Raw genomic sequence first — 56,302 nt, 5'->3', positions numbered from 1 at the left:
AGGCCCGTCGTGATCTCACGGTGAATATTCCCGCCGGCATTGCCGATGGCATGCGCGTGCGCATGTCCGGCCAGGGCGAAGTCGGCCACGGCGGTGGCCCCGCGGGCGATCTCTACGTTGAGGTGCACCTTTCACCCCATGCCGTATTCCAGCGCGATGGCAATGACCTGCACGTGCAGATCGATACCCCCATGGCAGACGCGGCACTGGGCACCACGGTTCAGGTGCTCGGCTTAGACGAGCAGCCCATCGACGTGGAAATTCCTGAAGGGACCCAACCGGGTGAGCGCGTCGTGATCGCCGGCAAAGGCATGCCCAAGATCAACCAGGACAGCCGCGGCGATCTCGTCGCCACCATCGAGGTGCATACGCCTGCCCAAATGGACCAAAAGACCCGCAACCTGCTTGAACAATTGCGCGAGCACAGTGGGGACCGGGCAGAGGTGCGCAGCCGCAATCACCAGGATGGTTCCTTCTTCGGCCGCTTCCGTAACCGCTTCCGCCGCTAATGTCCCTTCAGGTTTTTATCGCCGAATCCCTCGAGGGCGACACCCTCAGCTTGGATGGCCCCGAGGGCAAACACGCCGTGACGGTCAAGCGCACCACCGTGGGCGAGCACATCAAGCTTGTCGACGCCAACGGCGCCTTTGCCATCTGTGAAGTCATCGAACTTCCCGCCAAAGATCGCCTCATCGCGCGCGTGCTTGAGCGCGGTAGCGAAGCGCTGCCGCAGCCGGTGGTGACGGTCTTTCAAGCCATCCCAAAATCAGAGCGCTCTGAACTCACCGTCGATTTGCTCACCCAGGCCGGCGCCGATGTGGTGGTGCCCTGGCAGGCCTCGCGCTGCGTGGCCAAATGGCAGGGAGCCAAACGCGACAAGGCTGTGGCGAAGTGGGAGCAGGCCGTTCGCGCCGCCGCCAAACAATCGCGCAGGGCGCGGCTTCCCGTGGTGGAACAGTCGCATAGCACCCAGGAGGTGGCCGCAAGGCTTGAGGCATTCGATGCGGTCTATGTGCTGCACGAATCGGCCACGGTTGGCATCAAAGACTGTGAGCTCGGTGCCGCGAAATCGGTGGCGCTGATTATCGGCCCCGAAGGTGGCATCAGCCCCGAAGAACTCGAGGCCTTTGCTGCTTGCGGAGCGCTCGCATTGAAGCTGGGGCCGGAGGTGTTGCGCACCGCTACTGCCGGCATGGTGGCCCTTGCTGCAATCGGCATGAAGACTTCGCGCTGGTAAGGTGTGGCGCGAAAGCGATTCTGCTTCTGTTCCCAAACTTCTGTGAAGGTAGATCAATTTGGCAAAGCATGCCTCCACCACCCGCACTGTCGGGGTGGACGCCCAGCACCTGCAAACGATCATGGGGATTCATGATGAAAACCTCAAGGTCTTAGAAAACCAACTCGATGTCAGCATTTTTGCCCGCGGCGATGCTATTTCTATCGCCGGTGCTGAACACGAGGTGGCTCGTGCGATGCGGGTATTAAAAGAACTGCAGTCGGTGGCACGTCGTGGCCATGTCATTACTCCAGATACCGTCAAGCACACCGTGACGATGGTCTCTGTGGAGGCGCCGGATTCGGTGGCCGCCATGGTCGGTAGCGATATTCTTGCCCGCCGCGGCAAGGTGATTCGGCCAAAAACCTATGGCCAGAAGCACTATGTGGACGCCATTGATGAAAACACCATCGTCTTCGGCCTCGGCCCGGCTGGTTCCGGTAAGACCTATTTGGCCATGGCCAAGGCGGTGCAGGCGCTGCATGCGAAGGAAGTAAGCCGCATCATCTTGACTCGTCCTGCCGTAGAAGCTGGAGAAAAGCTGGGCTTTTTGCCGGGCACGCTGAATGAGAAGATCGATCCCTACCTGCGCCCACTGCACGATGCGCTGCGCGATATGGTCGACCCAGAGATCATTCCCAAGCTGATGGAATCCGGGATTGTCGAGGTCGCCCCGCTTGCCTATATGCGCGGACGCACCCTCAACGATGCCTTCGTCATTTTGGACGAGGCCCAAAACACCACCCCTGCGCAGATGAAGATGTTTTTAACGCGCTTGGGCTTTGGTTCCAAGATGGTGGTCACAGGCGATGTCACCCAGGTGGACCTGCCGGGTGGTCAGCGTTCTGGTCTGCGGGTAGTCAAAGACATTTTGCACGGCGTTGAGGGCATCCACTTTGCCGAGTTGGGCGCCGAGGATGTGGTGCGCCATCAACTTGTTGGTCGCATTGTGGAGGCCTATGAGGAATTTGAGGAGCAGCAGTGAGCATCGAAATCATCAATGAATCAGCCTTCGATGGCGTCAACGAAGAGATGCTTATCGACGTCGCCAGCTTCGTCTTAGCTGCGATGGATATCCACAGCGACGCAGAGGCCACCATCTCCTTGGTGGATACCCCAACGATGAGCGATCTGCATATGCGGTGGATGGATCTTGAAGGCCCCACCGATGTGATGAGCTTTCCCATGGACGAACTCAGCCCCGGCCAACCGCGCCCTGATGCTCAGCCCTTTGGCCCGGAGATGCTTGGCGATATCATCATCTGCCCCGAGTTCGCAGCAAAACAAGCCATCAAGGCAGGCCACGATTTAGGCCATGAGCTCGCGCTGCTGACCACCCATGGCTGCTTACACCTCTTAGGCTATGACCACATTGAGCCCGAGGAGGAGCAGAAGATGTTTGCCCTCCAAAATGCGTTGCTCAAAGACTGGTATGCCCAGCTTGAGGTTGAATACCAGCCAAAGCCTTCGAATGCCGGGGCATTTCCCACGCCTCAGCAGCGGGCAGCGCTGGATAAGGAAGTGCCCGGCGGCGGTATCCCTGCTATTGGTGAACCTTCATGAGCATGGCACTTGCCGGCCTGATCACGGTGGCAGCCCTGCTGCTTTCCGGTTTGATCGGCACAGTTGAGGCGGCAGTAAGCTCCATTTCCCGCGCCAGGGTGGAGCACATGGTCAAAGAGGAAGAGCAGCGCAATGCCCGCAGCCTCTTGCGCGTGCTCGACCACCGCGCCGAGTACATCAATCTCTTGGTGCTGTTAAAAACGCTGCTGGATGCTACCGCGGCGGTGTTCGCTAGCCTGGTCAGCCTAGAGCTGGTTCACCACGTTGGTTGGGCGCTCACAGCCGCCATCATTGGCACATCGCTGGTGACCTTCGCCGTCGTCGGTGTGTTCTCTCGCACCGTGGGTAAGAAGAATCCCTATAGCGTGTCCTTGTCCAGTGCGCTATTGCTGAATATTGTGGCCAAAATCTTGGGCCCAATTTCGAGCTTGCTCATTCGAGTTGGCAACCTTTTCGCCCCCGGCCTTGGTTTTAGAGACGGCCCCTATTCCACCGAGGTGGAACTGCGTGAGATGGTCGATATCGCCCAAGAACGCGGAGTGGTCGAGGTTGAAGAACGCCGCATGATCCAGTCGGTGTTCGACCTTGCTTCCACCACCGCCCGTTCGGTGATGGTGCCACGCCCAGAGATGGTGTGGATCGAATCCGGCAAAACTGCAGGCCAAGCCACGAGCTTGTGCGTGCGTTCCGGTTTTTCGCGCATCCCCGTCATTGGTGAAACCGTCGACGACATCATCGGCGTGGTGTACCTCAAAGATTTGGTGCAGCAGACCTACTACAGCACCGATGGTGGCAGAAGCGTGGCCGTCGATGATGTGATGCGCGAAGCCACCTTCGTGCCCGACTCGAAGAACCTCGACGCACTGCTGCACGAGATGCAGCGCGACCGCAACCACATTGCCATGCTTGTCGACGAATACGGCGGCATCGCAGGCCTGATCTCCATCGAAGACATCCTCGAAGAGATCGTCGGCGAGATCGCCGATGAATACGACGCCCGCGAAGTGGCCCCCATCGAGGCCCTGGACCAGCCCGCCACCTACCGCGTGGTGGCGCGTTTGAGCCTGGACGATCTTGGCGAGCGTGTAGAAGAAGACTTAGGCATCACCCTCGATTTTTCTGAAGAGGTAGAAAACCAAGTCGATACCGTTGGCGGTTTGCTGGCGTTCGAGATGGGCCGAGTCCCCCTTCCTGGTTCCACCGTTCAAGTCGGCCGCCTGGAGCTCAGGGCTGAAGGTGGCCGGGATCGCCGTGGCCGGGTTCGCGTGGGCTCCGTGGTGGTTCGTGTGCATGAGCACCAAGAGGAACCAGCACACTAATGGCAGACATGGCCGAAGCTGCTCAGGGCGCTGCTGCGCGGCGGGGCGGTGCCCTAAGTTGTTTGTGTGCAACGCGGTCACGCATGATGGAGTTATGAGTATCCTTTCTATCCAGTCGCATGTGAGCTTCGGCCACGTTGGTAACTCGGCGGCAGTCTTTCCTTTGCAGCGCATCGGCCTTGAAGTGTGGCCTGTGTACACCGTCAATTTCTCCAATCACACAGGCTATGGCGACTGGGGCGGCGACCTCATCCCCGCCGATCAGGTTCGCAGCGTCATCGAGGGCATTGGGCGCCGTGGTGGCTTTGAGCACATCGACGCGATTGTTTCCGGCTACCAGGGTGGCAAGGAAATCGCTCAGGTGATTATCGATGCCGTGGCAGAGATTAAGAAGGTCAATCCGAAAGCCGTGTACGCCTGCGATCCCGTGATGGGTTCTAAGACCACCGGCTGCTTTGTCGACGACGCCATCCCGCCGCTGCTGCGCGACAAGGTCGTGCCGGTTGCGGATATCATCACCCCGAACCAATTCGAGTTGGGCTATCTCACCGGCGTTGAGGCAAGTGATACCGAAAGCACCCTTGAGGCCATCGACGCCGCGCGCGCCATGGGCCCAGAGGTTGTATTGGTCACCTCTGTGCGCAGGCCAGAAGCCCCCGAGAACACCATCGAGATGATTGCTGCCGATGGCGAATCCGCCTATATCGTGCAAACCCCGTGGGTGGGCACCAAGCTCACCGGCACCGGCGACGTCACCACCGCGCTTTTTAGTGGCCACCTGGTGCAAACAGGCAGCATCAAGGAAGCTTTGGAGCGCACCACCGCCAGCGTTTTTGATTTGATTAACTACACCTTTACACAGCAGGAACGAGAGCTTGCGCTTATCGCTGGCCAAGAAGCCTTCGTTGCTCCTGCCCAAACCTTCAGCGCCGAGCGAATCCGCTAAGCGCCCAACAACACCAAGGAGTCGCGTGAGCTTCCAAGACACACCAGAGGGCTTTAAGTCTGGCTTTATCAGCTTCGTGGGAAGGCCCAATACCGGCAAATCCACACTCACGAATGCGCTGGTTGGCCAGAAGATCGCCATTACCGCCGACCAGCCAGAGACCACTCGCCATCCAATCCGCGGCATCGTGCACCGCCCCGATGCGCAGGTGATTGTGGTTGACACCCCTGGTCTGCACCGCCCTCGCACCCTGCTTGGTGAGCGTCTCAACGACGTGGTCAAAGACACCTACCAGGACATGGACCTGATTGGTTTGTGCATCCCCGCCAACGAGAAGATCGGACCCGGCGATCGCTGGATTCTCGATGCCGTGCGCAAACTCGCCCCCAACACCCCGGTGCTCGGAATCGTGACCAAGGCAGATGCCGCCTCTCGCGACCAGGTGGGCGCGCAGCTTTTGGCCCTGCACGAGATGCTCGGCGGTGAGTCCGAGGTGGTGCCAGTTTCTGCCGTCACCGGTGAGCAACGCGATGTGCTCCTGGACGTGATCGTGGATCTTTTGCCTGAAGGGCCGAAGTTCTATCCCGATGATCACGTCACGGACGATGACACCAACACCCGCATTGCAGAACTCATCCGCGAGGCCGCCCTTCAAGGTTTGCGCGATGAACTGCCGCACTCGGTGGCCGTGGAGGTAGACGAGATCATCCCCAATGAAGAGCGCGAAGGCGTGCTCGATGTGCACGCGCTGATTTATGTGGAGCGTGAGGGACAAAAGCGCATCATTGCAGGCCACGATGGCAAGCGGATGGGGCGCATTGTGCACGCCGCTCGTCCGCAGATCATTGAGCTGCTCGGCCAAAACGTGTACCTGGATCTGCGCATGAAGGTGCTGAAGAACTGGCAGCAGGATCCTAAGTTGCTGGGGCGTTTGGGATTTGCCTAAGCCCTCACGCAGGCTGCGCGCCCTGGTGGTGCGCAGCTATGACTTTGGCGAGGCTGATCGGATTGTCGTGTTGCTCAGCCGCGAGGAAGGGCTCATTCGTGCCGTGGCCAAGGGCGTTCGCCGCGCCAAAAGCCGCTTCGGTTCGAGGCTCCAGCCCTTCGTGGAATTAGACGTGCAACTATATCCAGGCCGCAATCTCAGCCTGATTACCCAGGCCGATACCGTTTCTTATTTCGCTTCAGGGCTTATCGACGACCCACGCCGTTTCACCGCGGCCTGCACCGTTTTGGAAGCAGCCGAGTCCTTGTCCCAAGCCCACGAAGATCCTGCGTTATACGATCTCAGCGTCAAAGCGATCGTACAGATCGCAAAATCGGATGATCCGATTTTGGCCCTAGATGCCTATTTATTGCAGGCTATGGAAGTAGCCGGCTGGGCACCAAGTTTGTTCGACTGTGCCCAATGTTCGGCGCGCGGGCCACACCATGCTTTTCATCCGGCTGCCGGTGGGGCAGTGTGCGTGCACTGCAGGCCACCGGGATCGGCAGAGGTGGATCCGGAGACGCTGCATCTGCTGTGGCTTTTAGCCCATGAGCATCCGCTGGAGCAGGTGCTGACCCAGCAGCGGGGCGCCCAGGCTCATCAAATGATCAAAAGTTATTTGCAATATCACTTAGAACGTAGGCTGAAGAGCCTGCAGGTGTTGGATGAAGTGTGAAGATGGCACAATACTCCACGTGAGTGAAGCGATGAATGTGCCAGATATCCCTGCTGAGTTTCTACCCAAGCACATTGCCTTGGTGATGGACGGCAACGGCCGGTGGGCTCAGCAGCGCGGGTTGAAGCGCACCGAGGGGCATAAGCGCGGCGAGGCGGTGCTGCTTTCCATGGTGGATGCCTGTCTGGCCATGGGCGTGCCCTATCTTTCTGCCTACGCCTTTTCTACAGAAAACTGGCGCCGCTCCAGCGAGGAAGTGCGCTTCCTTATGGGCTTTAATCGCGATGTGTTGCGCCGCCAGCGTGAATACCTCCACGAACACAATGTGCGCATCCGCTGGGTGGGGCGCAGGCCGCGCCTGTGGCGCAGCGTGATCCGCGAACTTGAGGCCGCCGAGGAATTAACCAAGGACAACACCGCCATGACCTTGGCCATGTGCGTCAATTACGGTGGCCGCGCTGAAATCGTCGACGCCGCACGCGCCATCGCCGCCCAAGCAGCAGCGGGCAAGCTACGCCCGGAGGCGATTACTGAATCAAGCTTCTCCCAGTTCCTCGACGAGCCCGATATGCCCGATGTGGATCTTTTCTTGCGCCCCTCGGGCGAACAGCGCACCTCGAATTTCTTGTTGTGGCAATCGGCCTATGCCGAGATGGTGTATCAGGACAAACTCTTTCCCGATTACACCCCGGATGATTTATTTGCCGCCGTCGAAGAGTACGCACGCAGGGATCGGCGTTTCGGAGGCACCAAATGAGCCATGCCCCAACGCCAGCCCAGATTCGGCGCTGGCGACAATACCTTGCCAATGAACGCGCAGAGGCCGCGGTGTATCGAGAGCTGGCCAAGCGCAAGCAGGGCGAAGAACGAGAGATTCTGCTTGCGGTAGCTGAGGCTGAATCCCGCCACGAGGAGCACTGGCGTCAATTGCTTGGCGCAGAAGTCGGACTGCCGAAGCAACCGGATTTCTCCACCCGGATGCTGGCCTTTTTGGCTAAGAATTTCGGATCGGTGTTCACACTTGCGTTGATGCAAACAGCAGAACAGCGCAGCCCCTATGCCCAAGATGCTGATGCCACAGAGCAGATGAAAGCCGATGAGGCGATCCATGCCGAGGTCGTTCGCGGTTTGGCAGCCCGCGGGCGTGAACAAATGAGTGGCAGCTTCCGCGCGGCCGTGTTTGGTGCCAATGATGGCTTGGTGTCCAACTTGGCCTTGGTGTTGGGCGTGATGGCTTCTGGGGTGAGCCCCGGGGTGGTGTTGATTACCGGTGTCTCTGGATTGTTGGCCGGTGCTTTATCCATGGGTGCGGGCGAATACATCTCGGTAAAAAGCCAAGATGAACTCCTGGAGGCTTCCACGCCGCATCCTGAGGCCGATCAGGCGATCCCGAAGCTCGATGTGAACGCCAATGAGCTTGCGCTGGTCTACAGGGCCCGAGGCATGAGTGAAGAGGAAGCTGAGCAAAAAGCTCAGCAGGTCTTTACCCGCATGCAGCACCCGAGTGCCAAGTCTTTCGTTTCAGGCATTGAGGGCACCGATCGCACCACCGTGGGCGGGGCGTGGCAGGCGGCTATTTCGAGCTTCTGCTTCTTTGCCTCCGGCGCGCTGATCCCGATCATCCCCTTCTTTTTCAATATCTCCACGCTGGTGGCCTCGTTGATTGCCTTGGTGGCAGTGGGGCTGACCTTGATGGTCACTGGTGCGATCACCGGCGTGCTCAGCGGAAAGCCACCCCTGAAGCGCGCCTTGCGCCAGCTCGCGATCGGGCTGGGGGCAGCGGGCGTGACCTTCGGGCTCGGTCACATCTTCGGGGTGGCTGTTGCCTAAGGGGAGGGCTTAGGACTCTTTTTCCGAGCAGGGCTTGCACAGGCCATAAATTTCGGCGTCGTGGCCGGTGATTTGGTAGCCGTGCTTTTCTGCGATGTCCTTGGCCCACTGCTCGACGGGGCCGCCTTCGATTTCCTCGGTCTTGCCGCAACGCATGCACACCAAGTGGTGGTGGTGCGCATCGGAGCTGCAGTGGCGGTATAGGGTTTCGCCATTGCTCATCTGGAGAACGTCGACAGCTTCGATTTCTGCGAGGGATTGCAGGGTGCGGTAGACGGTGGTGAGTCCCACTTTGAGGTCACGGTCGGTGATCTCGCGATGGATGACCTTGGCGGAGGCGAAGGTATCCAGTTCCTGCAGCACCTGCACTACGGCGCTGCGCTGGCGGGTGTTTCGAACACCAAGTTTGGGTACGTTCGGGTCAACTACGGGGGACATTAACGTTCTCGCTCTCGTTACTTCGGTCTCTTTCTTCCAGGCTTATCGGAAATGCAATGGAAAATGGTACGCATCACCGAAAAAGAAACACCCCCGTTATAAAACGGGGGTGAACAAGAGATGGATAGTCACTTAGTGCACTCGTTGGAGTAAGCGACGATCTAAACGGTCAATCAGGGCTTCGGCCATGTCAGCGATATCGGTAATGCTGGTATCTACCAGGTGGTATGTCATCTGACGCCCCTTGCGCTCAGCACTTACCAGCCCTGCTTCCTTCAGCACTCGCAGGTGCTGGCTCACAAGGGGTTGGCTGGCACCGAGCAACCCAACAATTTCATGGACGAAATGATCACGTTGGTGTAACAGGTGCAGAATGCGGAGACGGATAGGGGAATCGAGGGCACCAAAAATTTGGGCCGTACGGCTGAAATCGCGTGCTTGGTCGAGGAGCTCGGCGCTTTGAATGCCGGGGTTTTGTTGAAGTTCTACCGGGTCGAGCGCATGCGAGGTGAACGACGCGAGTTGGGGTTGGTTATCCATTCGGAGTTGAGCCACCTTCGACAAAATCGATCAAAAAAAGGAACTATAAACTTTATGGTATCAGTGGATATTAATCCATCTAACCACGCCAAGAGCTCTGGCGGTAGGGATGGTTTTGTTTCTTGCTATGAACTGCATTGACCTGCAACAACGGTGGGCGTCGAAAAGCTAGGGGGTGGCAGGTTAGACTGTAGCGAAGCAATTTTTCGCAGCAACACGTTATATAAGGAGTCGTGCTCGCCCGTGGCATCAAACGCGAACGCAAACACCAACCTGGTGGAAACCGTAGTGAACCTCTGCAAGCGCCGTGGTCTGGTGTACCCCTCCGGTGAAATCTATGGCGGCACCCGCTCGGCATGGGACTACGGCCCACTTGGCACCGAGCTCAAAGAAAACATCAAGAAGCAGTGGTGGCGCACCTTCGTGCAATCCCGCGCCGATGTTGTAGGCCTTGATTCCTCCATCATCTTGCCGCGCCAGGTCTGGCACGCATCCGGTCACGTGGCAACCTTCACCGACCCGCTGGTGGAATCACTGCACACCCACAAGCGCTACCGCGCCGATCACCTCATCGAAGCCTATGAGGCAAAGCACGGACACAAGCCTGAAAACGGCCTCGCTGATATCCCGGACCCTGAAACCGGCCAGCCCGGCAATTGGACCGAGCCGCAGATGTTCTCCGGGTTGATGAAGACCTACCTTGGCCCCGTGGACAACGAACAAGGCCTGCACTACCTGCGCCCCGAGACGGCACAGGGCATCTTTGTGAACTTCAAAAACGTGATGACCACCGCCCGCATGAAGCCTCCGTTCGGCATCGCGCAGGTGGGTAAGTCCTTCCGTAACGAGATCACGCCTGGCAACTTCATTTTCCGCACGCGCGAATTCGAGCAGATGGAAATCGAGTACTTCGTGGCTCCCGAAGAAGCCGACGCCAAATTCGATGAATGGGTAGACGCCTGCTGGGATTGGTTCATCGACCTGGGCATCAACCCGGATAATATGCGCAAGTTCGACGTGCCCGAAGACGAGCGCGCACACTACTCCAACGGCACCATCGACATGGAGTACCGCTTCGGATTCCAAGGCTCCGAGTGGGGCGAGCTCATGGGCGTGGCTAACCGCACCGACTACGACTTGGGCTGCCACATCAAGGAATCCGGCGAGGACCTTTCCTACTTTGATCAGCAAAGCGGCGAACGCTACGTGCCGTGGGTGATCGAGCCCTCCTTCGGCCTGACCCGCGCCCTCATGGCCTTCCTGGTGGATGCCTACCACGAGGATGAAGCACCCAACTCCAAGGGTGGAGTAGATAAGCGCGTGGTGCTCAAGCTGGATCCGCGCCTGGCCCCGGTCAAGATCGCCGTGCTGCCGCTGTCGAAGAAGGACACGCTCACCCCAACCGCTGAGGCCGTGGCCGATACGCTGCGCAAGCACTGGAATATCGACTACGACACCTCCGGTGCCATTGGTCGTCGCTACCGCCGTCAGGACGAAATCGGCACGCCCTACTGCGTGACCGTGGACTTCGACACCCTCGAAGATCAGGCCGTGACCGTGCGCGATCGCGACACCATGGAACAGACCCGCGTCAAGATTGACGAGCTCGAGGGCTACTTCGCCCAGCGTCTGATTGGTTGCTAAGCCATGGCATGGAATTACACAGGTTGGGGTCAGCGCGACGCCAAAGAGCACACCGTGGCACTGATTGCCGAAGGTGATACCGCCATTGCTACCTTCCCCGCGCAGCTTGAGGGTATTACCCAGGTGGAGGTCCAAGGCACGCCGTGGAAGCTGAGCCAAGGCCAGCGCAGCATCACCGCCGAGGTAGGGCAGCGCACCTTCAAAGCGGGCGTTGCAAAGAAGTTCTCCTCCGCCAAGGAGATTGAACTCGACCTCGCAGGCCGTTCAGCGCGCGCAATTTGCGAGAAGCGCTCGGACTGGGTGTACGAAGATGCCTCGGGTGAAAAGCTGGGACAGTTCTCCGGCGGTAACAACGGCGTGCGTCATTCCTACACGGAGTTCGAAGCGGGCAAAACCAGCGAGGAAGAGCAGGTATTTCTTTCCCTGGTGTCTCGCACCGTCCTGGAATCGAAATTGAGCTCAATGAGCATCGCCCTGATCGGCTCCTTGGTGCTTATCTCCCTCTTTTTGGTGCTGGTGTTTTTATAAATGCTGTTTCGATGGGTAGACGATCAACTGCTTGACCCCGATGGGCGAGTCATCGCATCGGTGACCGCAGAGGTGCTCAAAATCGGCAAAGATCGTCTCCTCATCGAATCCTCACAAGGCACCATTGTGGGATTCCGCGCCCGCGGCACCAGCACCTCCGGCGCGGTCTACACCATGGGCAAACGTGGCCTGACCGTCCAAACCTTAGAGGCCAATTGCGATGGCCGCACCTACACCCTGCAGCGCACAAGCCCGTGGCGTCGCACAAGAAAACTGCTCGACGCCGAAGGCACGCTGCTCGCCCGCATCCAGGCCAGGGTCTCCGGGGAACTCGACATTGAGCTTTTCGACGCAGCCCTGCACCCAGTCGATGCGGCCTTTATTACCTATGCCTGCGCATTGGTGGATACACCAACGCGCCTGATGATCTAGAAAAGCACTAGCGAGCGCCCAGCGCCTGCTCGACATCCTCATCGCCATCGTGGAACGCCACGATCGTATTCGGCAAGGTTGGCGCCAATGCCTCAAAGGCTGCAACCTCAGCAACAAGCTGGCGAGAGGTATCCGCCTTTGGTGCCCGGGCAGTAGCTTCAACCTCAGACACGGCAATGCCTTGAGCAGGTGCATCATGCAGCGCGGTCGGTGCAAGAATGACAAAATCAAGATCGCTTGCCAGAAGCACTTCATCGGCGGCCTTCTTGGCCAAGCCATAGTGGTGCAGGGGATGGTCTTGAGGAATTTCCCTGGTGGTGGCACCCCAGAAACTCACCATAACGTAGCGAGTTTGCACGCGCTGGGACGCTCGAATTGAAGCGATGGCCGCATCGCGATCAACTGCGTAGGTGTTTTCCACTCCGCCTTTACCACCGGCACCTGCCGACCAGATGACGGTGTCATATTCTGCAAGCAGCTCATCCCACTGCTGTGGGTTCAAAGTGCGGATATCGGCAATATGCGCTGAAGCGCCGGTAGCTTCAATCGCTGGGCGTTGCTCAGGATCGCGGATCAGCGAGGTGACGTTGTGGCCTTTGCTGCTTAAAAGCGGAGCAATGCGCAAGGCCACCTGGCCGTGGCCGCCGATGATCAAAATGTTCTGGGGATCAGTCATGGTGCCATGCTAGGAGCAATTGGAGCATCCTGCATGGGCACCGTCTGGGTGGCTTTTAGAAGTTTCCGCCTCCGGAAAAGCCTCCGCCGCCACCGAAGCTGCCGCCTCCGGAGAAGCCACCGCCGCCGAAGCCTCCGCCGCCGCCAAAGCCACCACCGAAACCACCGTGGCCGCCGCCAAGCAATTGGCCTAGCACCATGCCGGTGATGAAGTCGCCTCCGCCGCCACCGCGGTTATTGCGGTTTTGGTAGCGACGCATGTCTTCACTGGCCAATTGCTGCGCCTCATCGGCCTGGATTCGAGCCTGGCGCGCTAAGTCCACCGCGGCGCGGGCATTATCGCGCAAGGCCTGCTGAGCTTGAGCCCTGGAACGTTCCGCCTCCGCCAGGCGAGCTCGGGCCTCTGGGCCTACGACGCGGCCGCGAGCCTGGATAAACCCTGCGGCGCCCTGAATGGCTGCATCCGCGGCAGCGAATTGCTGCTGGGCGAGCTGCAGCAGACGAGATTGATCGGTGTTGGATAGGCGCAGTGCATCGAGCTGCTCATCAAGCACAGCGTCGGCTTCGCTGAGCAGCGTCCAGGTGCCCAAGGGATCGGAAGGGTGGGCTTGATGGTGTGCCAACGCAGCCTCTGCCTGATCGATGGCCTGCTGGAAGTCATCCCACTTCACTGGTGTGCCCTGCTCTTGGGCTTGGTGGCGAAGCTTAGCTGCCTCTTGAAGTTCTTCTTCTACTTCTTGCACCAATGCGGGAAGCTGCTGCCTGGCCACCTGTAGATTCGCGTCGGCGTGCTCGATGGCTTGTAACTGCTTTTCGCTCTGGTTCAGTGCATCTTCGGCAGCGCGGATGGCATCAACGGCGCCACCTTGTTGTCCTGCTGCCTGGGTGATGGCCTTGCGGCCTTCGTCGATAAGCGTGTCTGCCTGCTCCAATGCCGAGGTGGCCAGGGGGATATTATCTTCAAGCGATGCCAGCACGGCACTGTCGTACTTGGTTTTAAGCTGCTCAAGTACCGTGGCAGCTTCTTGCTTCCTGGCTTGCAGCTCCACCGAGCGCTGAGTCAGATCCTGCAGGCGGCTCTCAGCGTTGATCAAAAGATTACGAAGCGCAGCAAAATCTGCGGCCTGCTGGTCAAGAGCCTCATCGGCCTTGCGGCACTCGCCAATGATCTGCACCAATAGGGTGCGCCGCTCAGCGGGGGAGACCGCACCTTGGCTCAACTGCTGCTTCCAATGAAAGGCTCGCTGCAGCGTGGTAGTTGAGGTATTCATCGCGCGCCTGAAGCTCCTGGTGCGCTCGGCACCAAACTCAGCTACGGCGATATCGAGCTCTTCTTTGCCCTTGCGGATGGACTCATCGGTGCTCACGAGTTCCTCATCAGCGAGCGTCTGGAGGACGTCGATAGGCTGATTTCTGAGCTCATCGGCCTGGCTACCCGGCAACTCGCGCCCATGTTGCAGCGCTGCTTGGGTGTCGTGTTTCTTCTTCTTTGAAGACATGAATTTGGCTGCGCCACCAACGCCTACGACGGCGGCTCCACCAAGGCCGAGCCACAGCAGACCATTGCCGCCACCTGAGCTGCCACCTGCATTATTAGCGCTGCTGCCACCGGTAGCTAATTGCTGAGCCTGCTGCACAAAGGCCATACCGGCGCCGCTGAAGTTGCGTTGGGATAGCTCGGATTTAGCGGCTCGTTCTAAAGGCGAGAACCAGGAAGACTGCCAGTTTTGGCCAGCCGCGATGCCAAAGCTGCCCTCCTCGACGGCGACCGCGAGCACACCGGCGTTGTTGCCTTTTTGCTTCACAATCTGCTCGGCCCACTGCGTGCCGCTATATCCGTCAAAGGTCTTGACAAACATCACCGACACATTCAGACCCGTTTTGGAATCAAAATTGCTGATGGCTGCTTCGAGTTCTTGTTCCTCCTGTGCGCTGAGCACCTCGGCGCTATCAACCACACCACTCGTGGCTGCCTGCGGTGCCTCGGCAAGCACGGTGGTGCGGGCCTGGGCCTCCGGCACGGTGCCAATCATGGCGGATCCCGCGAAGAAGAAGCCGGTGGCGGCGAGAGCCGGTAGCGCAAGAAGGTAGCGTGTCCTCGAAGTTTGTTGCATGCCTTAAAGCGTAGCGAAGGACCTCCCATTGTTGGTCTGCTCTGGGCGAACAGCCATGATCTTGGCAGTGCTTTGTCAGCTCCGTGGCTAAGAAAAGTCGAGAAAATTTCCAGAAGTGATCTGGTGCACGCTGTGCCTGTGCTGGCACACTATGGGTATGAAGCTTCGGATGATCGCATTGGCATGTTCACTGTTGCCCTCGGCAGCCATCGTGGCGCGCGGTGTGTGGCGCCCGCGGCTTGGATCCAAGAAGTATCAGAGCGTGATCGTGTTGGGCACAGCCCAATACAACGGCGTTCCTTCACGCCAATTCGCAGGCCGCTTGCAATGGACCGAGCGGCTCTGGCGAGCCCGAAGGGCTATGGAAGTGATCACCGTGGGCGGGAAACTCCCCGGCGATGTGTACTCAGAAGCTGAGGTAGGCCGCGAATACCTGCTCAAATCGCACGTGGATCCAGAAGCCATCACCGTCGTAGCCGAAGGCTCTGATACATGGGAATCCTTCGAGCACGCCAAAGAACATCTCCTAGCGCCCGTGCTGATCGTCACCGACCCGATGCATGCGCTACGCAGCGAGTGGATCGCGCGCTTGCAAGGAATCCGCGCAGTGGCCTCACCTACGCCCTTTAGCCCCACGCGCTTTCCCTCCAAAGCATGGTGGCTTAGCCTTGCCCACGAACATGGAGGCCTCGCGGTGGTGGCCTTAACGGCCGTGCTTGGCCGCGCGAAGAGCTATGAAGTGGAGTCCTGGTTGCGTCGTATCGAAGGGCATTTGCGGCCAAATAGGAAGGCGCGCCATGAATTTTTAGCTCAGCGTTCCGCAAGGCTTGCCCAGCAACATCGCTAAGTGGCGCACAATATACGCAACCGGGAGCGGCACGTTCCCGCCAAGCTCCACACCCACGCCAGTGGGTAGGGGCCATTGCCAAGCCCGCCGAGGATGAGAAGGAAACCGCTTTTGTACCACTACAGCGAAGCCGATCGCGCCCGGCGTTTTCCTGAAGGGGAGAAGGGGGCGCAATTGGTGCAGGTGGCGGAAACGCGCGACGCCTTCTCCCGCGACCGCGCCCGCGTATTGCACTCGGCGGCGCTGCGAAGATTAGCTGACAAGACGCAGGTGGTAGGCCCGCGCGATGGTGATACTCCGAGGACGCGGCTGACGCACTCGCTTGAGGTGGCCCAAATTTCGCGAGGTATTGGCACCGCTTTGGGGCTGAACGCTGATTTGTGCGAGATGGCCGGGCTGACCCACGATATTGGCCACCCGCCCTATGGCCACAATGGCGAAACGGCTTTGAATGAGGCGGCGGAGGCCTGTGGTGGGTTTGAGGGCAATGCCCAAACGTTGAGGATTTTGACGCGCCTTGAGCCAAAGGTGATGAACCCTTCAGGAGATTCCTTCGGGCTTAACCTCACTCGCGCGGCTTTGGATGCGGCTTGCAAGTATCCGCGCACCAAGACGAATGCCGATGGCAGTGTGAATAAGAAGTATGGGTGCTATGACGAAGACGCTCATATTCTGAGCTGGCTTCGCGAAGGCCACGATGACGCCACCCCAAGCATGGAAGCGCAGGTGATGGATTTTTCCGATGACATCGCCTACTCCGTCCACGATGTTGAAGACGGCATCATCGCCAATCGCGTGCACCTGAGTGTGCTGTGGGATTTGGTGGAGCTTGTGTCTTTGGCTGAAAAAGGCGCTCGTGCGTTTGGTGGTAATCCGGAGGATTTATTGCAGGCCGCGGATCATTTGCGCGAGTTGCCGATTATTGCTGCAGCGGCTGATTTTGATGCATCGCTGGCAGGTTTTGGCACCTTGAAGGCGATGACTTCGCAGCTTGTGGGGCGTTTTGTGGGTGCGGTGGTCTCTGCAACTAGGGAGCATAATCCGGCTCAGGTGGGCCGTACCCAGGGGCGGCTGATTGTGCCGGAGCAGGTCTTGGCCGAGGTGACCCTGCTGAAAACCATCGCGGTGCTCTATGTCATGGACGAGCCTCGCCACATTGCACGCCAGGATCGTCAACGCGAGCGGATTTTTAGGGTGGTGGAGTATTTCGCCGCGGGGGCGCCGGGCTCGCTCGATCCGATGTTTGCCGCGTGGTGGCGCCAGGCCGAGAGCGATGCTGAGCGCATGCGGGTGGTGATTGACCAGGTGGCGTCGATGACGGAGACACGCCTTGAGCGCGTGGCCAAGCAGGCTGCTGGCTTATCGGGCTTTATGGATTAGTTAGTCTTCTGCGTCGGGGATTTCGCAGAAGCTTTCATAGTGATCGGCGGTGTAGTACCAGGTATCTGGATCCGTTTCGCTTCCCCCGCCGACGACGATCCTGCGCTCGCCGCGATGGCCTAGCCCGGGCGTTTCTACGGTGTATTCGCGGTAGTAGTTGCTGGATTGTTCGGGCAAGAGGCGTTCATAGTTGCCAAAGTGGGAGCCATCGTCTTGGGGATACTCATAAGGCCCGCCGCTTAAAATCGAGTCGATGACCTCATCGGCTTCTTGTGGCAGCGCGGCCACTGGGCAAACTTCGGAGCTTTTCGACGTCGCATCGTGCTCAGATTCAACGCGCTCACCCGAGCTAATGCCAAGGTATGCCGCCACCGCAACCGAAGCCGCACCGGCAATCGCTGCCGCTACATGGGTGCCACGCTTAGGTTTGTTCCCGCCATCAGAAGAAGCCATGGCACCCATTTTTGCATAAGGAATGAAAAACCGTAGATGCGAAGTTGTACCTAGCAAGCAGCGGTGGCACACCGCAAGAAAATGGATAGCAGACTCAGCACCGTGGCGCGGTACGATGGGCAAAACGGTGGCGTCGAAAAGCCAAGCAACACTGAATGAAAGGACCGCCTTACAGCATGTGTGGAATCGTCGGGTACGTAGGAAACCCCAGCGTACAGCCGGAGCATGACGCTCTTGAAGTTGTTTTAGAAGGCCTACGCAGACTCGAATACCGAGGCTATGATTCCGCCGGTGTGGCAGTGTATGCCGATGGGCAGATCGCCGCGCGCAAAAAAGCGGGCAAAGTAGCAGCGCTCGAAGCCGAAATTGAGCGCAGCCCGCTGCCTGCCTCTCAGCTCGGCATTGGCCACACGCGGTGGGCTACCCACGGCGCGCCCAGCGATGTGAACTCCCACCCGCACGTAGTAGCCGGCGGGAAGCTGGCAGTGGTGCACAACGGCATCATCGAAAACTTCGTGGAGCTGCGCACCGAGCTGCAAGCCAAGGGCTATACCTTTATCTCCGAAACCGACACCGAGGTCGCCGCGACCCTGCTGGCCGACACCCTCGAAGGCGAGGCAGCAGGCGATCTGACCAAGGCCATGCAGATGACCTGCCAGCGCCTCGAAGGTGCCTTTACCATCCTGGCCATCAGCGTTGATGCGCCCGACCGCATCGTCGCAGCGCGCCTGAACTCCCCGCTGGTGATTGGCGTGGGCGAAGGCGAGATGTTCTTAGGCTCCGACGTATCCGGCTTTATCGATTACACCAAGCAAGCAGTGGAAATGGATAACGGCCAGATCGTCACCATTACCGCCGAGGGCTACGACATTGTCACCTTCGATGGCGAGCCTGCGCAGGGCAAGGAATTCACCATCGAGTGGGATGCCGCTGCCGCCAAGAAGGATGGCTTTAACTCCTTCATGGAAAAAGAGATCCACGATCAGCCTGCGGCCATTCGCGATACGCTCATGGGTCGTTTTGATGAAAACGGCAAACTGACCCTCGATGAGCTGCACATTGATGAATCCATTTTGCGCAGCGTGGACAAGATCATCGTGATTGCCTGCGGTACCGCGGCCTATGCAGGCCAGGTGGCGCGCTACGCCATCGAGCACTGGTGCCGTATCCCCACCGAAGTGGAGCTGGCACACGAGTTCCGTTATCGCGACCCGATCGTGAATGAGAAAACCCTGGTGGTGGCCCTTTCGCAATCAGGCGAAACGATGGACACCCTCATGGCCGTGCGCCACGCCCGCGAACAGGGCGCGAAGGTGATCGCCATCTGCAATACCTATGGCTCCTCCATCCCGCGCGAAGCCGACGCCTGCCTCTACACCCACGCAGGCCCGGAAATCTCTGTGGCCTCCACCAAGGCATTCTTGGCGCAGATCACGGCTACCTACCTGCTGGGGCTGTACCTGGCGCAATTGCGCGGCAATATGTTTGCCGATGAAATCCACAGCGTGATCGCTGAGCTGCAGAAGATCCCAGAAAAGGTCCAGAGCGTCATCGACAATAAAGCGCAGGTAGAGCAGCTTTCCCGCGATATGGTCGATGCAAAGTCTGTGCTCTTCCTCGGCCGCCACGTCGGCTTCCCCGTGGCACTCGAAGGCGCATTGAAGCTCAAAGAGATTGCCTACCTGCACGCAGAGGGCTTCGCCGCCGGCGAACTCAAGCACGGCCCGATCGCCCTGATCGAAGAAGGCCAGCCGGTGTTCGTGATTGTGCCTTCGCCACGCGGGCGTGATTCCCTGCACGCTAAGGTGGTGTCGAATATCCAAGAGATTCGCGCCCGCGGTGCCATCACCATCGTCATTGCCGAAGAAGGCGATGATGCCGTGGAGCAATTTGCCAACCACGTCATCCGCATCCCGCAGTCGCCCACCCTGATGCAGCCCCTCCTAGCAACCGTGCCGCTGCAAATCTTCGCCTGCGGTGTGGCCACCGAGAAGGGCTACGACGTAGACCAGCCACGCAACCTGGCTAAGTCCGTGACGGTGGAGTAAGAACACCTAAGCTGCGCAAAGCCTCCCCGAATCTGCTCGGATCGGGGAGGCTTCCTATTGCCGCTAGTACTTATACCGACTCAGTAGCGCCCTGCCACTGATTAATGCCGCGATCAGTTGCCCACTGATCGATCTTGTTCAGCTCCTCCTCGCTAAACGGAGCCGCATCCAGCGCTGCGATATTTTGGTGCAGTTGTTCCACCGAGGACGCACCGATAAGCGCGGAGGTCACCTCAGGGCGACGCAGCACCCAAGCAATCGCCATTTGCGCCAAGGTCTGGCCACGTTGCTCGGCAATGCTGTGCAGCTCGCGAATAGCCTTCAGCGTGTCTTCGTTGAGGAAGTCCTCGCTCATTTTGTGCTCGCCCAAACGAGAATGCTCAGGCACACCGTCGAGGTAGCGGTTGGTAAGCAGGCCTTGGGCCAGGGCAGAAAAGGCGATCACGCCCATGCCTTCTTCGGCGCAGGTTTCCAAGAGTGAATCTTCAATCCAGCGGTTAAACATGGAGTAGCTGGGCTGGTGAATCGTCAGCGGTGTGCCCAGCTCACGGGCGATCTTCTGGGCACGCTTTGTCAGCTCGGGGGAGTAGGAGCTTACGCCCACATAGAGCGCGCGACCGGAACGCACCAGGAAGTCCAGGGCCGATATCGTTTCTTCGATCGGCGTTTCCGGGTCGGGGCGGTGGTGGTAGAAGATGTCCACGTAATCCAAGCCCATTCGCTTGAGCGAAGCATCGCAGCTTCCCACAATGTATTTGCGCGAACCACCAAAGCCATAGGGGCCATCTTGCATGCGCCAACCGGCTTTGGAGCTAATCAAGAGCTCTTCGCGGTGAGGCTTGAAGTCTTGGGCGAAGATCCGTCCAAAGTTCTCCTCGGCAGAGCCAGGTGGCGGGCCGTAGTTGTTGGCTAGGTCAAAGTGCGTGACGCCTGCATCAAAAGCAGCACGAAGGATCTCGCGCTGCGTGTTCAGCGGGCGGTCGTTACCAAAGTTATGCCACAGGCCCAGGGTGATCTCGGGCAGTTTCAGGCCCGTTTGGCCGCTGCGCCGAAACTTCGCGTTTTCATAGCGATCTTCGGCGGCTTTGTACACATCTGGATAGGTCATGTGCGCCAGCCTAGGCGCGAATGTGGTGATCTACCACCATGCTCATCTAGGGGTAAAAGCCTGCGGTGATTGCCCCTCCGTTGGGCATTTGCACCATTTTCTTGAAGGGGAAGATATACGGTTTTGGGTATGGCAAGACGCTTCCACAACGAACGAGTCAATTTCGAAGCCCAAAATGACTTACCCGCGTTTGATGATGCACTGGGCTACCTCAATCAGGCCAAGGGTTTGGCGCAGTTCATCCAAACCTGCCCAACGCCTATGACCTTGGCTATTCAAGGCGGTTGGGGAAGCGGAAAATCGACCATGTTGAACCTGATTAGCAATCAGCTTGCCCAGGATAAAGTCAAGGTTGTCACGATCGAGACGTGGAAATTTGCCCACCTGGTCGATGCCTCGGATATCCCCGCAGCCTTCGTTGCCGAGGTGTACTCCAATCTTTTAGATAAGAAGTCTTCGCTTGAGCTAAAAAATAAAGCCAAAGAAATGGTTCGAGCGATCATGCCTTCGGCACGCAAAGCGGCAGGCATTGTCGGCTCGATGCTTGGTGGGGCCGTCGGAAGTGGTGCTGCGGATTCCGTGTTCACGCTGTTTGAAGGCATCGCCAACGCCAATCGGGGTGCTAGCGAGGAGGCCTTTGGCGAGGCGGCGTCGCTGCGCGCAGTGTTTGATGAAACGCTTGAAGCAGCCTTGGGCAAAGATTCTTCTCGCCGCCTCGTGGTCTTCGTGGATGACCTCGACAGGCTCCCTCCCGAGCGGGCGGTGCAGATCATGGAAGCACTCAAGCTTTTCCTTGAAACCAAACGCTGCGTCTACGTTTTGGCCATTGATTTCGAGGTGGTGCAAAAGGGCGTGAGCGTGATTTATCAGGATTCCATGACAGAGGAGAAGGCCCGGCTCTTCTTCGACAAAATCATTCAGGTGCCCTTCAATGTGCCCTCACCGGGTGAGGCCATCAGGAACCTGCTTAGCGAGATGCTCAAGCGTGATCCAAAGGAACCAGAGCAGGATCATCAAGACCTCGTCTCCGCATGCACTTGGGTTTCGATGGTGTTGCTCGATTCTAACCCCCGCGCCATTAAGAGGGTGATGAATGCGCTGAGCTTGCTTGAGTTGATCAGCATGCATGCTTCCGAGGGCAAGCCCGAGACCCTTGGAGCCTATCGGAAATACGCACTGTACTGGATGCTCGCTGTGCAGATTGCAGACTATCGCTTAGCCGATGCCTTGGTTGCAGACTTACTCAGCGCCCACTCACAGCTAGAGAAGCTCTTAAGGGAAGGCGTCGGTGAACACGAGGAACATGCAGAAGCTTCCTCGGATAGTGAGAACCAGCAGGAACTCAACCTGTGGCACCGCAGGATCGGCGGAAGCAACGTCAGCCCCTTCCAAGTCGGATCGAACTTGGAAATGGAGACGATGGGCTTAAGCTCCGATGCTTGGGAGGAAAGCCTAAAAGTGCTCAAGCAAGTGGCTCGGATGGTCAGAGCCACCTCCCTTGAAAGCGGGGCTGCATCCAAGCCAAAGCCCGATGGGGCGGAAAGCTTTGAAGATCTGCAAGCGCGCCTGCGCGATTACTTCGGCAAAAACGAAGACGAGGTTTGCTACCGAACCATCGATCACCTTGAACGTGCCTTCGAGCAAAACCCAGCACTGCAACTCTATTTCCAGCCGATCGTTGCCTCTGATCGATTCAAGTTGCGGTTCACCCCAGGAGCCATTGAGCGGCTGCGCAAGATCGAACACAACCCATTCGGCAAACTCACCGTCGTTGATCTTCGCTATACCCCGCGTGGCAAAGTGACCACCCACTTCAATCATCCAACGCTCAAGCGGGGCGCATTTTTCAAAACAAAACAGCGCAAGCAACTCGATTATAAAGAGCTCCACAGAGAACTTAGGGGCCTGTTTGACAAGGATATGCAGGAGCGCTTTGACGAGCTCAAAAGCTTTAAAGGGCTGGAGGCCGAAGAGTCCGAAGGCAACATCGCCGACGAAATCAAGGTCATCGCTACCAAAAACGCCGGCATCGGAACGGACTTCCAACTTGAAGCCATCGCCCAGGCCGAAGATGCCGCGTTAGATGCGCAATCCAACTTCATCATCGGATACTTGGACTACCTGATCCGCTTCATCCAGAACCTGGATCCGGAGTTCTCGGAACACCTTGGCCAAGAAGCAGGTGCCCTGCACTGATACCGCGCCGGGCGATGTTGGGCTGCGCCGAAAGCCCGGTAGTGGGGCAGAAGCAAAGCTCAACCTCTCGCCGTTTGCCACGCCCGCTACGATGTGAGCTATGGCCAAAGGACTGATTCCGCAAAGCGACATCCAAGCGATTCGTGAGCGCACCCCGATTGAGGAGATCGTGGGCGAATACGTGGAATTAAAGCCCGCCGGTGCCGATTCTCTGAAGGGCTTAAGTCCGTTTAAAGACGAGAAGACGCCCTCGTTTCATGTGCGCCCAGCGCACGGCTACTACCACTGCTTTTCTTCGGATAAAGGCGGTGATGTGTTCAACTTTCTCATGGAAATGGAGCACCTCACCTTCCCCGAGGCCGTGGAGGCGTGCGCGGAAAAGATCGGCTACCGCATCAATTACCAGGGTGGTTCCACCGGGGCGCGCCGCGAGGAGCCAGGTACGCGCAAGAGGCTTATCGACGCAAACCGCGCCGCCCATAAGTTCTACCGAGAACAACTCGAAACCCCGGAGGCGAAAACTGCCCGGGATTTCCTGCTCAAACGCGGTTTTTCCAAAGAGCACATCTACACCTTCGAGTGCGGTTATGCCCCAGACGGCTGGGACACCATGACCAAGCACCTGCTCAAGCAGGGGTTTAGCGTCAAAGAACTCGAAGCCGCAGGCCTTTCCACCATTGGTAGGCGAGGCCCGATCGATCGCTTCCACCGCCGGTTATTGTGGCCGATTAAAAATGTCTCCGGTGATGTGATTGGCTTCGGGGCGCGCAAGCTCTTCGATGACGACAACCTGGGCAAATATATGAACACGCCCGAAACCCTCTTATATAAGAAATCGAAGGTGCTTTTCGGCCTCGACCAAGCCAAAAAGGCCATTGCCTCAACCCATCAGGCGGTGGTGGTGGAAGGCTATACCGATGTGATGGCTATGCATGCCGCCGGAGTGAAAACTGCGGTGGCTTCCTGCGGCACTGCCTTTGGCGAGGAACACCTGCAGGTGCTGCGGCGCTATCTCCTCGATGACTCCTACTTCGTCGGATCCCTGGTCTACACCTTCGACGGTGATGAGGCGGGCCAAAAAGCAGCGATGCGCGCCTACGAGGGCGGCCAAGAATTTACCGGCCAGTCCTATGTGGCCGTGGCTCCTGAAGGGATGGATCCTTGTGATCTCCGCCTAGAAAAAGGTGACGCCGCAGTCCGTGACCTGGTGGCCAGGCGCATCCCCATGTACGAGTTCATTATCCAGGCGCTCATCGATGGTTTCGATCTCGATAGCGCCGAGGGGCGCGTGCAGGCACTCAACCGCGCGGTGCCGGTGGTGGCGGGCATCCGTGATCAAGCACTGAAATCCGAATACGCCCGCAGGCTCGCAGGCTGGGTCGGTTGGCCCGATCCTGCAGAAGTCATGCAGAAGGTGCGCCAGGAAGAACGCAGGCCGAAAAAGCCGCAGCGCCCACGCGCACAGCGCTTTGATAGCAGCCAAAACGCGCCGGCACGCAATGAGTCCATGCTGGTGTTGCCCAATCGTCGCGACCCGCGCCTGTGGCCGCAGCGCGAAGCGCTCAAGATTGCCCTTCAAGAGCCTCAAATAGCAAGCGACTACTTTGATGGTTTGCCTGAAGATGCCTTTGATAACGAGGCCTATGCTGCCGTGCGCCGCGCCATCGCAGCAGCGGGAGGTGCTGCCGAGCATCAACCAGGGCCTACCTGGATCGGTGCTGTGAATGATCACATGCACGATATTGTGGGCAAAGCCCTCATCTCTGAGCTGGCTGTTGAGGCGCTCGATGGGGATGTAGAAGAGCTCAATGCCCATGTTGATCGCACCTTGACCAGGCTGCAGGAGCAGTTGGTGGGCAATCAGATTGCGGTATTAAAAAGCCAGCTCCAGCGCATGCGCCCTTCAGAAAAACCGGAGGAGTATCGGGCGATGTTCGCAGATCTCGTGGCGTTGGAAGAAGCCCGCCGCGAGCTGATCGACAGGGTGTTTCGTTAAATCCCAAGCAGCCGCACCCGCTAGGTGCAATCGCTGAACATGCAGCAACGCCGCCCCGTGATGTTGGGGCGGCGTTGTTTTTGGTGCGTAATTAGCGAGCCTCGACAAAGACCGGAACTTCGGCGAGGGGGAAGTAGTCGTTGTCCTCGTCGGAGAAGACCTTGACCACGCAGTCGCGCTTGGTGCAGTCGATCTCTTCGCCGCTTTCAGCAACAGTCAGCGGAACAACGGCGGTGCCGGAGGGGGAGATCTCTACGTCCGCACCGTTTTTCACGTGCGGCTGTACGGCGCTATCGCCCTTTTCGCCGGTGCAGGCAGGCTGCTGGCCATCGGCGATGTTCTCGGAAGCACAGATAGCGGTGTAGTAGCCCTGGTCGGGGTTCAGGCCGGCGAGGTCAACGATGATTTCTTCGCCGTTTTTCAAGCCGGTGGTCTTGGAGGGCTTCAAGGTGACGGTGGTGACCAAGGTGGTGGGCTCGGAAGAGGTGGTCTCTTCGGCGGAGGATTCGTTGGTCTTGGTCAGCTGCACCTCGGAGGCGGTCTCAACCTTGAGGTCGGAGTCATTTTCGTTGGGAGGGGAGCAGGCGGCCAGGGCGATACCCGCGATGACGGCGGTGGCGGCGATGGCGGTTGAACGCTTCGGTTCGCGCATGAGGCTTCGGTACCTTTCGGTGAGAGTCTTATTCCAAGGATTCGTTGTTCCAGTTTACGTGAGCTAGGTGGCCTCTAAGGCCAGAATGCACCCTTTGAATGACCCGAAACGGGCAATTTGTAGCAGTTGGGTGCAGCCACGTTAATCGTGATCTGGTTCGAGCACCTGCGAGCCATCGACGGTGCGCAGATTCTTGACTTCCTTCATCCGCGGCTGTGGATCGAGCTTGTTGGCGATCGTCTTGCGCGTGACCTGCACGGCCTTCTTGGTCACCGGCGATTTCACTGCGGCATTGGTGGCCTTTTTAATCTGGTCATAGCGTTTGCGCCCGGCTTTCGTGCCAAAGACGTATCCTGCTGCGGCTCCAACCACAAATTGGATCATTGGCTCCCTTTCTTCTGCTGCTAACTGCCCACACCTTACCCAATTGCGCCGGCCGTATGCATTTTCTTGCACGTAGTGAGCTTGTCGACGCCACCTGTGCTTGCTCCACACGCCTCTTTTAGGCCTGAGCGTCCTGCTTGGCGTAGCGGCGCAGCACCAGTGCGGCCACTAACCCAAGGGCGAGGAATGCCACTGCTGCAAAGAGGCTGATCTTGGTGGCCTGGGCAAAGGAGGTGATGAGGGGATCGAGAATTTCTGGCGGCGTGTTGCTTGCCCTCATCTGAATCAGCGCGCTGCCGGCGCTTTCCTGTACGGCTTCGGTCATGGACGCTGCAGGACCTTGCACCTGAGCAAGATAATGGTTCAAGCTCACCGAAAGCACCGAGCCCATCAGTGCAGCACCCAGCGCACTACCGATTTGGCGCACCGCCGATTGGGTGGCAGAGCCCTGGCCGGAGATCTTGGCTGGGATATCGCCAAGCACCACGCTGGTTAATTGGGCAGAGGCAAGGCCAAGGCCAATGCCATAGATGATCAAGGCGACGCAGATCAGCCAAATGGGCTGGTTTCTGCCCTCTTCTGCCGCAAGCTGCAAGGTGCCGAATACTTCAAGGCCAAGGCCTAAAAGCACGGTGCCAGAAGCGCCGATGCGTGCGGCAATATGCCGAGCCATCGCACCGGAGAGGAATGCGCCAAGGGCCATGGCGGCAAGCACGAAGCCGGTGTCCATCACGCTTAATCCCATGGCGGATTGCAAGAACAATGGCAGCACAAACACCAAGCCGAATTCACCTACGGCCACCATCATGGCGGCGATATTGCCCCAGCTAAAGGTGGCGATGCTAAACATCGACACATCCAGCAACACGGGCTGCTGTGCTGCTGCGCGGCGCTTTTCCACCCACACGAATGCGCTTAAGGTAACCGCCGCGATGAGCAGCGAACAAAGGGCAATAGAGATCCCCGGTGCGCTGAGTGTGAAGGAGGCCAAGTGGACGTCGTCAAGCGGGCGAATCCAACCCAGCTTCGGGCCTTCGATCACGCCGAAGACCAAGGTGGCAAAACCGATGACGGAAAGCACAAGGCCTGGAAGGTCAAAGCCCTTGCCATCGCGATCACCTGCGGTATTGGGCACCAGGAAGATCGCGCCAAGTAGTACGAGGGCGCACAGGGGGACGTTGACTAAAAAGATCCACTTCCAACCAAAGTGCTGGGTAATAAAACCACCGGCCAATGGCCCAAGGGCAGCAGCACCCGACATCACTGCGCCCCACACGCCGAAGGCTGCGGCGCGGTCTTTGCCCCGAAAGACGGCATTGACCGTCGATAGGGTCGAAGGCAAGATGAAGGCCCCGCCAATTCCTTGAAGGGCGCGCGCACCTAAAAGCGCTGCCGTACTTCCGGCCATGCCCGCCAGCGCCGAGCCGAAACCGAATAACACTAAACCGATCACGAATGTTGTGCGGCGGCCAATGCGGTCGCCTAAGCGCCCGCAGGTCAGCAGCAGGGCGGCGAAGATGATGTTGTAGAGGCTATTGACCCACTGTGCGCTGGTGATGTCCATGTGCAACGCATCGATAATCGTGGGCAGGGAAACGCCGACGATGGTGCCGTCGAGCACGATCAGAGCGAGGCCGAAAGCAAGCACCAGCAGCATCCACCATTTATTGGGATGCTCTGGTGCTTGATGTTGGGAATCGGATTGGGTTGGAGTGTTCACTTCCTTGAGTGTTCTCCGCAGGAAGGAGCAAGTCATCACCTGATGGGTTGATTGCTCGGTACTCCACCGGATTGGCTTGGGTAAGTGTGGAGGAGGGTTTAAGCGTCGAGGTGTTTGGGATCGTGCCAAATATCGGCGCCGCGGCCTTGAGGCGTAGAACAATCGAAGCCGCCATCGACGTAGAGCACCTGCCCCGTCATGGAAGCATTGGCCTCAGAGACTAGAAATGCCAGCACTGCTGCAATGGCACTTGGTTCTGCGGCGCCATTAAGCGGTGCGGGCATAGCGCCAAAGGCCATCTCGGCGCCTTCTTTTGTGGCTAGGAGTTGCTCGGTCATCGGTGTTTTCACCACACCGGGGGCAACGGCATTAATGGCGATGCCGTGTCCGGCGAAGGCTTCGGTGATCGCCACTTGGCGCATCCAGGTCACCACGGCGCGTTTGGACGCTGAGTAGTTGCCATAGCCTGCTGCTTTGCCTGCTTGCTGAAGCTTTGCCCCATAATCCAATGCTTCTTCGCGCGTGCCATGCAGCAGTGTGTCCACCAGCTCGGCATCCGTGCGCTGCAAGCTGGCCGCAGAGGCGGTGATCGCTACTCGTGGAGAAGCCGAACGCTGCAAGAGGGGGAGCAGGGCGGTGATCGAGTCGATGGCGCCGTAATAATTGACTTCGAGGTCAAGGGGGGAAGAGGTAGAAACGCCTGCGTTGGCTACGAGCGCATCGATGGATGTGTGGTGTTGTTCCACCGCATCTACCATCGCCTTGATGGAGGCGGGATCGCGAAGGTCTGCGTCAATATCGGCTCCGTGAAGATCAACGCCAATGACCTCGTAGCCTTGTGATTGCAATAGTTCCGCACAGGTTTGACCGATTCCGGATCCGGCTCCTGTGACCAGTGCTGTTCTTGGCATGCTGCGCTCCTTAGAGGAATCAATGATGGTGGGATGAAAACCCCTGCTGATTCCAATGCTAGGCCTGCTTGCTCTTGTGGGGCGTCGAGGAAACAGGCAGTGGGGGATGCGACGTGAGCAAACAGAGTGGCAAGCCGGGTGCGCAAAGTGGTGTGGTGATAGCCGATAACGATACGAACACCCCGCCATCAGGGGCTTGCGCTGCACATAGCGCCGGGAATTTCGCCGCGATGAGCGCTGCGAATGCTGCTGAGAGCAACCCGAGATGTGGCCGATGATGGCGGGGTGGATGTGGGGCCAGCGGGGCTCGAACCCGCGACCAGCGGATTATGAGTCCGCGGCTCTAACCGACTGAGCTATAGCCCCACAGGGCATTATAGAGTGCTTCTTCTGCATTAAAGAATTGGGTATAAACAGGGTGATGAGCAGGTGATTTGCCAGAAAAAACGCGGCGCTATATAGTTCTATTCCGTTGCGCAAGCACATTCCGCCATAGCTCAGTTGGCAGAGCATTCGACTGTTAATCGAAGGGTCACTGGTTCGAGCCCAGTTGGCGGAGCAGCAAAGAACACCCCAGATTTCATCTGGGGTGTTTTTGTATTTTCTGATTGCTGCTGTGGGGCTGCAGCGCCTCAGAGCATCACCAATTACTTATATGTTTTTCTTGTGTAGGACTACACTTAAAAGCCATGTGCCAACCTGCACCACAATCACCATCCATCCACGCTCCAGCGCCTTTGAACTCCTTCAACGAAGCCATCGGCGCAACCCCCTTGCTGCGCTGCTCGCGTTTAGAGCGCAGCATCTTTGCTGGCCTCGCGCCAGGTGTGCGGGTGTGGGCAAAACTCGAACAATACAATGCCGGGGGATCGGCCAAAGATCGCACAGCCTATGCGCTGGTAGAAGAAGCCCTCGACCAAGGCGTGATCGATCCCAGCAAGCCCGTCACGCTTGTAGAATCCAGCTCCGGCAACCTCGGCATGGCACTTGCACGCCAGGCCATGCTGCGCGGTTGGGAGTTTCGTTGTGTTGTAGACCAGCGCACCAACGCCGCCACCGTCGCATCCATGCGGGCCCTCGGCGCCAAGGTGGAATTGGTCAAAGAACCTGATCCAGATACCGGCGACTGGCTTGCGGCGCGCCGAAAAAAGGTTGCTGAGCTCCTTGAGCAATTGCCGGGATCAATCAACCTCGATCAATACTCCAACCAGGCCGCCTTCCGTGCGCATGCCCGCACCATGGCAGAAATCGAAGCACAAGTAGGCCGCGCACCCGATTGGCTCTTCGTGGCAATGAGCACCACCGGCACCATCGGCGGGTGCCTGCGACACATCGAAGCCAGTGCTGCTTCAACGCGAGCAGTTGGTGTGGATGCCGAAGGCTCAGTGTTATTTGGTGGCGTGCGCGCCAACCGATTATTGCCGGGCTACGGCGCTGGGGTAGTGCCGGAACTTTCTGCCCATGTGCGCCCCTTTGCGGTAGCACGCATCGTCGATATCGATGCCGTGGTGGCAGCGCGCGTGCTTGCTCGCACCGAAGGGCTCATTCCCGGAGCATCCGGTGGCGCGGTGCTCGCCGCGGCCATGCGCTACGCGAGGCAATTCCAACAAGACCAAGACGTCGTGCTGCTCTTGCACGATGCTGGCTCAAACTACATGGACACCATCTACAACGACGCATGGGTTCAAGAACATCTGCATACCTCCCCAGCCGAGGTTGAAGCCCGAATCCAGGAGGCACTGGCATGAAACTAGCCATCATTGGCGGCGGCCCGCGCGCCCTTTTCGCCCTAGAAGAACTGGCCCAGGTGGTAGCTGAGACCAACCTCAACGCCACCATCGAGGTCACCGTCTTTGAACCCGGCACCCCCGGTGCAGGTTGGGTGTACCGCGAAGAGCAATCCGCCCACTGGCGACTCAACGCCCCTTCCTCCATTGTGCGCACCACCCTTGGCAACGCCGCCGAGTACCTCGACACTCAGGAGGCATTCCCGCCGCGTCGAAAAGTTGGCCAATTCCTCGCCGCCTCCTTCGAGCATCTCCTTGCCAATCTGCCCCCACAATTGCGCGTGCGCCACAGCAAACAGCAGGTTGGCACGATTGTGCGCGGCGAGCAATGGCGCATCGAAGAAGAGCTTTTCGACGAAGTCCTGCTCACCACCGGCCATCAACATCATTGGGCCGGCGAACTACGCCACGCACTGCACCCATACTTCGACTCACTCGACAGCATCCCCGCCGATCAGCCGGTGCACGTGCGCGGCGCGGCGCTGACCTTTATCGATGTCTGCCTGGAATTAAGCGAAGGCCGCGGCGGCCGCTTTGAAGGCGAAGGCCTCCTTGCATACCACCCTTCAGGAAAAGAGCCCTCCGCCATCATCCCCATGAGCCGCTCCGGGCGTTTCATGGAGGTAAAACCCGCACCCGATAGCGCGCTTGCCACACAGGTGCTGCCAGATCAGGAATTTCTTGAAGGGGAGATTGCTGCTGCACGCGATATCGACACCATCAAAGCGATCCTTCGCCGCGCCGCAGCCAGCCTGCTTGCACACCCAGATGACGCCGCCATCGACGCAGTACTTGAAGGCCGTGATGATCACGGCGATGCAGTAGAGGCTTTGCGAGCCTCCTGCCAGGTAGCGCTCGGCTTGAAGGAACCCTCGCCGGCCTGGGCCGTGGGGCATGCCTGGCGCACGCTCTACGCCGCACTGATTGCCAGGGTGAGCTACTCCAAGCCCATCGAGGGCTTTGATGAGTTGGCGCGCACCTTGGAGCGGGTGGCGTTTGGGCCGCCGCCAATTACTGCCACGCGCGTGCTGGCACTGTGCGATGCCGGGATCGTGCGTGCCCCGGAGCGTCAAACTTGTGATGAGGCCGATATTGATGCGGTAATTGCACCTCCTGGGGTGCATCCTGATTCGCTGGTGTCGCAGCTTATAAGCCACGATGTGCTTGGTGTGGATGAGCAGACCAAGCAATTGCAATTAGGGCGCGCCGGCCAGTCGCTGCTTGATCCAACGGTGGCAGTCATCGGCCGCGATGCCGCCTCTGTGGTGCTTGGTCACGACACCTTGAATCGTGATCTGCACCCTGAGATTCGCAATTGGGCGCAGGCGGTGGCGGGCAGGGCCTTTGAGCGAAATATGCACGCCACTGTGCCACTCGAAGCCCGGCTTGAGCCCTGGATGCTGAGCTTGCTTTCCGCACCCCAGAAGGTCCAAGAGATCGTCGATACCTACGACTCACCCACCAATGTGGTCTGCCCCGATGTGCTTGAGCGCAATGCCGCCGAGCTCGTCCACGCAGGCAAGGACCACGGCGTGGATGTTCGTGTGTTTTTCGCCCGCAAAGCCAATAAGGCACTGGCCTTTGTCGACGCAGCCCGCGATAACGGCCATGGTGTGGACGTAGCCAGCGAACGCGAATTATCCCAGGTGCTCGCCCGAGGTGTGCCAGGGGAGCGCATCATCTTATCGGCCGCAGTCAAACCCGACCGGCTCCTGCGCCTGGCCATCGACAATAACGTGTGTATCTCTGCCGATTCGCGCGAAGAAGCAAGGCGGATTGAAGCACTGGCCAACAATGCCCCCGTGCGCATCGCACCACGCATCGCCCCCGAACCTGATGTGCTCATGCCCACCCGCTTCGGCGAGCGCGCCTCATTGTGGATCGAAGAAATGCAGCGCGGCTTTGCCTCCAACGTGCGCATCGCCGGGGTGCACCTGCACCTGCATGGCTATGCGGAGGCAGACCGCAGAAAAGCACTTTCCTACGCCTTCCAAGTCATTGACGCCGCGCCCGGACAGCCGGAATTTATCGACATCGGCGGTGGCATCCCCATGAGCTATTTGGATCACCCTGAACAGTGGCGCGAACTGCGCGAACGTCTGGGCACACCCGATTTCACCTGGAAACATGACCCGCTGGCTAACGTCTATCCCTTCTTCCAACGTCCGGTGCGCGGCCAGTGGCTCTGGGAGCTTCTCGACGCCGATGTCCCCGGCTATGGGCGCACCGCTGAAGCTTTCCGCTCGCGTGGCTTGCGCCTGCATGCCGAGCCCGGCCGCAGCCTGCTCGATGGCGGCGGAGTGATTCTGGCCAAGGTGGCCTTCATTAAACAGCGCAGCGATGGCCTGGATTTGGTGGGCCTAGAGATGAACCGCACCCAGTGCCGCACCACCAGCGATGATATTTTGCTCGACCCCATCCTGGTGCCCTGTGCACGAACGCGGGCCAATATCGGCCTCGAAGCCTTTTTGGTGGGCGCGTACTGCATTGAGGATGAGGTGATTGTGCGCAGGAAGATGCGCTTTGAACACGGCGTGAGCGTCGGCGATGTGATAGCGATTCCCAATACCGCCGGGTATTTCATGCACATCCTCGAAAGCGCTTCCCACCAGATTCCTTTGGCCATGAATGTGGTCTACGACCCGGGTACTGAAGAGGTCCGCCTCGATGCCATTGATGCCCAATAGGTGAGCTAAGCTACGCGGAATGCACAATGTAGATCCCCACGTGCTCACGCTGTATGAGACGCTCGACCTTATCGGCGTGGTGCTCAATGGCATTATCGGCGGAACCATCGCACGTCAGCGCGATTTCGACCTGGTGGGATTTATCTTCCTTGCCCTGTTCTCCGCCCTCGGTGGCGGCATGCTCAGGGACGTGCTGATGGATCGCGGTACCGCTGCTGCCATTGCGAATTCCAATTACTTAATGCTGGCCATCGTCGGCGCCATCTTGGCGCTTTTGTTCCATTTCGACGGCAAGCGCTGGGAGCTGTTTAAGGTCCATGCCGATGCAGTGATCCTGGGCGTGTGGGCTGTCACTGGTGCGGTCAAAGCCTTGACCTTTTCCATGCCGCTGACATCGGCGGTGCTGCTCGGTGTGCTGACTGCCGTTGGTGGTGGGATGATCCGCGACGTTGTCACAGGCCAAGTGCCCAGCATCTTCGGTGGCGGGCCGCTGTATGCGGTGCCGGCGCTGGTGGCTGCTGTCACCATGGTGGTGTTTGCGCAGTTCGATTTGATCACCCTTGGTATGTTGCTTGCGGCCACGGCAGGGGCAGGGCTTGCCATTTTGGCCTATTGGAAGCATTGGATTTTGTTCCGCCCTTCGGATCTTCAGAAAATTTCGATGACGCCGCGCCAACTCAACGCCCTAATTAAGCGCTCTGAGCGCAAGGGCTACCGCGAAGGCCGCGACGCTTAAGCCGGCGGGCGCGTTGCCCGTCACTGGTGGCTGTGCGGATCTCGCCCGGCGCCTAGACTGGCAAGCTATGAGCCTGCTTGCACCCTTTGAAGCCTTTCCTGTTGAGCATCTTGCTGCCGGCGTGATCACTGAAGGTGAGGAATACACCCTCGGTGATACAGACCGGGAATTTGAATTAGCCAGCGTGACCAAATTATTGGCCACCTATGGCTTCTTGCTGGCCTGTGAAGAAGAAGTCTTCACCCTCGATAGCCCCTGTGGGCCTGCCACCGTGAGGCACTTGCTTGCGCATGCATCCGGGGTGGGATTCCGTAGCGATGATGCCACCCGCCCTGCAGAGCAGCGCCGCGTGTATTCCTCCTATGGCTTTGAGCTGCTAGCGCAGCAACTTGAGCAGGAAACGCACATGACCTTCGCTGAGTACCTCCATGAGGCGGTGCTTGTGCCCTTGGGTATGGATGCAACGGTGTTGTGGGGTTCGCCCGGCCACGAGGCGCGCTCCACCCTTGGCGATATGCTGCGCTTTGCCCATGAGCTGATCGATCCGCAGCTTTTGCACCCAAGCACCTTGGAGCAGGCCTTTGAGGTGCAATTTCCCACACTCGATGGGGTAGTGCCTGGCTATGGCATGCAAAAGCCCTGCCCCTGGGGTTTGGGTTTTGAAATCAAGGGCGAAAAATCTCCGCACTGGACGGGAGTGGAGATGCCGGAGGATACGGTTGGCCACTTCGGGCAATCGGGGACGTTTTTGTGGCTGGCGCCGAAGCAGCGCCGAGCGGCGGTGATGCTAAGCGATCGCGACTTCGGCGCTTGGGCTAAGCCGCTGTGGCAAGAAACCAACGATGTTCTTTGGCGGTCCCTGCAGCAAGGCAAGTAACGTCACCGGGTTGAAGCTAAAAGCCCGGTTTCGAGCTCAACTTTAACTTGAGTAAATGGGGGTGTGAAGTGTGCGTTGAGGGTTGTTGGTGGGGGTGAAGTTGCGTGAGAATCGTCGTGCATATCCAAGGTGCACGAGTGATCGTTGGGGAAGACGAACTCTCGTCTTCTCACCGTCATATCCTCAAAAACCAGCTACGCCCACACAGGCTGCCAGGCTGATGGATGTGAAGGTGAGCCGCGCATACCTTTGGAGTACTACGAGCAGTGCACACCCAACAGCAGGTCGCGATTTTGCATATCGACGCCCTCCCATCCAGCCTGCGCCCAGCAGTCGAGACTCATCTGGCACGCACGCTGCAAAGCGAAGCGATGCCGGCCCCACTGGGCACTGACCCCTTAGCGGCCACGTGGTGTACCCGCTGGGAACGCGCCGGGCATCGCCTGGTGCGATGCCGCCAGGTGCTCAACGGCCTACGCAGCGAGCTTGAGGCGCTCGAAGCATGCCTGGCGGCAACCCTGCCGCCCACGGCCACCTTCAAGATCGAGCGCCTGAGCTGCCTAGAGCCCTGCCCTGTGTACTAAGGCGTGCACGCGGATGTGAGGCGGCGGCGATCAGGGGGCGACTAGTCCTGATAGGCACCATCGCCGAAGGGATCTAGGATCGAATCGGCAAGCTCAGCCACCGAATCAACCACCTTGGTTGGCCTGAAGGGGTAGCGCTCAATTTCACGATCATCAGAGATGCCCGAACGCACCAGCACCGTGCGCATACCGGCCTCCAAACCGCACCTGACGTCGGTGTCCATGCGGTCGCCGATCATCACGGTCTGCTCAGAGTGCGCCCCAATGTGATTCAGCGCGGAACGCATCATCACGGGATTCGGCTTGCCGATGTAATAGGGCTTTTGGCCAGTAGCCGCGGTAATCAGCGCAGCAACCGAACCCGTCGCGGGCAGCACACCCTGCGGGGCAGGACCCGTCACATCGGGATTGGTGCCAATGAAACGAGCGCCATCAAGGATCAAGTTAATGGCCGTGGTAATCGCCTCAAAAGAGTAAGTGCGCGTCTCGCCGAGCACCACAAAATCGGGGTTGGAGTCAGTCAGAATCCAGCCCTCACGATGCAGCTCAGTGGTCAAACCAGGCTCACCAACCACATAAGCGGTGCCCTGCTTGCCCTGCTTGGTCAGGAAATCAACGGTGGCCTTCGCGGAAGTCCAAATGCGCTCCGGCGGAATGTCCAAACCCGTGCGATGCAAACGCGCCGAAAGATCGCGCTGGGTGTGAATGGAGTTGTTCGTCAGCACCATGTAATTGATGTCATTATCCTGCAGCCCCTTCAGGAATTTATCCGCACCGGGGATCATGTCCCCTTCCTTAATGAGGACCCCATCCATATCGGTGAGATAGGAAATACTCATGCCTTATCCTTCCTTAGCTTTTCGACGTCCCGCGCCACCGAGCCCAATGTGTCCCACTGGCAAGCCCGCTGCGCACCAACGCGCACACCGAACTCTTGCTCAATACGCACAACAAGCGCAATGAGTCCCAGAGAGTCCACGCCAAGCCCCTTCAAGGAATCTTCGGCATCCGCATCGGCGGCGTCGACAAGCTTGGCGACGCGCTCGAGCGTACTCAGCTCAGTGTCCTCCGACTGCTCCTGGGCAAGCGCCGCGAGCTGTTCTTGAAGTGTGGCCATACACAACCTCCCTGGGTGATAACAATAGAAACAATACGCAGCGCTAGGATTTTTGGCATGTTCCTGCACGGATCCCACAACGCACAGCGCCATCACGCCCTCCGACACGCCCAACGCGACACGATCCGGCGCAACAATTTCTTCCACGAACACCGCGAACACGAGGGCATCCACTACTACCTCGACGGCCCCGAAGACGCAGAGATCACCATCGTCTACATCCACGGCTTCACCCTCGCCGCGAAATCCTGGCACCTGCAAGTCGCCCACATCGGCGACCGCGCACGGCACCTCCTCATCGACCTGCGTGGCCACGGCGAAACCGGCGAATACCCAATCGAAGACTGCAACATCGACGGCGCCGCCGACGACGTCGCCAAGATTTACCAACACGTGGGCATCCAAGGCGAAACCATCATCATCGGCCACAGCCTCGGCGGCATGGTCGCCCTCAACCTCCTACGCCGCTTCAAGAAAATCCGCCAAAACACCCGCAACTGCATCCTCGTTGCCACCGCCGTCGAATCCTTCGCCAGCCAAGGCTTCCCCCAAGTCCTCGCGCTGCCCATCGTCGACAACATCCGCAACGCCGTCGAACTAGCCCCAAAACAAGTCCAAGCCTTCCGCGAAGACATCGCAGCACTCATCGCGCCCACCCTCGCAGCCACCGTCTTCGTCCACCCCACACCCGACAGCGTGATCAACTTTCACGCCCAAATGATCAACGACACCCCACTCAACACACTCGTCGGCTTCCTCGACGACCTCCAACACCACGCCGAAACCGAAGCCAAAACAGCACTCGACAACCTGCCGGGGTTGGTGATTGTGGGGGAGAAGGACTTGGTGACGCCGCTGAGCCAAGCCGAGAAAATCCAGCACATGTGGCCCACCTCCTCCCTTCAGGAAATTCCGGACGCCGGGCACATGATCATCCTTGAACAACCCTGGATCATCAATAAGGCACTCGACCACGCCCTGGCGCAAACACGAGCCAGCAATAGTGCATTGCGCTAGACGCGGCAACTGCACAGCGAAAATAGTCAAAGCTGTGGAAACTTCCGTTGCCTCAGGCACCACCATCCACAGCTTCAGGAGGCACTCACGCGGTCCACTGTGACACCGCGGGCCGGCTGCTTAGTGTGCGAAGCATGGACCTTGAACAGGCGCTTCGCTACCTCGCAAAAACCGGCATGCCGCTGGTCGACTTGGTGTACGAGCGCATCAATAATCGCGAATCTCGCAAAACCATCGGCCAGGACTACGGCATTCCGGCACGCCGCATCGGCCAGATCCACCGCGTCGCCCGCGATCTTTTTGAAGGGGAAGGCGAACAACTCGCCAACCGACAAGCATGCGCCCAAATCGCCCGCGAGGCGCAAATGAGCATCGACACGCTCATCACCATGAATAAGACCGTCAACCGCGTCAACGACGATGCGGCCCGTGAACCCTTGCGCAAGGAGCTCTTTGAGTACGCGGTAGGCAAATCCTTTGAAGAGGTGGAGGCGCACGCCAAACTCCGCCTTCAGGAAATTAATGAGCGCCACCCACGCACTGCCCATGAGCAACGCTGGCTTCGCATCTCGGGCAACCCGGATACCAATGGCATGCGTTTCATGTTGGCGCGCCTGAGCGATTCGGACGCCATGGCGCTGGCCAATGCGCTCGACCAAACCGCGCGCGAGCTGCAGCGAGAAGATGCAGGGCTGTCGCGTCAGCAGGCTATGGCGGATGCCCTCGTGGCGCGTGTGATGGGCGGGCAGGGGGCGTCGAAAAGCTCGGTGTTTCGAGAGCCTGTGCTGCTGGTGCCGTCGGATGGGTGCACGTATATGGGCAATGGGCTGCTGGCGACCAGCGATGGGGCGATTGTGCCGGCGCGCGAGCACATGGATTCGCTGCTTTCCGAATTCGGCTACGCCACGATGTGGGCCCCAAATCTTGAAGGGGAGATGCAGCACGTGGATCTCTGGCGCACCCGGCGCACAGCCAACGACAAACAACGCATGATGATGGTCATCGACCAGCTCATCTGCGCCGACCCCGAATGCACCCACACCGCGATCACCAGCGAAGCCCACCACATCAAAGCGTGGAAACACGGCGGCGACACCAACGTCAGCAACATGGTCATCGCCTGCCGCCCGCACCACGCCCGCAACGACGACGACCGCGACCAAGCCATCTACGGCCACCTCACCCGCGACCCCGTCACAGGCCAGGCCTGCCGCCAGCTTGTCGACGAGCACCGGAGTCGAAGATACAACCAATTCCCCCTCGCCCAATACAACGGAAGGAACTGGGTACTCAACCACGAACTGCACACCAACAACCTCTTCAAGCTTCAGGAGCCACCCCCGCCCTAGGCGAAGCGCAGAAAAAAACCCGCCCAGAGGGATCCTCTGAGCGGGCAGCAGGCCTGGGCTAAAAGAGCGCTTAGGCCTTGGTGGGGTCGGTGAGGTTGAACTTCTTAGCTGCTTCTTCAGCAACCTCGCGGTCAATCTCCCCTTCAAGAACTAGCGCGTTCAGCGCAGCCACAGTCACCGATTCGGCATCGATGTTGAAGAAGCGGCGTGCGGCCGGACGCGTGTCCGAGAAGCCGAAGCCATCTGCACCCAAAGAGGTGTAGCGGCCGGGCACGAAGCGACGGATTTGCTCCTGAAGGTCGGTGGCGAAGTCGGACACAGCGATGTAGGGGCCGGAGCCCTGCTTGAGCTGCTTGGTGGCAAACGCCTCTTCAGGCTTTTCGCCGGCGCGCAGCGCGGCTTGTTCCTTCTCGCGACCCTCACGAGCGAGCTCAACCCAGGAGGTGACCGAGAAGATGTTGGCGTCAACGTCGTACTCGGCGAGCAGCTCCTTGGCCTTCAGCGCCTGCTGCATGCCAATGCCAGAAGCCAGAAGGGAGACTTGGTGCTTGGCGTCGTCAGCGGCCTTGTCGTAGAGGTAGATACCCTTGTGCAGGCCTTCGACGTCGAGGTCTTCGGGCTCTGCAGGCTGGTGTACTGGCTCGTTGTAGATGGTCAGGTAGTACATGACGTTTTCGCCACGTCCTGGGCCGTACATGCGGTCAATACCCTCGTGGATGAGGTGAGCGAGCTCGTAGGCGAAGGCGGGGTCGTAGGAGACTACAGCGGGGTTGGTGGAGGCCAAGATTTGGGAGTGGCCGTCCATGTGCTGCAGACCTTCACCGGTGAGCGTGGTGCGGCCGGCGGTCGCGCCGAGGATGAAACCGCGCGCCATCTGGTCGCCAGCGGCCCAGAAGGAATCGCCGGTGCGCTGGAAGCCGAACATCGAGTAGAAGATGTACAGCGGCACCATGGCTTCGCCGTGGGTGGCATAGGAAGTGCCGGCGGCGATAAACGATGCAGTGGAACCCGCCTCGTTGATGCCTTCGTGCATGATTTGGCCGTCTTTGGATTCGCGATACGACAGCATGAGGTCGTGGTCGACAGGCACGTAGTTCTGGCCATGCGGGTTGTAGATACCCATGGTCGGGAACCAGGAGTCCATGCCGAAGGTGCGAGCCTCATCGGGGATGATCGGAACGAAGCGCTTGCCCAGTTCCTTGTCTCGCATCAATTCCTTGAAGGTGCGGACCACTGCCATCGTGGTGGCGACTTCCTGCTTGCCCGAGCCCTTGCGGATGGTGCGCAGCTTATCCAGCGGCGGCACTTCAAGCGGGGTGTAGCTTTCGCGACGTTCGGGCAGGTAACCGCCAAGCTCTTTACGACGTTCCTGAAGGTACTTGATCTCCTTCGAGTCCTTGCCGGGGTGGTAGTACGGCGGCAGGTAGGGATCCTTCTCCAGCTCTTCGTCGCTGATCGGCACACCCTGCTTATCCCTGAAGAGCTTGAGGTCTTCGAGGGTGAGCTTCTTCATCTGGTGGGTCGCGTTGCGGCCTTCGAAGTTGTGGCCGAGGCCGTAGCCCTTAATGGTGTGCGCGAGGATCACGGTGGGGCGATCCTTGGTTTCAAGTGCGCGCTTGTAGGCGGCGTAGATCTTGCGGTAGTCGTGGCCGCCGCGGCGCAGGTTCCAGATTTCCTCGTCGGTCATGTCTTCGACGAGTTTGGCGGTGCGTGGGTCGCGGCCGAAGAAGTGCTCGCGGACGTAGGCGCCGTCGTTTGCCTTGAAGGTTTGGAAGTCGCCGTCTTTGGTGGTGTTCATCAAGTCCACGAGGGCGCCTTCTTTGTCTGCTTCAAAGAGTTTGTCCCATTCGCGGCCCCAGACGACCTTGATCACGGACCAGCCTGCGCCCCTGAAGAAGGATTCAAGTTCCTGAATGATCTTGGTGTTGCCGCGAACCGGGCCGTCGAGACGCTGCAGGTTGCAGTTGATCACGAAGGTGAGGTTGTCGAGGTTGTGCAGCGCGGCCATTTGGATGAGGCCGCGGGATTCGGGCTCGTCCATTTCGCCGTCGCCAAGGAATGCCCAGACGTGTTGGTCGGAGGTGTCCTTGATGCCGCGGTTGTGCAGGTAGCGGTTGAACTTGGCCTGGTAAATGGCATCCATGGGGCCAAGACCCATGGAGACGGTGGGGAATTCCCAGAATTCGGGCATGCCCTTGGGGTGTGGGTAGCTGGGAAGTCCGCCTTGTTCGCGGGAGACTTCTTGACGGAAGCCGTCGAGGTCATCTTCAGAAAGTCGGCCTTCCATGAAGGCGCGAGCGTACATGCCGGGGGAGGCGTGACCCTGGAAGAAGATGTGGTCGCCGCCACCGGGGTGGTCTTTTCCTCTGAAGAAGTGGTTGTAGCCGACTTCGTAGAGCGGCGCTGCGCCTGCATAGGTAGAGATGTGTCCACCCACGCCGATGCCGGGTCGTTGGGCGCGGTGCACCATGATGGCCGCGTTCCAGCGGATCCAGCGGCGGTAGCGCTTTTCGATTTCTTCGTCGCCGGGGAAGTCAGGCTCCATCGTGGTGGGGATGGTGTTGACGTAGTCGGTCGAGGTGAGCGAAGGCAGGGGCACGCGTTTTGCGGATGCGCGCTCGAGCAGGCGCAGCATCAAAAATCGTGCGCGATCGATGCTCGACTCTTCAAGTAATCCGTCGAGCGATTCGAGCCACTCGCGGGTTTCTTCGGGGTCTGCGTCGTTGAGATACGAGGCGACGCCGTCGCGGATTAGGGCGAAGTTTGTGTCCTCAGTTTGCTTTTCCGTCTTCGGATCAGCCATTCCACACCTCCATAAGTGAAGCTTGTAGGTCGACGACGGGGTGGTTGTCGACACGCATATGTTCCCAGAATACGTGTGAGAAAGCGCTTCGTGTTCGCCCGGTCGAAAGTTTTAGGCGGTTTCTTTGAAGAAAGACGGTAAAACCACGGCTGACCATGTAATGTTCATTAGCGATGAACGTCAAAGAATCCAAGGAGAACTATTCTGGGGCAGAGGTTGCCCAACTGCTCAGCCTTTCTGAAGGGCTGACGGTTCAGGAAATCGGCTGGGATGAGGACGCCGATTCGTCGATAAGCGAAGCCATCGAGGACTTCATCGGCTCTGAATTACTTGAAGAGGACACCGATGAGGCATGCGACCTGGTGTTGCTTTGGTGGCGCAGCGAAGACGGCGATCTCGGCGATGGGCTTGTCGACGCCCAGCGTTCCCTCGCCGACAACGGCCGCATCTGGTTGCTCACGCCCGGCACCGGAAAGCCGGGTGCCCTCGAACCCGGCGAAATTTCTGAAGCGGCGCAGCAGGCCGGTTTTGTGCAAACGAAGGCCGAACGTCTGGGTAATTGGCAGGGCTCTTGCCTCGTCCAAGCTGGGGTTAAGCACTAGGTTTTGTCTTTGGCGCTTGGTGGGCTAAACTTCCCTGAGTCGCCAAGTTACGGCGAAGTTAGCGCCTTTAGCTCAGCTGGGAGAGCAGCTGGTTTACACCCAGCAGGTCGGCGGTTCGAGCCCGTCAGGGCGCACATGTCATTTCGGCAGCCGGTGCACAACGTGATGTTGCACCGGCTGCTTTCTTCTTGCGCAAATATTGTCCCGGGCGTGGTCGTCGACAGGCTGATTGGCGACCCCGGTGGCAGCGCCCACCCCGTGGCGATCTTCGGCACGTACGCCAATTTCCTCAAGAGCAGGATGTGGGCCGATTCGAAGCTGCGCGGTCTTGCTTTCTGGCTCGCGGCTGTGAGCCCTCCGGTGGCCGCCACCACCTTCGCTTGGCGACGCTGGCCTCGCAGCACCAACGCCCTCGTCTTGGCCTTTTGCCTCGGCGGCACCACCTTGGAACGCACGGGCCTAAAGGTGGCCTCTGACCTTTCCCGCGGGGATGTGGAGGCCGCCCGCTACTGGGTGCCGTGGCTTTGTTCCCGCGACTCGCAGCGCCTGGATGCCGACGGAATCGCCCGCGCCACCGTGGAGTCTTTGGCTGAGAACGTCTCCGATGCGGTGGTGGCCTCCCTGTGCTGGTCCGTGGCCGGCGCCCCAGCGGTGGTGTTGCACCGCGCAGCGAACACGCTGGACGCAATGGTGGGGTATCGCAATGAACGCTATGCCAACTTTGGGTGGGCTAGCGCCAAGCTTGACGACGCCCTGGCCTTCATTCCCGCGCGTCTTAGCGCAGCCACCTTCGTCCTCCTCGCCTCCTTCAAGAAAAGAGGCGGTGCTGCTATCCGCGCGTGGCAACGCGATGCCCCCTCACACCCCAGCCCCAACGCCGGCCCAGTAGAAGCCACGGCCGCGGCAGCCTTGGGTGTGCAACTCGGCGGCGCCACCGAATATGCCCACGGTGTGGAGATGCGCCCAATTTTGGGTACGGGGCGTGCTCCAGGCCCGAACGACGTGAAGGCTGCGGTGCGTTTGATCCGGCGCGCGCAGCTCGTTGCCGCGGCTGCGGCAGTCGCACTTGGCGCATGTGTGGCACGATCGGGTGCATGAAAGCAATTGGATACGTAGAAAATCTGCCCATTTCCAGCCCGGATGCGTTGGTGGAGCGCGAGGTGGAAAAGCCTGCGTGCGGCCCTCGCGATGTGCTCATTCGCGTTGAGGCCGTGGGCGTGAACCCTATCGACGCCAAGCAGCGCAAAACCGCTGATGCCGGGGGTTTCCGTGTTCTGGGCTACGACGCTGCCGGCCGCGTGGAGGCGGTGGGTGAGGAAGTTACCCGCTTTGCACCTGGCGACGCCGTAATCGCCATTGGCACCCTGTCACGCCAAGGCACCAACGCCGAATTCTTCGCCATCGACGAGCGCATGGCCGCAAAGCTTGAAGGGGAGAACTTTGCCGAGGCGGCCGCCCTGCCGCTGACGTTCATCACCGCCTGGGAAAGCCTCTTCGAACGCCTGCAGCTTGACGAGTCCTCCCAAGGCACCCTGCTCATGATTGGTGCCACCGGCGGCGTCGGTTTGGCCGCCCTGCAGCTTCTGCGCCTTCGCTGCCCCAAGGTCGATGTCATCGCCACCGCTTCAGACGAATCTCGCGCCCGCCTGGTGCGCGACCTGGGTGCCACCTTCGTGGTGAACCATCGCGACTCCCTGTTGGAGCAAGTGCTCGCCGATTTTCCTGAAGGGGTGGATTGGGTTTTCACTGCTCACTCCCAGGGCCAAGAAGACCTCCTGGCCTCCATCACCCGCCCCTTCGGCCACATTGTCGGTATCGACGTCGGCCCGGATTCGATTGCCCCGCTGAAGGCCAAGTCGATTGCGTGGCATTGGGAGTCGATGTTTAGTAAATCGCTTTTCGACGTCGCGCTTGAATCTCAAGGCGCCATCCTCGACGAGGTCGCGCGCTTGTATGCCCGCGGTGAGATTCGACCTGTGATTGCCGAGCAGCTCAGCCCCATTGGTGTTGAGACCTTAAGTGCTGCCCAAGAGCGCATGGAAGCCGGCCACGAACTTGGGAAAATTGTCGTGACCGGCTGGTAGTCGCGGCGCGTTTAGAAGTTGTCTCGCCGTCGGTCGAAGCCGCGTTGCTGCCCGGCGGCGGGGTGTTTGCTGCCGTAGCGGGAGCGTTGGGGCGTACTCCCAGCCTGGGCTGGGGGATCTGCTTTCTCGGCGCTGGCTGCCGGCGACTCCGCGATCTTGCTGGCCGGGGCTTGGGCACCGTCGCCCCCTTCAGGTCTTTGCGACGCCGCCAACGCTGCTTCTTCTTCGCGTACTCGTTTGCGCTCACGGATTTCTGAGTACACAAAGTAGCCAAGACCCAGCGGTGCCATGATGCCGAACGCTATCCACTGGAAGCCGTAGGACAGGTGGTTGCCTCTGTCTTGCTTCGGAATCGGGATGGGTTGCAGCACCCCAGGCTCGTCGCTGGAAAGCTGCAGATAGTCGCGGCCGAGTGTGGTGTTGTTGAGCTTGCCAATCTGTTGGGTATTAATCCCGTAGACCTGTTGGTAGCCATCGGCCTGCATCGGCGCTTTGTCCGGGGTGCGCTCATTGGCGCGAGCATGCGCGACGAGGGTGACATTTCCTGAAGGGGGAGTGGGGATGTGCGGGGCGTCGCCAGCATTCGTCGGCTCAAAGCCTCGATTGATCAACACCACCGGCCCATCGTCGATTTGGAATGGCACCAGCGATTGGTAGGAAGGCCCTGATTCGACTGGTCGCATGCGTAGGAGCACTTCTTTGTCGGGCAGGTAGTGCCCGGTGATGCGCACGCGGCGCCATTCTTGGTCGTTGGTGATCTCGCCTTGGTCGTCGAAGATGTTGTGGTAGTCGGTGGGCTCCTGTTCGAAGGCTGCGTCGACGTGTTCGTTGCGGTTGACGATGTCGCGGTCTTTTCCCAGTTGCCAGGGTGATAGCACGGTGAAGGCGAGGTAGGAAAAGGCGATGACGAGCACGGTGGTGATGACCCAGCCGGGGGTGAGAAAGACTTTCCAGCCGGAGCGTTTAGTGCTGCTCACTGAGCTGCTCCTTGATCCATGCGATGATGCCGGGGGTGGCGTCGAGGATCTGGTCGCGCGCGATGCGGAAGTCTTCGGCGTCGCCGTAGTAGGGGTCTTCTACGTCGCGGGTGTCGGCCTTGGGGTCGAAGCTGCGTAGAAGCCGGATGCGTTGTTGTGGGTATCCGAGTTGTTGGAGTGCTTTTTGGTGTCCTTGGTCGAGTGCGATGAGCAGGTCGGCGTGTTCGGCTTCGTCGCCGATTTGTTGGGCGCGGTGTTTGGTGCCGTCGTAGCCTTTTTGGCGTAGTGCTTGGATTGCGCGCCGGTCGGCTCCTTGGCCGATGTGCCATCCGCCTGTGCCGCAGGAGCTGACGTTCACGCGTGCGCTTAAGTTTTCGCGCTCAACGGCGTCTTGCAAGATTACGTCTGCCATGGGGGAGCGGCAGATGTTGCCGGTGCAGACGAACACCACTGATAGTTGCTCAGTTGAAGAAGCCATGAATTTTTTCCTCCAAGGTGGTTATATCGCCAGCGTAGTCAAAGGCTTGGTCCCATTCCTCCTGCTCGCCATGGCCCCAGCCTACGAGGATGGTGGGGATGGAGAAGTGGGCTGCGCCTTCGGTGTCGTGGGTTCGGTCGCCAATCATGAGCATGGGGGTGTTGGCTGGATCGGCGTCGACGGTGCTGAGCACGTGTTGGATCACTGCTTGTTTGCCTTGGCGGCCTCCTTCGACGTCGGCGCCACCGATGAAGTCGAAGTGTTCTGCCACGCCGAGGTGTTCGAGGGTGCGGGCGGCGAGCGCTTGGTTTTTGCTGGTGGCGGTGCACAGGGTGTAGCCCTGTTGGCGTAGCCGGGGCAGCAGGGTGTCCCATCCGGGGAACAGTGTTGCGTTATGCCAGCCGTGTTCGCGGTAGTCGGCGCGGAAGGCAGCGAGGCCTTCGGAGGCGGTGTCGTGGTCGAGGCCGAGGTCGCGGAGGGTGTCGTAGATCTGGGGGCCGGGTACTTTGCGTAGCCGGGCCTCTTCAGGAATTGGCTGCTCGATGGCTTTAAGCGCGGTGATGAAACTCGCGCGGATTCCTGGGTAGGAGTTCACGATGGTTCCGTCGACGTCGATAAGCAAAATAGGCACGGCTTTTAGTCTTACATTTTTTCTTTCGGCGATTACACTCAGCCCAGTGTTTGATCCTCGTATTCATGGCGATGCCGATGCTCGTGGGGCCTCGGTGGATTTTGCCGTGAATGTTGCTGCGCGCACTCCTTCGTGGTTGCTTGAGGCCATTGTGCAGGCTGTGCCTTCGCTGCGTGATTATCCGGATCCGGGCAGCGTTGCCGAGGTAGAGGCGATGATCGCTGAGTATCACGGTGTGCCGGCGCAGCGCATCATGTTGGTAGCTGGTGCCTCAGAGGCCTTTGCCATGTTGCCGCGTTTGCACCCTCGCCAGCCGCTGATTATTCACCCTGGTTTTAGCGAGCCGGACGCGATTTTCGGTGCTGCTGCCACACATGTGGTGCTTGACCCGCCCTTTGACAAGCCCTATGCCCCACAGGCTGCGGATATGGTGATCATCGGCAATCCCACCAACCCCACCGGTGTGGTGCACGATGTATCGCCGCTGCGAGCACCAGGGCGCATGCTGGTCGTTGATGAGGCTTTCTTGGACGTTGTAGGCGAGCAGTACTCCATGATTCCGGCTCAGCTTGACGACGTCCTCTGCCTGCGAAGTTTGACCAAAACCTGGGGTATTGCTGGCTTGAGAATCGGCTATGTAGCCGGTGATCCCGTCGTCTTGGATCGCCTGCGCCACCAACGCGCCCACTGGCCGGTGGGTACCTTGCAAATTGCTGCCGCAAAAGCGGTGTTTAGCCACGGCGTGCAGCAATTGCCAGCGATCCGCCACGGCATTGAACAGGATCGCGACTCGATGCAAGCAACGCTGCAGGCCCACGGTTTTAAAATGGAAAGCCATTCCCAGGCGCCCTTTTTACTTGTCCAACCCCCATGCGAGGAGCCGGAGCAAGTGCGCCAGGAACTACTGCGCCGGGGCATTGCGCTACGGCGTTGTGATACCTTCCCCGGTCTAGACTTAAACCATTGGCGCCTAGCCGTGAGACCGCCTGAACAGGTTCGCCTACTACTTCAGGCAATGCAGGAGATTGGAGCACTGAACACACCGTGAGCACCACTAATACCGTTAGCTCGGTGGTCGACGCACTCGAGCGTGCCTACCCACCACACTTGGCTGAATCTTGGGACGCAGTGGGGCTTATCTGTGGCGATCCCGAGGCGCCGGTGGACAAAGTTGCCTTCGCACTTGACTGCACCGAAGCAGTGGCCGATCAAGCCGTGGCGGCAGGTGCCCAGATGCTGGTCGTGCACCACCCCTTGCTCTTGCGAGGCGTGAGCAGCGTTGCCGCGAACACCCCCAAAGGCAAAATCATCCACAAGCTCATCAGCAATAACGTGGCGCTTTTTGCCGCGCACACCAATGCTGATTCCGCGCGCCCAGGCGTCAATGACCAGCTCGCCACCCTCTGTGGCATCACCCCAGGGCGGCCACTAGCGCCAAAGCTTCAAGGCCTGGATAAGTGGGGAGTGCAAGTACCAATTGATCAAGCTTCAGCGCTCAAAGATGCCATCTTTGACGCCGGTGCGGGCGAAATTGGTGAATACAGCCAATGCGCCTTTAGCTTCGAAGGCCAAGGGCAATTCAGCCCCAGCGCCAAGGCTAACCCAGCCATTGGCCAGCGTGAACAGCTTGAAACTGTGCAAGAATTGCGCATCGAATTCGTAGCAGCCCGCGGAAAAAGAACAGCGATCATGCAGGCACTGCGAGCAGCGCACCCCTATGAAGAGCCCGCCTTCGATATCACCGCCCTCGAAGCAACCGAGCCGCTTGAACAGGCCTGTGGCCTAGGCCGACTCGGCACCCTTGAACAGCCGATGCGCTTTGAAGACTATGTGCAAATGATCGCCAACCAGCTTCCCGCCACCGCCTGGGGTGTGCGAGCAGCAGGTGATCCAGACAAGATGGTGCAATGCATCGCCGTGAGCTCAGGAGCCGGTGATGGATTCATTGAAGAAGCCGCGAAGCTTGGAGCCGATGTATTCCTCAGCTCCGATCTGCGCCACCACCCCGTGGACGAGGCGCTGCGAGCTTTCGACATGTGCATCATCGACACAGCGCACTGGGCCAGCGAATACCCCTGGACCAGCCAAGCCTCCCAGGTGCTAAGCCAAGCGCTGCCGGATATTGCAGTCGAGGTTCTTGCCACTAGAACAGATCCTTGGACAATTGCGAAACAGCCGAAACAACACTAAGACCCGAGGAAGAACATCACGATGCAACTAGCACTGCCCCTTCAAGAAACACTGCTGGAACTTTCCACCCTTGAGCGCAATGGAGACGTGGAAGTGGTGCAGGTCAAAAGCGAAGAGCAGCAAGAGCTTGAGCGCCTGAGCGCCAAGCAGATGCGCATTCGCGATGCGGCAGCCTCCGCGCAATTGGCCGTAGACGACATGGAATTAGAAATCCGTCGCATCCAAGACGATGAGCGCAAACTACGCCGCAGGTTAGATGATGATCGCCGCCAACTTGGTGCCGCTACCGATGAAGAGCTGCGCAAAGACTTGCAGCATGATCTGCATTCCGCGCAGGTGCGCATTCAGAACCTCACCTCGGAGATGCAAGAGGCACACAATGAGGTACACGCGCTGAGGGCGAATCGCGATCTCTATCAGCAGCAGTTGCGCGAAATTGAGGCTGAAGTAGCAGCGGCGCAGCGAGCCGTGGACGCCTTGCCGGTAGATACCTCGGAAGAGGATGTGCGCGGGCGCGTCGAAAAGCTTAGGGCAGCATTGCCGGAGGAAGTCCTTGCAGCCTATGAGGAACGCCGAAGCGAAAATGGCATCGGAGCTGCGAAATTTAACGGCCGATCCTGCGGTGGCTGCCACATCATGCTGCCAGTGGCCGAGGCCTCACGCATCCGCCAGGCACCCGAAACCGAAGTGCCCGAATGCGGAGAATGCGGCAGCTACCTCATCCGAGGGCAAGCTGCATGAGCAAGCATCTACTCATCGAAGCCGATGGAGGATCGCGCGGTAATCCCGGTCCCGCCGGCGCGGGCACAGTCGTTCGCGATGCCGACACCGGCACAGTGCTGGCCAGCCTTGCCTATGTGGTGGGCAAAGCTACCAATAACGTGGCCGAATACCGCGGGCTGCTCAACGGGCTTGAAGTAGCAGCCAGCTTGGGCGCAAACCTTGTGAGCGTTCGCATGGACTCCAAACTTGTAGTTGAGCAGATGTCTGGGCGTTGGAAAATCAAACACCCCGACATGCGCGAGCTTGCCATGGAATGCAAAAAGATCGAGCGTGGCCTTGAGCAGGTGGAATACCAGTGGGTGCCGCGCAAGCAAAACTCCCGTGCCGATGAGCTTGCCAACAAGGCCATGGACGCCATAGCGCAAGGTGCAGCACCCGGCTACGTGGAAGGCTATGAGCCGCCAACGCAAAAGCCCAACGCCAGCATTGCCGCCGATAGCGCGACTACAGGGGCCACATCGAGCGCGACGGACTCGGCAAATGCGCAGGACAACAAGAACTGCCCCAAGGTGTGGAATGGAGCCACTACCGAAGCCACGCGCTTTTTGCTGCTCAGGCATGGGCAAACAGCGTTGTCTGCACAGCGTCGCTATTCGGGGCGATCGAACCCCGAGCTTTCAGCTATTGGCGAGCAGCAAGCCAACGCTGCAGCGCAGCACCTCGCAGCACGCGGTGGCATTGATGCCATTGTGGCGTCGCCGCTTCGGCGGTGTCAGCAGACCGCCCAGGCGGTGGCCGATGCGATGGGTCTTGAGGTGCACACGGTAGACCCCCTTCAGGAAATGGACTTCGGTGATTGGGACGGGCTGACCTTTGCCGAGGCCCGTGCATCGGATCCCGAACGCCACCAGCAGTGGCTTGAGGATCCATCAATGGCTCCGCCCGGCGGGGAGTCTTTGGCGCAGGTTTACCGGAGGGTGAAAAAGGCCAGAGCGCGCATTGCAGAAGACTTTGGCCCCGGCACCATTTTGGTGGTCAGTCACGTCACCCCCATCAAGGCGGTGCTCAGAGAAGCCCTCGGTGCACCTGCCACGATGTTCCACAAAATGCACCTGGACTTAGCTTCGCTGTCCATTGCGGAGTTCTACGCCGATGGGCCAACCTGTGTCCGATTGGTCAATGACACCTCCTATCTGCCGAGTGCGCGCTAGGCGATCCAGTGAAACGCCCGGGCGCGTGTACACTTAAGCCTCGCGAATGAGCCGGCTGGGCGATTGCGTCTGTGTGAACCAGCGTCGATTGATGTTCAAGGCACATGGCCGAGGAAAGTCCGGACCCCAAAGAGCACGGTGGTTGCTAACGGCAACCCGGGGAAACCCGAGGGCAAGTGCAGCAGAAAGTAAACCGCCTCCAGGTATTTTCCTGGCGGTAAGGGTGAAAGGGTGCGGTAAGAGCGCACCGGCAGCGACGGCGACGTAGCTGGCCAGGTAAACCCCACCGGGGGCAAGGCAAGAGGGCGCACGAAGCATCACCCAGGTATGAGGTGAGAAGTGTGCCTGCGCGGATTGAAGGCGGCTCGCCTAAACGTCCGCGGGTAGCTGCTTGAGGTCGCGAGCAATCGCGGCCCTAGATGGATGATCGCCACCTGTGGTTGTGCCCAGCGCAACCGGGTACAGAATCCGGCTTATAGGCCGGCTCATTCGCCTCAAAACAACAAAAACGAGGGCCAACGAGAGCCAACAAAGGCCAACGAGGGGCGCTATCGCCTTAGTGCTTGGTAGTCGCCTGCTCACCACGCTGGATGAGCATTACCTCAAGACCATCCTCGCTTAAAGCCTCGGCCACGGATTCCGCCTTGTAATCAGGTACAAGGCACAGCACCGATGCGCCTGAACAACGTGCGGCAGCGGCACCGCGCTGGAGGCATAACTGCGCGGTAGCTTCAAGCGCAGTAGGGGCGTCTAAGAGGCGAACGTACTCCTGGTTGGAGGCATTCATTGCCGGGACGATATCGGCAGTCCTACGCGAACGAATAGCGCTGGTAGTGGCGACGGTGCGGTCAATTTCGTGTTCTAAATAGTGCAACCAGCGCTGCGCCTGATCCACGCTCGGGGCCTGCGATTTGGGGTGCACCTGATGCACTGCTCTTAACCAGGCAAGCACACGTTCGCGAGCATTCGGCAGCAAACGCAAACTCGGGGCGGCGAAAGCGGTGGTGACATCGTCGATAAAGCGCTGCATCGCGGCTTGATCGGCTTCAGGAAACGCCTGCGGTGGGCACACAGCGAGCAATTGATACCCAAAATCCTGGGGGTGGGTTACCTGCGTGATCGAACCATCGGCATAGTCCATCACGTTGAGGGCCTGAGCCTGGCCACGCAAGGCTGCGGTGTAGCGGGCTCGGCTGGGTGCCTGGTTGGAGATCGTTGCAGCCGCCTGGGCACACACATTGGCGAGCTTGGTGCGGGCAGGGCCTAGTTGGTGTTCTTCGGGCTCTTGCACCAACGTCAGCGCGATGGCGATGTCGAGCGCCTCGCTTTCTCCAAGGCCGGCATCACGGGGGATCGAGCTCAACACCGTCACATCCATGCCCGGGGTCTCGCGGCTAATGAGCTGGCGATGCATCATCGTGAGCACCACGGTGCCCACTCTTTGAGCAAGATCGGGATTGGGGGAGGGCTGCTGCGAACGAAGCTGCTGCAGATCAGCGCGAATGTAATCGTCAGAAGCTGTCTCACCATCCAGGCCGAGCTGAATGTGACGGACCTGGATTTTAGAGTCCTTCCGGGCAGTGCGGGCCACAGCGAGGCGTTGGTGGCCCAACCCAACAAGCACCATGCCGCCTGCGTGATCACTGAGTTCACCCAATAGTGGGCAGGTGGCAGGGGCTGAGGCCACTATGGCAGGGCCGTCGGTCCATTCCCGGTGGGTGCTAAACGCAAGTGCTTCCACGTCGATTGGCTTCGTGGACCACAGGGGCATGGGTTCTCCTTGTTCGCTTCGGCGCGCCGGGTGGGGTATTCGTGCGCAAGATATCAGTCTGGCACAACACCTTGATAGGACAGTTAGTTTTACTCTAGTGCCTTATAGTTCAGCGGCTAAGCACCTACTCCTTAGCTTTTGCATGGCTGCGTGTTTCTTATTGGCTTGGTGTCTTCTTCGTCCTAGGTGTACCCGGCGATATGTTCAATGCGCCTGCGCATGGACATATGAGCCCTAGCCTGCGTACCGTTGGGCATTGAGTGATTCAGTGATGAAACAATGCTGGGTCGTACGCACATGCAATGAAAGGAAGCCGGGCATGGCTGAAGCAGATAACCAGTGGTACTACAACCTGAAAACCGGTGAGGTTGCCCAGGGTAAGCAATTTCCTTCCATGGACCGCATGGGTCCTTATGAGTCGAAGGAAGCTGCGCAGCACGCTTTAGAGATTGCCAGTGAGCGCAATGATGAAGCCGATGAGCAAGAAGCTGCTTGGGAGGGCGAGGAGGACTAACCTCCAGTCCAGCCTCGCTGGATAGCGCCTCAAGCATGCAAAGCAGCTTGGCTGCTGATAATTCGCATCTGCGCTGTTGCTACAACCGGGCGAACATGCCCGTGGTGCCGCTAGTGGTTGCCTAAGGCTCGTTGGAGCTTAGACGCACTGGCGGCTTTTTGCGCGCCTTGTGCCAATAGCACTGCTGCTGCGCTTTGCAGCAACTCCTCGCCTTGGGCGGCCTCAAGTGCCCCGTCGCGTAACTCCACTTCCCATTCGCGCCAGCGCTGCTCATGCTCACGGGAGCTGGCGTTGACGTGGTCGTCGCAAAACTCAGCCACTACTTCTCCAGATGCGCCGATCAGCAGCGTTTCTACGCGGCGGTTGTGAATCCTTGCTACCTCCTCCAATACGTCTTGGCCGATAATGTCTGCGACTTCCTTACGCAATGCCTCGGGGACTTCCATGGAATCTCCCAGTGGCAACTGCAATTCTTCTCTGCCGTGCTCACCGGTGGTTTTCAGGTGCCAACCTGCGTCTTTGCCGCCGACCCTTCTGCGTAAGGTGATTTTGTTGGAAGCGAGCTTGAGATCAGGGGTATCAAAGTATCGGGCGTCGAGTTCCATCGTGGTGGTATCACCAAGCGAACTGACGTGCATGATCTGATCTAGCTCCGCATCGGGCTGCAAAGCATCGACATCGAATTTGATTTCTTGTTCAACGGTGCGCTTGGGGCTCATGCTTGCAGTTCTACCAGCATTGCTCGGGAGTGTTTGATGGCGCACTTCCACTTCACACCCATTTCGTACCAGCCGGGAAGCAGGCGATGAGCGCGATGCTGCTGATCAACCAACCGCATTTTCGCAATGACCTTGCCTAACTCGCCGCTGATTGGCGTGCGGGGTTCAGGCTGGGGGTAGCAGGCGCGCTGCGGCTTCGGCGGAGATGTGCCAGAAGCGCATACCCCGGCGCAAAAGCTATAGGCCTGCGCATGGTCTAAGCCTTCAGCCCCAGGCCAACGGTTGCGTTGGAGAAAGCGAAACTCCTTGAGTATTCGCTGTATGGCCGGCCCGCGGCCAAGTAAAGACCAGATTCCGCTTGGGTGCACTTGTGCCACAAGAACTCCCGCTCCAAGGCCAAGGTGGCGAAGCATATGGCCATCGAATTGCTGCGAGGGCCCCTGCAGGAGGACTCGCCGGGCGATGCATCTCGGTGTGGGTGGTTCCAGTGAGCAAAGGCAGGCGAACACATCCGGCGATAGGTTCCATTGCCGTGCGATGTTCTGGCTCATCAGGTGGTAGGCGTGGGCTTCATGAGCATTACTGCTGTGGCGGGCATGGTGAATCAGCTTTGTTAATCGTGCGCTCTGCTTGGAGGTGAAGGGGGTTTGAGGGGCGAGCAGGGGAGCGTCGACAAGCGGTGTGCGTACCGGGTGCATGACTCCGCTGCGGTGATAGCACGCCCAAGCCAAAGCGATCGCCGGGGTGATGCCCTCGGGTATGCCTTCGATCCGTGGTGGCCAGAGCCCTTGGACGTGGTGAATGTCCTCGGGGCGCCAGCCCAGCGCCATTGCCTGTAGCACTTGTGTTCGATTCATGGTTCTGAGTGTGGCATTCGACCCCCGATTGAGGTGTGTGGAGGCATAGTTTTATTCGAACATCGCAGCTCAAAGCGGGAATTTCTGCTGAGTTGGCCTATGGATCGGGGGTTACTTACTACGCTTGGGAACATGAATTCACAGCAAGAGTTTGTGTTGCGCTCCATTGAAGAACGCGGCATTAAGTTTGTCCGTCTCTGGTTCACCGATATTTTGGGTTACCTCAAATCGGTTGCCGTGGCCCCCGCAGAGCTTGAATCCGCATTTGAAGAAGGCATCGGCTTTGACGGCTCAGCCATCGAAGGCTTCTCGCGCGTGTCCGAGGCAGACACCATCGCGATGCCCGATCCTTCAACGTTCCAGCTCTTGCCTTTCGACGATGACGATTCGCCTTTGCAATCTGCTCGCATGTTCTGCGACATCATGAACCCGGATGGCAGGCCATCTTATTCGGATCCGAGACAGGTGCTTCGACGCCAGATCCAAAAGGCCACCGACGAGGGCTTTAGCTGCAGCGTGTCGCCGGAAATTGAGTTTTATCTGGTACAGAGCCTTTCTACCGACGGCAGGCCACCAATTCCTACCGATAACGGCGGCTACTTTGACCAAGCCAGCCGAAATGATGCCCCGCTGTTTCGTCGAGAAGCTATGTTGGCGCTTGAACGGATGGGCATCCCGGTGGAATTTTCCCATCACGAAACTGCACCCGGCCAGCAAGAAATCGACTTGCGCCACGCCGATGCCTTGACCATGGCGGATTCAATCATGACCTTCCGCTATGTGATGAAGCAGGTCGCGCTGCGCAACGGGGTGGCCGCGACCTTCATGCCGAAACCATTCAGGGACTACGCAGGCTCGGCCATGCATACCCACATGTCGCTTTTCGAAGGCGATATGAATGCCTTCCACGACCCCGATGATGAATTCAGCTTGTCTAAGACAGCAAAACAATTCATCGCCGGCATTTTGGAACACGCCAACGAGATTTCAGCCATTACCAACCAATGGACGAATTCCTATAAACGCATTCTCTTTGGCAATGAGGCGCCAACCGCCGCGACCTGGGGCGTATCGAATCGCTCAGCGCTGGTGCGCGTGCCAACCTACCGCCTGACCAAGGAAGATTCTCGCCGCGTCGAGGTACGTTCCCCCGATAGCGCCTGCAACCCCTACCTCGCACTGGCAGTGCTCCTAGGTGCTGGCCTCAAAGGCGTGAAAGAAGGCTATGAGCTGCCCGATCCCGCCGAAGACGATATCGCACAACTGACGCGCCGCGAACGCCGGGCAATGGGGTACAAAGACCTGCCCATCAGCCTCGACCATGCCCTTAGAGAAATGGAGCACTCGGAATTCGTGGCCGATATCTTAGGCGAGCACGTCTACGAGTACTTCTTGCGCAATAAGTGGCGAGAATGGCACGAATACCAGGAGCAGATCACCCCTTGGGAGTTGTCCTCCAACCTGGATTACTAGCCCTGCAAGCCGGGTTTGGATCGTTCAGCGCAGCGTGATCGGTGCGGTCAGTGTGACGTGATCGGGCCGGTCAGCGCGGATGGCCCAACTCGGCTCATAGCCCAGAGCCAAGGCCTAGCAATACCGACGAAGTTCAGCCTGCCCCGTGCCCCACATGGAAGGAAAATGAGGCAAAAGCAATGAGCCAACAGCCAACCAATACTCGCAAACCAGTCAGAGGCCCCCTGCCCTCGGTGAGCGCGCTTGGCTTTCATGGTCAGCATGCAGCAAAGGATCTTGAGTGGCTGGGCTGGTGGAATGAAGCCTCCCTGCCACTTTTGTGGGCCTTAGCCGGTACCGCCAATGAAGACCTCGCGTTGAACTCCTTGATTCGCTTCATGGAGGCGCTTGAACCCCAAGAGCGCGAAGAAGTGGATCAGGCGATCAGAAGCAACGTGGTGTTCCGCGTTCG

The 56,302-nt window shown here is 59.1% G+C and carries 54 protein-coding genes, 3 tRNA genes and 1 other RNA gene (2 of these 58 running past the window's edge); 38 read left to right on the top strand and 20 right to left on the bottom strand.

The window, feature by feature from the left end:
* The 10 genes from dnaJ to IEU99_RS02845 all read left to right on the top strand — a co-directional run.
* Positions 1 to 509 carry the end of a molecular chaperone DnaJ gene (gene dnaJ, locus IEU99_RS02890; protein WP_128889412.1) on the top strand. It extends 634 nt beyond the left edge of the window, so only the last 509 of its 1,143 coding nucleotides appear in the window; its start codon lies beyond the left edge, outside the window; the stop codon is at positions 507 to 509.
* Positions 509 to 1,237: a 16S rRNA (uracil(1498)-N(3))-methyltransferase gene (locus IEU99_RS02885; RefSeq protein ID WP_128889413.1), complete on the top strand. Its 729-nt coding sequence runs from the start codon at positions 509 to 511 to the stop codon at positions 1,235 to 1,237. Before dnaJ ends, IEU99_RS02885 begins: the two co-directional genes overlap by 1 nt.
* Before the next feature lie 121 nt (positions 1,238 to 1,358).
* Entirely contained in the window at positions 1,359 to 2,261 is a 903-nt protein-coding gene (locus tag IEU99_RS02880; protein ID WP_128890784.1) for a PhoH family protein, read from the top strand.
* The gene (gene ybeY, locus IEU99_RS02875; protein WP_128889414.1) at positions 2,258 to 2,839 is read left to right on the top strand and encodes an rRNA maturation RNase YbeY; all 582 of its coding nucleotides are present in this window, start codon (positions 2,258 to 2,260) and stop codon (positions 2,837 to 2,839) included. Before IEU99_RS02880 ends, ybeY begins: the two co-directional genes overlap by 4 nt.
* Positions 2,836 to 4,158 (top strand): hemolysin family protein, encoded by a 1,323-nt coding sequence (locus IEU99_RS02870; RefSeq protein ID WP_128889415.1) that lies wholly within the window; start codon positions 2,836 to 2,838, stop codon positions 4,156 to 4,158. The genes ybeY and IEU99_RS02870 overlap by 4 nt, the downstream gene beginning before the upstream one ends.
* 94 nt (positions 4,159 to 4,252) lie before the next feature.
* Positions 4,253 to 5,104 (top strand): pyridoxal kinase PdxY, encoded by an 852-nt coding sequence (gene pdxY, locus IEU99_RS02865; protein ID WP_128889416.1) that lies wholly within the window; start codon positions 4,253 to 4,255, stop codon positions 5,102 to 5,104.
* A 25-nt stretch (positions 5,105 to 5,129) separates the two neighbouring features.
* The gene (gene era / locus IEU99_RS02860; RefSeq protein ID WP_128889417.1) at positions 5,130 to 6,050 is read left to right on the top strand and encodes a GTPase Era; all 921 of its coding nucleotides are present in this window, start codon (positions 5,130 to 5,132) and stop codon (positions 6,048 to 6,050) included.
* Entirely contained in the window at positions 6,043 to 6,768 is a 726-nt protein-coding gene (gene recO / locus IEU99_RS02855) for a DNA repair protein RecO (RefSeq protein ID WP_128889418.1), read from the top strand. The genes era and recO overlap by 8 nt, the downstream gene beginning before the upstream one ends.
* Before the next feature lie 31 nt (positions 6,769 to 6,799).
* A complete protein-coding gene (locus IEU99_RS02850; RefSeq protein WP_371869465.1) occupies positions 6,800 to 7,525 on the top strand; it encodes an isoprenyl transferase in 726 nt (241 codons plus the stop codon).
* Positions 7,522 to 8,598, top strand: a complete 1,077-nt coding sequence (locus IEU99_RS02845) for a VIT1/CCC1 transporter family protein (RefSeq protein ID WP_128889420.1) — start codon at positions 7,522 to 7,524, stop codon at positions 8,596 to 8,598. The genes IEU99_RS02850 and IEU99_RS02845 overlap by 4 nt, the downstream gene beginning before the upstream one ends.
* A 9-nt stretch (positions 8,599 to 8,607) precedes the next feature.
* Here the strand turns inward: IEU99_RS02845 and IEU99_RS02840 are convergent, their stop codons facing one another.
* Both IEU99_RS02840 and IEU99_RS02835 read right to left on the bottom strand, forming a co-directional pair.
* On the bottom strand, positions 8,608 to 9,036 hold the full coding sequence (locus IEU99_RS02840; RefSeq protein WP_128889421.1) for a Fur family transcriptional regulator: 429 nt from the start codon (positions 9,034 to 9,036) through the stop codon (positions 8,608 to 8,610).
* Between the two features lie 132 nt (positions 9,037 to 9,168).
* A complete protein-coding gene (locus IEU99_RS02835) occupies positions 9,169 to 9,576 on the bottom strand; it encodes an ArsR/SmtB family transcription factor (protein WP_128889422.1) in 408 nt (135 codons plus the stop codon).
* Between the two features lie 243 nt (positions 9,577 to 9,819).
* On the opposite strand from IEU99_RS02835, the gene IEU99_RS02830 reads away from it, so the two are divergent.
* Genes IEU99_RS02830 through IEU99_RS02820 form a run of 3 tightly spaced genes read left to right on the top strand, consistent with a single transcriptional unit; the run spans position 9,820 to position 12,180 of the window.
* On the top strand, positions 9,820 to 11,220 hold the full coding sequence (locus IEU99_RS02830; RefSeq protein WP_128889423.1) for a glycine--tRNA ligase: 1,401 nt from the start codon (positions 9,820 to 9,822) through the stop codon (positions 11,218 to 11,220).
* A gap of 3 nt (positions 11,221 to 11,223) precedes the next feature.
* Positions 11,224 to 11,748, top strand: a complete 525-nt coding sequence (locus tag IEU99_RS02825) for a hypothetical protein (RefSeq protein ID WP_229718353.1) — start codon at positions 11,224 to 11,226, stop codon at positions 11,746 to 11,748.
* Positions 11,749 to 12,180: a hypothetical protein gene (locus IEU99_RS02820; protein ID WP_128889424.1), complete on the top strand. Its 432-nt coding sequence runs from the start codon at positions 11,749 to 11,751 to the stop codon at positions 12,178 to 12,180.
* Positions 12,181 to 12,187: 7 nt separating this feature from the next.
* Here IEU99_RS02820 and IEU99_RS02815 read toward each other — a convergent pair whose 3' ends face one another.
* Together IEU99_RS02815 and IEU99_RS02810 are read right to left on the bottom strand one after the other, a co-directional pair.
* Entirely contained in the window at positions 12,188 to 12,856 is a 669-nt protein-coding gene (locus IEU99_RS02815; protein ID WP_128889425.1) for an NAD(P)H-binding protein, read from the bottom strand.
* Between the two features lie 55 nt (positions 12,857 to 12,911).
* Entirely contained in the window at positions 12,912 to 14,969 is a 2,058-nt protein-coding gene (locus IEU99_RS02810) for a TPM domain-containing protein (protein WP_128889426.1), read from the bottom strand.
* A 157-nt stretch (positions 14,970 to 15,126) separates the two neighbouring features.
* Between IEU99_RS02810 and IEU99_RS02805 the strand changes: the two genes are divergently transcribed.
* Together IEU99_RS02805 and IEU99_RS02800 are read left to right on the top strand one after the other, a co-directional pair.
* The gene (locus tag IEU99_RS02805; protein ID WP_229718352.1) at positions 15,127 to 15,816 is read left to right on the top strand and encodes a YdcF family protein; all 690 of its coding nucleotides are present in this window, start codon (positions 15,127 to 15,129) and stop codon (positions 15,814 to 15,816) included.
* A gap of 111 nt (positions 15,817 to 15,927) precedes the next feature.
* Positions 15,928 to 17,196, top strand: coding sequence for a deoxyguanosinetriphosphate triphosphohydrolase (locus IEU99_RS02800; RefSeq protein ID WP_128889428.1), 1,269 nt, complete (start codon positions 15,928 to 15,930; stop codon positions 17,194 to 17,196).
* Here the strand turns inward: IEU99_RS02800 and IEU99_RS02795 are convergent, their stop codons facing one another.
* Complete coding sequence (locus IEU99_RS02795) at positions 17,197 to 17,658, bottom strand: guanyl-specific ribonuclease (protein WP_128889429.1); 462 nt, start codon at positions 17,656 to 17,658, stop codon at positions 17,197 to 17,199. It abuts the gene before it with no gap.
* Positions 17,659 to 17,825: 167 nt separating this feature from the next.
* Here IEU99_RS02795 and glmS point away from each other — a divergent pair, with 167 nt between their 5' ends.
* The gene (glmS, locus tag IEU99_RS02790) at positions 17,826 to 19,697 is read left to right on the top strand and encodes a glutamine--fructose-6-phosphate transaminase (isomerizing) (protein ID WP_128889430.1); all 1,872 of its coding nucleotides are present in this window, start codon (positions 17,826 to 17,828) and stop codon (positions 19,695 to 19,697) included.
* Positions 19,698 to 19,767: 70 nt separating this feature from the next.
* On the opposite strand, the gene IEU99_RS02785 is transcribed toward glmS, so the two are convergent.
* Positions 19,768 to 20,805, bottom strand: a complete 1,038-nt coding sequence (locus IEU99_RS02785) for an aldo/keto reductase (protein ID WP_128889431.1) — start codon at positions 20,803 to 20,805, stop codon at positions 19,768 to 19,770.
* A 129-nt stretch (positions 20,806 to 20,934) separates the two neighbouring features.
* On the opposite strand from IEU99_RS02785, the gene IEU99_RS02780 reads away from it, so the two are divergent.
* The gene (locus IEU99_RS02780) at positions 20,935 to 23,001 is read left to right on the top strand and encodes a KAP family P-loop NTPase fold protein (protein ID WP_128889432.1); all 2,067 of its coding nucleotides are present in this window, start codon (positions 20,935 to 20,937) and stop codon (positions 22,999 to 23,001) included.
* Between the two features lie 100 nt (positions 23,002 to 23,101).
* Entirely contained in the window at positions 23,102 to 24,997 is a 1,896-nt protein-coding gene (gene dnaG / locus IEU99_RS02775) for a DNA primase (protein WP_128889433.1), read from the top strand.
* Positions 24,998 to 25,088: 91 nt separating this feature from the next.
* Here dnaG and IEU99_RS02770 read toward each other — a convergent pair whose 3' ends face one another.
* The 5 genes from IEU99_RS02770 to IEU99_RS02750 form a co-directional block, all read right to left on the bottom strand.
* Positions 25,089 to 25,649: a neocarzinostatin apoprotein domain-containing protein gene (locus IEU99_RS02770; protein WP_128889434.1), complete on the bottom strand. Its 561-nt coding sequence runs from the start codon at positions 25,647 to 25,649 to the stop codon at positions 25,089 to 25,091.
* A 141-nt stretch (positions 25,650 to 25,790) separates the two neighbouring features.
* Entirely contained in the window at positions 25,791 to 26,033 is a 243-nt protein-coding gene (locus IEU99_RS02765; protein WP_123959828.1) for a hypothetical protein, read from the bottom strand.
* Positions 26,034 to 26,151: 118 nt separating this feature from the next.
* Positions 26,152 to 27,753, bottom strand: coding sequence for an MFS transporter (locus tag IEU99_RS02760; protein WP_229718351.1), 1,602 nt, complete (start codon positions 27,751 to 27,753; stop codon positions 26,152 to 26,154).
* 98 nt (positions 27,754 to 27,851) lie between these two features.
* The gene (locus IEU99_RS02755) at positions 27,852 to 28,664 is read right to left on the bottom strand and encodes an SDR family oxidoreductase (RefSeq protein ID WP_128889436.1); all 813 of its coding nucleotides are present in this window, start codon (positions 28,662 to 28,664) and stop codon (positions 27,852 to 27,854) included.
* Between the two features lie 292 nt (positions 28,665 to 28,956).
* Positions 28,957 to 29,030: transfer RNA gene (locus tag IEU99_RS02750), tRNA-Ile, on the bottom strand.
* A 120-nt stretch (positions 29,031 to 29,150) separates the two neighbouring features.
* On the opposite strand from IEU99_RS02750, the gene IEU99_RS02745 reads away from it, so the two are divergent.
* The 6 genes from IEU99_RS02745 to IEU99_RS02720 all read left to right on the top strand — a co-directional run bounded on the left by IEU99_RS02745 (position 29,151) and on the right by IEU99_RS02720 (position 35,335).
* Positions 29,151 to 29,223 (top strand) — tRNA-Asn (locus tag IEU99_RS02745).
* A 130-nt stretch (positions 29,224 to 29,353) separates the two neighbouring features.
* On the top strand, positions 29,354 to 30,412 hold the full coding sequence (locus IEU99_RS02740) for a pyridoxal-phosphate dependent enzyme (protein WP_128889437.1): 1,059 nt from the start codon (positions 29,354 to 29,356) through the stop codon (positions 30,410 to 30,412).
* Positions 30,409 to 33,138, top strand: a complete 2,730-nt coding sequence (locus IEU99_RS02735) for an FAD/NAD(P)-binding protein (RefSeq protein WP_128889438.1) — start codon at positions 30,409 to 30,411, stop codon at positions 33,136 to 33,138. Before IEU99_RS02740 ends, IEU99_RS02735 begins: the two co-directional genes overlap by 4 nt.
* Before the next feature lie 19 nt (positions 33,139 to 33,157).
* Complete coding sequence (locus IEU99_RS02730) at positions 33,158 to 33,874, top strand: trimeric intracellular cation channel family protein (RefSeq protein WP_128889439.1); 717 nt, start codon at positions 33,158 to 33,160, stop codon at positions 33,872 to 33,874.
* Positions 33,875 to 33,941: 67 nt separating this feature from the next.
* Positions 33,942 to 34,751 carry a serine hydrolase domain-containing protein gene (locus IEU99_RS02725; protein ID WP_128889440.1) on the top strand — a complete coding sequence of 270 codons (810 nt, stop codon included), beginning with the start codon at positions 33,942 to 33,944 and terminating at the stop codon, positions 34,749 to 34,751.
* A 266-nt stretch (positions 34,752 to 35,017) separates the two neighbouring features.
* On the top strand, positions 35,018 to 35,335 hold the full coding sequence (locus IEU99_RS02720; RefSeq protein WP_128889441.1) for a hypothetical protein: 318 nt from the start codon (positions 35,018 to 35,020) through the stop codon (positions 35,333 to 35,335).
* A 41-nt stretch (positions 35,336 to 35,376) separates the two neighbouring features.
* Here the strand turns inward: IEU99_RS02720 and IEU99_RS02715 are convergent, their stop codons facing one another.
* Together IEU99_RS02715 and IEU99_RS02710 are read right to left on the bottom strand one after the other, a co-directional pair.
* Entirely contained in the window at positions 35,377 to 36,174 is a 798-nt protein-coding gene (locus IEU99_RS02715; protein ID WP_128889442.1) for an HAD-IIA family hydrolase, read from the bottom strand.
* Positions 36,171 to 36,452, bottom strand: a complete 282-nt coding sequence (locus tag IEU99_RS02710; RefSeq protein ID WP_164931142.1) for an acyl carrier protein — start codon at positions 36,450 to 36,452, stop codon at positions 36,171 to 36,173. Before IEU99_RS02710 ends, IEU99_RS02715 begins: the two co-directional genes overlap by 4 nt.
* Positions 36,453 to 36,509: 57 nt before the next feature.
* Here IEU99_RS02710 and IEU99_RS02705 point away from each other — a divergent pair, with 57 nt between their 5' ends.
* Together IEU99_RS02705 and IEU99_RS02700 are read left to right on the top strand one after the other, a co-directional pair.
* Positions 36,510 to 37,469 carry an alpha/beta fold hydrolase gene (locus IEU99_RS02705; protein ID WP_128889444.1) on the top strand — a complete coding sequence of 320 codons (960 nt, stop codon included), beginning with the start codon at positions 36,510 to 36,512 and terminating at the stop codon, positions 37,467 to 37,469.
* 134 nt (positions 37,470 to 37,603) lie between these two features.
* A complete protein-coding gene (locus IEU99_RS02700; protein WP_128889445.1) occupies positions 37,604 to 38,818 on the top strand; it encodes an HNH endonuclease signature motif containing protein in 1,215 nt (404 codons plus the stop codon).
* 70 nt (positions 38,819 to 38,888) lie between these two features.
* On the opposite strand, the gene aceE is transcribed toward IEU99_RS02700, so the two are convergent.
* Positions 38,889 to 41,621 carry a pyruvate dehydrogenase (acetyl-transferring), homodimeric type gene (gene aceE, locus IEU99_RS02695; protein WP_128889446.1) on the bottom strand — a complete coding sequence of 911 codons (2,733 nt, stop codon included), beginning with the start codon at positions 41,619 to 41,621 and terminating at the stop codon, positions 38,889 to 38,891.
* Positions 41,622 to 41,794: 173 nt separating this feature from the next.
* Between aceE and IEU99_RS02690 the strand changes: the two genes are divergently transcribed.
* From IEU99_RS02690 to IEU99_RS02675, 4 genes are all read left to right on the top strand, one after another.
* Positions 41,795 to 42,223 (top strand): DUF3052 domain-containing protein, encoded by a 429-nt coding sequence (locus tag IEU99_RS02690; protein WP_128889447.1) that lies wholly within the window; start codon positions 41,795 to 41,797, stop codon positions 42,221 to 42,223.
* A 61-nt stretch (positions 42,224 to 42,284) separates the two neighbouring features.
* Positions 42,285 to 42,357: transfer RNA gene (locus tag IEU99_RS02685), tRNA-Val, on the top strand.
* A 31-nt stretch (positions 42,358 to 42,388) separates the two neighbouring features.
* Positions 42,389 to 43,321: an adenosylcobinamide-phosphate synthase CbiB gene (cbiB, locus tag IEU99_RS02680; RefSeq protein ID WP_128890786.1), complete on the top strand. Its 933-nt coding sequence runs from the start codon at positions 42,389 to 42,391 to the stop codon at positions 43,319 to 43,321.
* Entirely contained in the window at positions 43,318 to 44,307 is a 990-nt protein-coding gene (locus tag IEU99_RS02675) for a zinc-binding alcohol dehydrogenase family protein (protein ID WP_128889448.1), read from the top strand. Before cbiB ends, IEU99_RS02675 begins: the two co-directional genes overlap by 4 nt.
* A gap of 11 nt (positions 44,308 to 44,318) precedes the next feature.
* Here IEU99_RS02675 and IEU99_RS02670 read toward each other — a convergent pair whose 3' ends face one another.
* Genes IEU99_RS02670 through IEU99_RS02660 form a run of 3 tightly spaced genes read right to left on the bottom strand, consistent with a single transcriptional unit; the run spans position 44,319 to position 46,393 of the window.
* Positions 44,319 to 45,284, bottom strand: coding sequence for an SURF1 family cytochrome oxidase biogenesis protein (locus IEU99_RS02670; RefSeq protein WP_128889449.1), 966 nt, complete (start codon positions 45,282 to 45,284; stop codon positions 44,319 to 44,321).
* Positions 45,271 to 45,762, bottom strand: coding sequence for a low molecular weight protein-tyrosine-phosphatase (locus tag IEU99_RS02665; RefSeq protein WP_128889450.1), 492 nt, complete (start codon positions 45,760 to 45,762; stop codon positions 45,271 to 45,273). The genes IEU99_RS02670 and IEU99_RS02665 overlap by 14 nt, the downstream gene beginning before the upstream one ends.
* Positions 45,746 to 46,393, bottom strand: coding sequence for an HAD hydrolase-like protein (locus tag IEU99_RS02660; protein WP_128889451.1), 648 nt, complete (start codon positions 46,391 to 46,393; stop codon positions 45,746 to 45,748). Before IEU99_RS02660 ends, IEU99_RS02665 begins: the two co-directional genes overlap by 17 nt.
* 46 nt (positions 46,394 to 46,439) lie before the next feature.
* Between IEU99_RS02660 and IEU99_RS02655 the strand changes: the two genes are divergently transcribed.
* From IEU99_RS02655 to rnpB, 5 genes are all read left to right on the top strand, one after another.
* Positions 46,440 to 47,441: an aminotransferase class I/II-fold pyridoxal phosphate-dependent enzyme gene (locus IEU99_RS02655; protein WP_229718350.1), complete on the top strand. Its 1,002-nt coding sequence runs from the start codon at positions 46,440 to 46,442 to the stop codon at positions 47,439 to 47,441.
* Positions 47,438 to 48,583, top strand: coding sequence for a Nif3-like dinuclear metal center hexameric protein (locus IEU99_RS02650; protein WP_229718349.1), 1,146 nt, complete (start codon positions 47,438 to 47,440; stop codon positions 48,581 to 48,583). The genes IEU99_RS02655 and IEU99_RS02650 overlap by 4 nt, the downstream gene beginning before the upstream one ends.
* Before the next feature lie 21 nt (positions 48,584 to 48,604).
* Positions 48,605 to 49,324, top strand: coding sequence for a zinc ribbon domain-containing protein (locus IEU99_RS02645; protein ID WP_128889453.1), 720 nt, complete (start codon positions 48,605 to 48,607; stop codon positions 49,322 to 49,324).
* Positions 49,321 to 50,517, top strand: a complete 1,197-nt coding sequence (locus IEU99_RS02640; RefSeq protein WP_128889454.1) for a bifunctional RNase H/acid phosphatase — start codon at positions 49,321 to 49,323, stop codon at positions 50,515 to 50,517. Before IEU99_RS02645 ends, IEU99_RS02640 begins: the two co-directional genes overlap by 4 nt.
* 47 nt (positions 50,518 to 50,564) lie before the next feature.
* Positions 50,565 to 51,009, top strand: an RNA gene (gene rnpB, locus IEU99_RS02635) — RNase P RNA component class A.
* A 64-nt stretch (positions 51,010 to 51,073) separates the two neighbouring features.
* Here rnpB and IEU99_RS02630 read toward each other — a convergent pair.
* A complete protein-coding gene (locus IEU99_RS02630; protein WP_128889455.1) occupies positions 51,074 to 52,288 on the bottom strand; it encodes a hypothetical protein in 1,215 nt (404 codons plus the stop codon).
* 319 nt (positions 52,289 to 52,607) lie between these two features.
* Between IEU99_RS02630 and IEU99_RS02625 the strand changes: the two genes are divergently transcribed.
* A complete protein-coding gene (locus IEU99_RS02625; protein ID WP_128889456.1) occupies positions 52,608 to 52,802 on the top strand; it encodes a hypothetical protein in 195 nt (64 codons plus the stop codon).
* A gap of 110 nt (positions 52,803 to 52,912) precedes the next feature.
* Here the strand turns inward: IEU99_RS02625 and IEU99_RS02620 are convergent, their stop codons facing one another.
* Both IEU99_RS02620 and IEU99_RS02615 read right to left on the bottom strand, forming a co-directional pair.
* Complete coding sequence (locus tag IEU99_RS02620; RefSeq protein WP_128889457.1) at positions 52,913 to 53,521, bottom strand: CYTH domain-containing protein; 609 nt, start codon at positions 53,519 to 53,521, stop codon at positions 52,913 to 52,915.
* Positions 53,518 to 54,378, bottom strand: a complete 861-nt coding sequence (locus IEU99_RS02615; RefSeq protein ID WP_128889458.1) for a DUF2786 domain-containing protein — start codon at positions 54,376 to 54,378, stop codon at positions 53,518 to 53,520. Before IEU99_RS02615 ends, IEU99_RS02620 begins: the two co-directional genes overlap by 4 nt.
* 132 nt (positions 54,379 to 54,510) lie before the next feature.
* Here IEU99_RS02615 and glnA point away from each other — a divergent pair, with 132 nt between their 5' ends.
* On the top strand, positions 54,511 to 55,851 hold the full coding sequence (glnA, locus tag IEU99_RS02610) for a type I glutamate--ammonia ligase (RefSeq protein ID WP_128889459.1): 1,341 nt from the start codon (positions 54,511 to 54,513) through the stop codon (positions 55,849 to 55,851).
* 179 nt (positions 55,852 to 56,030) lie between these two features.
* On the top strand, positions 56,031 to 56,302 hold the beginning of the coding sequence (locus tag IEU99_RS02605) for a bifunctional [glutamine synthetase] adenylyltransferase/[glutamine synthetase]-adenylyl-L-tyrosine phosphorylase (protein WP_128889460.1). It continues 2,875 nt past the right edge of the window; 272 of the gene's 3,147 nt are visible here — the first part of the coding sequence; it begins with the start codon at positions 56,031 to 56,033; the stop codon falls past the right edge of the window.

The organism is Corynebacterium pelargi, from assembly GCF_014635485.1.
GTDB classification, from domain to species: domain Bacteria; phylum Actinomycetota; class Actinomycetes; order Mycobacteriales; family Mycobacteriaceae; genus Corynebacterium; species Corynebacterium pelargi.
The sequence above is the reverse complement of the archived record's forward strand: the minus strand, read 5'-3'. Positions and strand labels throughout refer to the sequence as shown.

Bases quoted from the DNA above. Each gene is read 5' to 3' on its own strand.
- IEU99_RS02625 (WP_128889456.1), top strand. From the start codon at position 52,608: ATGGCTGAAGCAGATAACCAGTGGTACTACAACCTGAAAACCGGTGAG.
- IEU99_RS02690 (WP_128889447.1), top strand. From the start codon at position 41,795: ATGAACGTCAAAGAATCCAAGGAGAACTATTCTGGGGCAGAGGTTGCC.
- IEU99_RS02740 (WP_128889437.1), top strand. From the start codon at position 29,354: ATGTGCCAACCTGCACCACAATCACCATCCATCCACGCTCCAGCGCCT.
- aceE (WP_128889446.1), bottom strand. From the start codon at position 41,621: ATGGCTGATCCGAAGACGGAAAAGCAAACTGAGGACACAAACTTCGCC.
- IEU99_RS02835 (WP_128889422.1), bottom strand. From the start codon at position 9,576: ATGGATAACCAACCCCAACTCGCGTCGTTCACCTCGCATGCGCTCGAC.
- IEU99_RS02780 (WP_128889432.1), top strand. From the start codon at position 20,935: ATGGCAAGACGCTTCCACAACGAACGAGTCAATTTCGAAGCCCAAAAT.
- glmS (WP_128889430.1), top strand. From the start codon at position 17,826: ATGTGTGGAATCGTCGGGTACGTAGGAAACCCCAGCGTACAGCCGGAG.
- IEU99_RS02880 (WP_128890784.1), top strand. From the start codon at position 1,359: ATGGGGATTCATGATGAAAACCTCAAGGTCTTAGAAAACCAACTCGAT.
- IEU99_RS02785 (WP_128889431.1), bottom strand. From the start codon at position 20,805: ATGACCTATCCAGATGTGTACAAAGCCGCCGAAGATCGCTATGAAAAC.
- IEU99_RS02735 (WP_128889438.1), top strand. From the start codon at position 30,409: ATGAAACTAGCCATCATTGGCGGCGGCCCGCGCGCCCTTTTCGCCCTA.
- IEU99_RS02715 (WP_128889442.1), bottom strand. From the start codon at position 36,174: ATGAGTATTTCCTATCTCACCGATATGGATGGGGTCCTCATTAAGGAA.
- IEU99_RS02630 (WP_128889455.1), bottom strand. From the start codon at position 52,288: ATGCCCCTGTGGTCCACGAAGCCAATCGACGTGGAAGCACTTGCGTTT.
- pdxY (WP_128889416.1), top strand. From the start codon at position 4,253: ATGAGTATCCTTTCTATCCAGTCGCATGTGAGCTTCGGCCACGTTGGT.
- IEU99_RS02700 (WP_128889445.1), top strand. From the start codon at position 37,604: ATGGACCTTGAACAGGCGCTTCGCTACCTCGCAAAAACCGGCATGCCG.
- IEU99_RS02845 (WP_128889420.1), top strand. From the start codon at position 7,522: ATGAGCCATGCCCCAACGCCAGCCCAGATTCGGCGCTGGCGACAATAC.
- IEU99_RS02640 (WP_128889454.1), top strand. From the start codon at position 49,321: ATGAGCAAGCATCTACTCATCGAAGCCGATGGAGGATCGCGCGGTAAT.
- IEU99_RS02755 (WP_128889436.1), bottom strand. From the start codon at position 28,664: ATGCCAAGAACAGCACTGGTCACAGGAGCCGGATCCGGAATCGGTCAA.
- dnaG (WP_128889433.1), top strand. From the start codon at position 23,102: ATGGCCAAAGGACTGATTCCGCAAAGCGACATCCAAGCGATTCGTGAG.
- IEU99_RS02840 (WP_128889421.1), bottom strand. From the start codon at position 9,036: ATGTCCCCCGTAGTTGACCCGAACGTACCCAAACTTGGTGTTCGAAAC.
- IEU99_RS02765 (WP_123959828.1), bottom strand. From the start codon at position 26,033: ATGATCCAATTTGTGGTTGGAGCCGCAGCAGGATACGTCTTTGGCACG.
- IEU99_RS02620 (WP_128889457.1), bottom strand. From the start codon at position 53,521: ATGAGCCCCAAGCGCACCGTTGAACAAGAAATCAAATTCGATGTCGAT.
- IEU99_RS02810 (WP_128889426.1), bottom strand. From the start codon at position 14,969: ATGCAACAAACTTCGAGGACACGCTACCTTCTTGCGCTACCGGCTCTC.
- cbiB (WP_128890786.1), top strand. From the start codon at position 42,389: ATGTTGCACCGGCTGCTTTCTTCTTGCGCAAATATTGTCCCGGGCGTG.
- IEU99_RS02675 (WP_128889448.1), top strand. From the start codon at position 43,318: ATGAAAGCAATTGGATACGTAGAAAATCTGCCCATTTCCAGCCCGGAT.
- IEU99_RS02705 (WP_128889444.1), top strand. From the start codon at position 36,510: ATGTTCCTGCACGGATCCCACAACGCACAGCGCCATCACGCCCTCCGA.
- IEU99_RS02730 (WP_128889439.1), top strand. From the start codon at position 33,158: ATGCACAATGTAGATCCCCACGTGCTCACGCTGTATGAGACGCTCGAC.
- IEU99_RS02870 (WP_128889415.1), top strand. From the start codon at position 2,836: ATGAGCATGGCACTTGCCGGCCTGATCACGGTGGCAGCCCTGCTGCTT.
- glnA (WP_128889459.1), top strand. From the start codon at position 54,511: ATGAATTCACAGCAAGAGTTTGTGTTGCGCTCCATTGAAGAACGCGGC.
- IEU99_RS02820 (WP_128889424.1), top strand. From the start codon at position 11,749: ATGCTGTTTCGATGGGTAGACGATCAACTGCTTGACCCCGATGGGCGA.
- IEU99_RS02645 (WP_128889453.1), top strand. From the start codon at position 48,605: ATGCAACTAGCACTGCCCCTTCAAGAAACACTGCTGGAACTTTCCACC.
- IEU99_RS02805 (WP_229718352.1), top strand. From the start codon at position 15,127: ATGAAGCTTCGGATGATCGCATTGGCATGTTCACTGTTGCCCTCGGCA.
- IEU99_RS02710 (WP_164931142.1), bottom strand. From the start codon at position 36,452: ATGGCCACACTTCAAGAACAGCTCGCGGCGCTTGCCCAGGAGCAGTCG.
- IEU99_RS02770 (WP_128889434.1), bottom strand. From the start codon at position 25,649: ATGCGCGAACCGAAGCGTTCAACCGCCATCGCCGCCACCGCCGTCATC.
- IEU99_RS02885 (WP_128889413.1), top strand. From the start codon at position 509: ATGTCCCTTCAGGTTTTTATCGCCGAATCCCTCGAGGGCGACACCCTC.
- IEU99_RS02825 (WP_229718353.1), top strand. From the start codon at position 11,224: ATGGCATGGAATTACACAGGTTGGGGTCAGCGCGACGCCAAAGAGCAC.
- IEU99_RS02850 (WP_371869465.1), top strand. From the start codon at position 6,800: ATGAATGTGCCAGATATCCCTGCTGAGTTTCTACCCAAGCACATTGCC.
- IEU99_RS02615 (WP_128889458.1), bottom strand. From the start codon at position 54,378: ATGAATCGAACACAAGTGCTACAGGCAATGGCGCTGGGCTGGCGCCCC.
- IEU99_RS02665 (WP_128889450.1), bottom strand. From the start codon at position 45,762: ATGGCTTCTTCAACTGAGCAACTATCAGTGGTGTTCGTCTGCACCGGC.
- IEU99_RS02725 (WP_128889440.1), top strand. From the start codon at position 33,942: ATGAGCCTGCTTGCACCCTTTGAAGCCTTTCCTGTTGAGCATCTTGCT.
- IEU99_RS02795 (WP_128889429.1), bottom strand. From the start codon at position 17,658: ATGGGTGCCATGGCTTCTTCTGATGGCGGGAACAAACCTAAGCGTGGC.
- IEU99_RS02815 (WP_128889425.1), bottom strand. From the start codon at position 12,856: ATGACTGATCCCCAGAACATTTTGATCATCGGCGGCCACGGCCAGGTG.